The organism is Nitratireductor sp. CH_MIT9313-5, from assembly GCF_037029545.1.
In the GTDB taxonomy this organism is placed as follows: Bacteria; Pseudomonadota; Alphaproteobacteria; order Rhizobiales; family Rhizobiaceae; genus Chelativorans.
Genome location: NZ_JAYMER010000014.1, coordinates 837,685 through 893,821, shown reverse-complemented (window position 1 = coordinate 893,821; position 56,137 = coordinate 837,685). Strand labels below are relative to the sequence as shown.

The following is a 56,137-nucleotide window of genomic DNA, read 5'->3' as shown; positions in this document are numbered from 1 at the left end:
CCAAGCCCGAATGCGAAGCGGCTTGTTCTCTTGTGTCATCACACCAATCGCAAGGGCGGGCTGGACAAGGCATTGCAGGCGAGTGGCCTCGCACCGGTTTTCCTCATTCATGACGTCATTCCGGTAACTGACCCGGAACTTGCTGCACCACATGTGGTGCGCAGCATGCGTGGGCTGTTCGAGCGTGTGCTGAAACGCGAGGAGCGGGTGATCGCCATCTCCCACGCGACACGGGACGCCCTGTTGCAATGGAACGAGGAGGAGGTGAAGGCGCGATATGAGAGAGACATACCAGTTGCCCAACTGGGCGCGGCGCTGCTTGACCTGGAGGGAACAACCGAGCCTGTTCCGGAACTCGAAGACAGGCCTTTCGCACTCTTCTGCTCGACATTCGAAAAGCGCAAGAACCATATGTTTCTGGTGGAGGTGTGGCGGCGACTGATCGAGGAGCGCGGCGAGCTTGTTCCTGATCTTGCGCTTGTCGGGCGACCGGCCAATACCTATTGCGAGGTTGAGAATTTGGTCGCCGCCTCACCTGGTCTGGCCGGGCGCGTTCATCTGCTGACAGAATTGGGTGATCCTCAATTGCGCTGGGCCTATCGCAATGCGCGGTTCGGGCTGTTCCCCTCAAGTGCCGAAGGGTGGGGGCTGGGCGTGGCGGAGTGTCTGGCGAACGGCCTTCCCGTGCTGCATTCCGACGTCCCGGCCCTGAACGAGGCTGCGCAGGATCTCATGCCCGCACTTCCCGTTCGCGACATGGGCCGCTGGGTTGCTGCGATCAGTGACCTGCTTGATGAAGACCGCCTTGAAGCATTGCGGGCAAAGGCGGGTGAATTTTACCGTGGCGGCGAGCATGAGTTCGCCAACATCGTGTTCGCTCATATGGAGGCGATGTCAGCGGGCGAGGATGCCGCTTCACGGACCCTCGATATTGACCAGACCCTCGTCCTTGACCTGCCGAATGGTCAGCGCCGTGCGCACCGTGTCGACATTGGGGGCTGAGGTCAGTTCCTCGATCACAAATGTCTGGAAAGTCGAAAGGTCAGGCGCGACGCAGTGGAGCATGAAGTCGGAATCGCCCGATACCATCCATGCGCGCCGCACGATTGGCCAGTGGCGTGAGCGGTCGGCAAAGGCTTTGAGCTCGGTCTCCGACTGGTGATGCAAACCGATGAGGCAGAAGGCAACGACATCGAAGCCAAGGGCGGGGCTGTTCAGCAGGGCGCGATAGCCCTTGATGATGCCTGATTCCTCAAGCCGCTTCACACGGCGCAGACAGGGTGGTGCCGAGATGCCAACGCGGCGCGAAAGCTCCACATTGGTGATGCGGCCATCCTTTTGCAGTTCCCGCAGAATCTTCCAGTCAATTGCGTCAAGTTCAGCTCTAACCGGCATTCCACGGCCCCTGGATGGTTGTTGCGCACGAATCTGTCGTGTTCGTGAAATAAAACTACTTCATTTGAACGTTCAGGCCAAGCTTGTTGCGCCGGAAAGCGGTGGAATAGCATGCCGGTGAAGGCGCGAACTGCGGTTCCCCAAAGGTCGAAACTGTTGGAAAACGGTTCTTCGCCTTGCATCCGGGGGTGTGGAATAATTAGATCGGTTTGAACATCAGCGGCCTGGCGCCGCACAACAAGGAATTACGATCATGACCAGCCGACACGCACCCGTTCTCATCATCGGATCGGGGCCTGCCGGATATACGGCGGCCATCTATGCGGCGCGCGCCATGCTGAAGCCAATGCTTGTTGCGGGCATGGAGCAGGGTGGTCAGCTGATGATCACCACCGAGGTGGAGAACTATCCGGGCTTTGCCGAGCCGGTGCAGGGGCCGTGGCTCATGGACCAGATGCGCCAGCAGGCGGAGAATGTGGGCACGGAACTGGTGCACGACCTGATCGTGGATGTGGATGTTTCGCGCCGGCCTTTCCGGCTGACGGGCGACTCCGGCACCACCTATACCTGCGATGCGCTCATCATCGCGACCGGTGCCAAGGCGAAGTGGCTGGGGCTGCCGTCCGAGCAGACCTTCATGGGCTTCGGTGTGTCGGCCTGTGCGACCTGCGACGGTTTCTTCTATCGCGGCAAGGAAGTGGTGGTTGTTGGCGGTGGCAACACGGCAGTCGAAGAAGCGCTCTATCTTGCCAATCTTGCTTCGAAGGTAACTGTCGTGCATCGCCGTGACGAGTTCCGTGCGGAACGCATCCTGCAGGAGCGCCTTCTGCAGAAGGAGAATGTCGAGGTTCTTTGGGATACTGTCGTTGACGAGATCACCGGCGAGCCGCCCAAGCCACCGCTGCCCGGTTCGGTGACGGGTGTGAAGCTGCAGAATGTGAAGACGGGCGCGGTCAGCGAGTTGAAGACTGACGGCGTGTTCGTCGCCATCGGCCATGCGCCTGCGGTGGAACTGTTTGTCGGGAAGCTGAAGCAGAAGCCGAATGGTTATCTGTGGACCGAACCGAACTCCACCAAGACCGATGTGCCGGGCGTTTTTGCAGCCGGTGACGTAACCGACGACATCTACCGGCAGGCGGTCACGGCAGCCGGACTTGGCTGCATGGCAGCACTGGAAGCTGAGAAATATCTGGCCGAAATGGAGATGGTTTCGGAAGCGGCGGAGTAAACAAACAAGGCTGAGCGCCACGGCCATATAAGAGGGGAAAAGGCCTTGGACTGGGATAAATTGCGTGTGTTCCATGCGGCTGCGGCTGCAGGGTCCTTCACTCATGCGGCAGAAGCCTTGCATCTGTCGCAGTCAGCGATCTCGCGCCAGGTGAGTGCGCTCGAGCAGGAAGTGGGTGTGCCGCTGTTCCATCGCCATGCGCGTGGGCTGGTCCTGACCGAGCAGGGCGACATCCTTTATCGTGCCGCGCATGAAGTGCTGATGAAGCTCGAAAGCGTGAAGGTGCGCCTTTCGGAAACGAAAGACCGACCCTCAGGGCTTTTGAAGGTCTCGACCACGGTGGGCCTTGGCACAGGCTGGCTGACAGAGCGTATTCCCGAATTCGGCGAGCTTTACCCCGACATCCAGCTCCAGCTCATTCTCGACAATGAGGAACTGGACCTGACCATGCGGCAGGCCGATTGCGCCATCCGCATGCGCCAGCCGCAGCAGCCGGACCTGATCCAGCGCAAGCTCTTCACGGTGCACTTCCATCTCTTCGCCTCGCCCGATTATGTGAACCGGTATGGCAAGCCTTCCTCCATCGATGATCTCGACCGCCACCGGATTGTGACATTCGGCGAAGCGGTTCCGGCGCATCTGAGCGACATGAACTGGCTGGAGACGGCCGGGCGGCCCGAAGGATCGAAGAGAGCGGCGGCACTGCAGATCAACAATATCCTGTCGATCAAACTGGCGGTGCAGCGCGGCGCGGGTATTGCCATGCTGCCGGACTATGTGATCGCCAAGGACAGCAATCTGGTGCAGCTTCTGCCGGAGACGGCAGTGCCAAGCTTCGATACCTATTTCTGCTATCCGGACACGATGAAGAATCAGGCGAAGCTTCAAGTCTTCCGCGATTTCCTGATTTCGAAGGCGCGCGGCTGGTCGTTCTGATGCATTTTTGCACAGGCAGTTCTATCAGATCTACCATCTGGTTGGTCCAGTTTCGCGCCTGCGCGGCAGGGTAGAATTTGCTGCGCCGCAGCAAATATGGGCTTTGCGCCGCGTGAAGCGCAATTCATGCAAAAATGCATGGCTGAAATGCAAAATACCGTGGTTGTTATTTAGGCAGCGAACGCCCATATCGTAACCACTCCCGGGCGCGTTCTCCTCCCATTTGCTCCCGGTGAGTGTTCCCCTCTGGAGGTTTAGCCTAACGGCACTTCCAACAACTCTTAGCCGGGTCCGCGAGATCCGGCTTTTTTTTGCCCGCAATTCAGAGCGCCAATATTGCCTCTCGTCAAGCGGCTTTTCCAGCCTTGGCCTGTGCGGCTTCAGCCTGTTTGCCCGTCAGTTCAGCCAGGTGATCGAAACGGGCGGTGTAGCTTGCCACACCAGCGGTTGCGGACCGCAATTCCACGATAAGGCCACGCATCTCCGCCTCCGGCATCAAAGCCTCGACCTCATCCCAACCATCCCAGCCGTCACGCGGGTTGAAGCCCAAGATCTGTCCGCGCCTTTGGGAGATGATCGCCGTGACGCGCGCCGTCTGCTCGTTGGGCGTAAAAACACATATGCGCTGAATGGGCTCCAGAAGAACGGGCTTGCAGGCCGGCAGACCCTCTTTCATTGCCGCGCGCCCTGCCACCTGAAAGGCCATGTCGGAGGAATCGACCGAGTGATAGGAGCCGTCTTTCAAGGTCACGCTGACATCGACGACGGGAAAGCCAAGCGGTCCTTCCTTCAGCGCTTCGCGCACACCGGTTTCCACTGACGGAATATACTGCTTTGGCACAACGCCGCCGCTGATCGTGTCATTGAAGATGAATCCGGCGCCGCGGGGCAGTGGGGCGATATCGACCACGATATCGGCGAACTGGCCATGGCCGCCCGACTGCTTCTTGTGACGCGCGCGCTGGGTGGTCGAAGTGCGGATCGTTTCGCGATAGGGGATGGACGGCTCGGCCAGCTCCACATCGATCTGGAAGCGCCGGGAGAGGCGTTCGGCGGCGACCTTCAGGTGTATGTCGCCCTGGCCCGACAGGATCGTCTCGCTGCTTTCCTGCAGCTGTTCCATGGTGAGGCCGGGGTCTTCCTGCACCAGCTTTTGCAGTGCGAGCGAGAGTTTGGCTTCGTCCTTTCGGTCCACCGGGCGCACGACCTGACGATGGACGGGGGCAGGGCGAAGATATCCGTCTTCGGCGTCAGCAGGTATGCGCGATTTCGGCGTCAGCGTATCACCGGTGGCTGCGTTCTCGAGCTTGCCCAGAACGACGCTTTCGCCCGCATCGGCAGACGTGATCTTCTGCTGTCCACCGGCTTCCATCCGGTAGAGGCCGGAAACCTTGCCTGCCTCGCCGAGTTCGACCCCGTCAGTCACCTTGCCCGCCAGGCAACGTGCGAAGCTGATCTTGCCGCCATGGCTGGAGTGAACGGTCTGGAAGACCTGCAACAAGGGGTCCTCATCCTCCTCCACGCCAAGCCGTTCCCGCGTGGCCGCGATGTCGGGAACATCGTGCCGGATCGCTTTCAAAAGGCGGAGAATTCCGTTTCCCTTTTCGGCTGCTCCGATGAGCACCGGCGTCACACTTCCCTCACGCAGATCGGCTGCGAGATCGTCAAAGATTGCGTCGCGGGGCGGTTCGATCTCCTCGAGCAATTGCTCCATCAACTGATCGTCGTGGTCAGCAAGCGTTTCGAGCATGGAGAAACGGGCTTCAACTTCGCGGGCGCGGTCGTCATCGGGAATAGGCGCCACCTCGCTTGGCGCGTGCTCGCGATAAACATAGGCGCGCTCAAGCGCGAGATCGATGGAGCCGATCACAATGCCGTTCTTGCGCAACGGGATCTGGCGCAGCAGGAGCGGTATGCTGCTGACTTCCTGCAGTGTCTTGAGGGTGTCGCGCACACCTGCATTGCTGCGGTCCATCTTGTTGAGGAAGAGCATGCGCGGCAGGCCAAGCGTATCCAGCCGGTGCAGGATGAGCTGCAATGCCGGAAGCTTGAAGTCTGTAGCATCCACGACCACGACGGCGGCATCGGCGCAGCGCAATGCGGGCTCTGCCAGATGTGCGAAGTCTACGCCGCCTGGACAGTCGACGAGGGTTAGGTGTTCGCCCAGAAAGCTGGAGGAAACCGTGCGGCACTCCACGCTCATCTCATGAGCGATGGCTTCTGGGGACTGGGTGGGGCTGGACTGGCTACTGATGGGGGCCGTTTCACCGGCGAGACTTCGCGCAAGAAGCGCATCGAAAAGAGTGGATTTTCCGCTGGCGAAGGGTCCCACCAGCGCGATGCATTTTGGCCCCGAAGGGCGTTCTCTCAAACGATGGCCCATGCTCGACCTCCTCCCATGTCTCGCCATGAGCGGCGGCCGGCCACCGGCCGTCGCACGCTGACAGCCGGTCCGGCTGCCAGGTTCTCACATGGTCCCACGGAGCAGGCGGGTCGGCAAGAGGCCTGCGGTGCGATCAGGCGCTCAGGGCAACCTGACGCATCTTCACCTCATGAGGCATGGACAGAAGCCGGCGCTCGGGCCGTCCCAGAAGATAGCCCTGGAAGCTTGAGCAGCCGGCAGCTTTCGCAAGCTCGAATTCCGTCTCGGTTTCAATGCCTTCGGCGACAATGCTCAGACCTTGAATCCGCGCGATCTGGGTCAGTGCGGAGACGAAAACCTGGGCGATTTCGTCGTCCTTGAGATGCTGGATATAGCTGCGATCAATTTTGATGCAGTCGATGGGCAGCGTCTTGATGTAGTTGAAGCCGCAATGGCCGGTGCCGAAATCGTCCAGCGCGATCTTGAAGCCCATCTCGCGCAGGGCGGTGATGCGGGCAACGGTTTCCGGGCCAGCGGATGTGGCGACGGTCTCGGTGATCTCGAGAACGAAACGGGCCGGATCAATGCCGGTCTCCTCGACAACGCGGGACATCATCGTCACCACCTCGTCGCGCTTCAGCTGCTCGCCGGAAACGTTGATGCTGACACAGCAATTGCCGAGCATCGGCAGATCGGCACAGGCGCGGCGGAAAACCCATTCGCCGAGCTGGTCGATAAGGTTCGAGCGTTCGGCTACGGGGATGAATTCGGCCGGCGAGACCATGCCGCGCACGGGATGGCGCCAGCGGATGAGACCTTCGACGGCATAGGTTTCGCGGCTGCCATTCTTGATCGGCTGGTAGTGAAGTTCCAGCTCGTTCAGATAGATGGCGGCGCGTAGCTCCCGTTCCACGAAGCGGCGTTGGCGCTTTTCCGACAGCATGTCTTCATCGAAGAGCGTTGCGCGGCCACGGCCACGCGCCTTGCTTTCATAGAGCGCAAGATCGGCAAGCTGCATAAGCTCGGTGGGTGAGGTGGCATGAGCGGGCGAGGCCGCGATGCCAACTGAAGCGGAAAGTGATACGCGCGAGCCCTCAAAATCCATGCCGCGATTGAGCAGGTCGATGAGTCGTTCGGCTTTTTTGCGTGCACGTTTCAGATCGTCACCGGGCAGAATGATGCCGAACTCGTCACCGCCGAGGCGGCCGACGGAGCCATCTGAAAAACATTCGCGGATGCAGCTGACAAGATGGGCAAGTGCCTGATCGCCGAAACGGTGGCCGAAGCCGTCATTGAGCTGCTTGAAGTGGTCCAGATCGACCAGCAACACGGTGGCGCGGCGCTTGCGGCGCAGGGAGCCAGTGCTTTCGGCGAGCTCCTCAAGGAAGGTGCGGCGAACCTTTGCGCCGGTCATGAGGTCGGTTTCGATGAGTTCGCGACGCTCTGCTTCGATGCGTGCGGCCTCGTAGAGACGCCTGACCACGTTGTGGCGAAGGGCGGCAAGCGTACACGCCGCGGCGGCTGTGCCAATGGCTGCAGCTGCGGCGGGTATGGCTGCCGGTACGTGCTGGTATTGGAGAAAGGCAGATGCCGCTGCGGATGCACTGGCACTGGCGAGCAGTGTCTGAGTGCCGATGTAAAGCGGACTACCGTGTTTGCTAACCGCTGTAAGCAGGTTCTTCACTGATCTTGAGCCCCATTTACCCCCCCGTCAGGGTCTTCTTGGGGGCTCAAGATTTAAGATGGCGTGAAGATTTGCTGCACTGCACGCAAAAAGAATACGTGCAGTGCGTTTCTCGCGTTATCGGAGGTTGGCGGTGAAGCGCTGGATGCGGCTGCAAGCCTCTTCCAGAGCCTTTTCCGAAGTTGCATAGGAGATGCGGAAATTCGGGCCGAGGCCGAAGGCCGATCCGTGTACCACTGCCACGCCTTCAGCTTCGAGAAGCTCGGTCACGAAGTCCTCGTCGCTTTCGATCTTCTTGCCGGATGGGGCCGTCTTGCCAATGCAGCCCTTGCAGGACGGATAGACATAGAACGCGCCTTCGGGGACCGGGCATTCGATGCCGGTGGCCTGATTGAGCATGGAGACGACAAGGTCTCGGCGACCCTGGAATATCTCCTTGTTCTTCTGGATGAAGTCCTGCGGACCATTCAGTGCTTCTACGGCAGCCCACTGGGCAATGGAGCTTGCGCCTGAAGTCTGCTGACCCTGGATCATGTCCATGGCCTTGATAAGCTCGATGGGACCACCAGCATAGCCGATGCGCCAGCCGGTCATGGCATAGGCCTTGGAGACGCCGTTCATCGTGAGCGTGCGATCGATCAGCTTCGGCTCCACCTCGGCAATGGTGTGGAACTTGAAGTCGCCATAGGTGAGGTGCTCATACATGTCGTCGGTCAGCACCCAGACATCGGGATGCTTGAGAACCACATCGGCAATCGCCTTCAGCTCGTCCTTCGTATAGGCAGCACCGGACGGGTTGGAAGGCGAGTTCATGAGAACCCACTTCGTCTTGGGCGTGATTGCCTTTTCGAGTGCCTCTGCCGTCAGCTTGAAGCCGTTCTCGATAGAGGTTTCAACGAAAACCGACTTGCCATTGCAGATGGCGACCATTTCCGGATAGCTCACCCAGTAAGGGGTGGGGATGACGACCTCATCGCCTTCGTTCAGTGTCGCCATGAAGGCGTTGAAGAGGATCTGCTTGCCGCCGGTGCCGACGATGGTCTGCTTCCAGTCATAGTCAAGATTGTTCTCGCGCTTGAACTTGGCTGCAATCGCCTCGCGCAGCGGCTGAATGCCGGAAACGGGAGTGTATTTCGTCTCGCCACGATTGATCGCGTCGATGGCGGCCTTCTTGATGTTGTCAGGTGTGTCGAAATCCGGCTCACCTGCACCAAGGCCAATCACATCACGACCCTGCGCTTTCAGCTCGCGTGCTTTTTGCGACACCGCGATGGTTGCGGAAGGCTTCACACGGGAAAGGGCATCGGCAAGAAACGCCATGGCACGAGAACTCCTTGTGTAGGGCTGGTCTATGGCTCCCATAGACGCGTCTTTATTGTCGCATCAGCGCCAAATCGCAAGGGTGCGAACAAAACTTGTGAAAGGACAAGACATTAACGCGCAATAAATTCTTCACTGCCAGTTTCGGGGCCTGTTCGAGTAAAGGCGTAAACTGGTGTCGCGTTCGCAGGAAATGGCTCATATCGCCCGGCAGGCCGATGGTTCCTATTCGGCCAATTGGGGCGTGCATGTGCTGAAAAGCGCGTTTCAGCCCATTTTCGCCTTCTCTGAAGGCAAGCTCAGGGCTGCTGCATATGAAGGTCTGATCCGCCCGTTCCGGGAGGGAAAGCCTGCAAGTCCGGGGGCGTTTTTCTCGTCCATTCCCGCGGGTGAGCAAGGGGCTGTGGAAAGTGTTGCGCGCAGCCTGCATCTTCTCAATGCCGCGGCCTGTATCGACCGCTCTGCCTTTATCTTCGTGAATTTCGATCCGCGTCACTTCGACGGTGCGCTTTCCATCCACAAGGCGCTGACCACCATGCGCGAAGCGCTCGGTGAGGCTCGAGACGTGCTCGCGCCCGAGCGCATCGTCTGCGAGATAACGGAGCAGAAGACGCTGACGGAAAGCTCGCTTCTCGACTTCGTGAAAGCGCTACGCAATGCGGGCTATCGTGTGGCGGTTGACGACTACGGAGCGGAAGATTCCGACATGCGCCGCATCCAGGCGCTGCGTCCGGATGTGGTCAAGTTCGACAGCGCGTGGGTCACGCGCCTGATGGGCAGTGCGCCCGGAATTGCATTGCTCAACGAGATGGTCCGGCAGTTCACCGATATGGGCACGCTGACCATCTTCGAGGGTATCGAGCAAGGCTGGCAGCTGGATATTGCCGAAAAGGCAGGCGTGTCGATGGTTCAGGGCTTCGTGCTGGCAAAACCTGAACTTGCCCCGACCAGCTTTGGCGTGTTCAGCGCCGTCGAACCCTTTGGCAACTCTGCGCCTGAGAGAAGCGCTCCAGAAACCGCGGCACCCGCGACACCCATGCAGTCAAACGAGCCGGACATTCCCGTTGCGCCCAACAGGCGCATGGAAGCCCGGCCGCTGCGCCCAACCCGTGTCTTTGGAAAAAGGACCGGCTGAATGGACCACAATTTCTCGAGACCGGCGAATGTGGGTGATGCCATACTCGTCGACGAAGTGGGCATCGAGACGGGACTTTACGGCCCCTATCACCTGCGCACGATGTATCAGCCGGTCTATTCAAGCCGTCCGGAGGGCCTCGTGCCAAGCGGGGTCGAGGGACTGGTGCGGCCTTATCTCGAAGGTCAACCCATCGCTCCGGCAGAATTTTTGAATGACGTGCCGGTGGAAGACCGTCTCTTCATCGAGAGCATGTGCCGGGCACTTCACCTGCGCAATCACCGCAATATCGGCGTGGAGGGGCTTGATCTCTACTTCCATTACGATCCGCGCTTTCACCTGGGGCCGGACTGGGATCTCGGTCGTATCGAGAGCATGGTGGAGCGGCTTTACGAGATTGAACTCGATCCCCGGCTTCTGATTTGCGAGATCAGTGAAGATTGCGACAGCGGTCTGCTTGGCGAGGTTGCCGGTGAAATGCATCGGCATGGTATGCGCATTGCCATGAAGGATTTCGGCTCGGGTGACGCCAATCTGGCACGCGTGGAAATTCTGCAGCCGGAAATCGTGAAGCTGGACGGGCCATGGTATCGGCGCATCTGTGAACTGGAAACAGCGGCGCGGCTACTTTCCGCACTCGCAGATGCGTTGCGCCGGGAAAACCGCAAGCTGCTTATCAGCGGGATTGAATCCATCGACCAGTTGCGTACCGCGCTCGATACGGGTGCTGATCTGCTTCAGGGCTATCTGCTTGGCGTGCCGAAGCTGGCGGGGACCTATTTCGAGATGGACCCCATCCTTGCGGAGACGCTCACCTCTCCGGATGAAAATGTGGTTCCGCTCTTTTCGCACCGGAAGAGCCCGAGCTGATCCATCAGCGTTGCTGATGCCTCACTACAGGCATATTCATTTCTTGCGTGACGAGCTGGCGGTTATCCTCCTGCATGAATGGGGGACAGCTCATGAAGCTCTATCACATGCCCGATAGCGGGAATTCCTACAAGCCGCGGCTTTTGATGGCCAAAGTCGGGATCGACTGCGATCTCGTAGAGGTCAGTTCGCGTGATGGTTCTACGCGCAGTGCGGATTTCCTGGCCCGTAATCCCATCGGAAAGGTGCCGCTGCTAGAGCTGGATGACGGGCGCTATTTGGCTGAGTCCAACGCGATCCTTCTGTATCTCGCAGAAGGCAGCCGTTTCTTGCCGAAGGACCAATACCAGCGCGCGCTTGTCCATCAGTGGCTGTTTTTCGAGCAATACAGCCATGAGCCCAATATCGCGGTGCGCCGCGCGTTGAAGATTTATGAAGAACGCCACGTTCTTGCGACGCCGCAGCGATTGCAGGAAACGCTGGAGGGCGGCAATCGCGCGCTGCAGGTCATGGAAACGCGGTTGCGGCAGGGGCCATATCTGGTCGGTGACGAGATGAGCGTCGCCGACATATCGCTCTATGCGTATACCCATGATGCAGAAGTGGGTGGATACGATCTGAGCCTTTTCCCTTCGGTGAGGGACTGGGTGGAACGTGTGAGCGAGGACGCCGACCACATCGTCATGTAGACGCAGAAGAGCGGCCGGCATTGCCGACCGCTCCTGCATATTTCAGGCTGGATAGTCGCGATCAGGCCGCTTCGTCTGCATTTTCCGCATAGGCGCTCAGAACGTCGGAATAAGACGTCTTGGTGCCTTCGGCTGCAGGCTGGAGCAGCGCGACTGCCTTCTTCGTGTCCACGCTGGCGAGGCTGGAGATCATCTCGGAGAGCTTGATCTCTTCCTGCGCCTTGAGAGCTTCCTGGCGAGCCTGCGCGACATCATCGACCTTGGCTTCTTCAACTTCCGGGCGCACATAGTTGCTTCCCGACGCCTGGTCGACCTTCTTGCCAGGGTTGATGCCCGAAACCTTGTCGGCTTTTTTCGAGACTTCGATAGCTACCGGGTTCTCGACCTTGGGTGTTTTGACCTCTTTAGCAGCGTCAACTGCCTTGGTAGCGTCAGCCGCAGCCGATGTCGCAGCTTCGACAGCGGTGTTCCGCGCAGCGGCATCTGCCTTCTTCGCGGCCTTCCGCTCCGCCTTCTCAACTTCTTTCTGAACCTTGTTGCCCAGTTCCTCAAGCAGCCCGGCGCCACCTTTGGTCTTATAAGCGCCGGCCAGAGCCGGACCCATGGATCCTACAATCATCGATAACCCCCGTTAAGTCCTGGCGCCTTCATGGCGCTCTAGAGCCTCGGCGCTGCATGCCGACGCTGATAACGGGGAGATATCGCCGGGATTTCTAACGTACTGCTTGGCTAAATCAGTAAAATTCTATGCAACCGGCATATTTGCGTCGAAATACGCTCTTTCCGCGGAATCCATGGTTTAAGACTGGTTACAATACGTGCATCGCGGATGCATTGCTACCGTTGCGCGCACCAGGGGTGATCGTCATCATGTCGAGCACGGCGTTGAGTTCGTCCATGTCGACATAGAAGGCACGCGAAAGCTCGATCGGGATACGCTCTTCGCTCAAGCCGCGCCTGAGCAAGGTTTCCACGGCCACGATCATCTGCGCCCTGTCGGTCAGGCGGCGCTTGAGAATGTCCTCACGCATGAGCGTTCTCCCGGCTCGGGTGACCCCGTTGAAATCGCTGTGCCAGAGACGCGGCGGAACGGTATCGGGTACTGTCGACCGGAGATGATGAATGCTATCCGGCCAGTTCGAATCAGTGTTAACCATATTATCCGGTTGCTCCGCTTAACGCGCAAGACCATCTCAGGTTGACCTTGCGGGAGACTTGCGGCGCGAGGCGGGGAAATGGTGCGGCGTGAATTTGATGTCGCAGGTCTGGAATTTGGTCACATTGGAGTGCGAGGAGGTGGCCTCCACGACATGAACCAAATATGCGGGTGAGGATGCGCAAGCTTTATCTCGGATCGATTGGCGGCGGTGCGCTGCTTTTGTTGGCCGGCTGCACGCAGGGCCTTGACCCTTCTTCTGATGGCAAGGCCGACGGTCTCACCCAAAGCAGTCTGGCTGCCGAGCAGGACCGGCAAATTGCCGATGTTGATGGCGATGGCAGGCCCGATGCCTATGCTGCCGGAACTGCAAGGCCAGCAGCGCTGACCGCATTCGAGGCGGGCGAAACACCGGCCAAAGTTGGGGCCAACAGCCCCGAGCTTGATGCGCTGATCGCACGTTATGCGGCCCATTATGAAGTGCCGGAGCGCCTTGTGCGCCGCGTGGTCAAACGTGAGAGCAATTTTAATCCCGCTGCGCGCAACCGCATCTATTGGGGCCTTATGCAGATCCGTCACGACACAGCACAGACAATGGGCTATCGCGGGCCGGCGTCGGGGCTTCTGGATGCAGAGACCAATCTGAAATATGCGGTCAAATATCTGCGCGGGGCTTATCTCACGGCCGATGGAAATGAAGACCGGGCAGTGCGCTTGTATGCCAGCGGTTACTATTATGACGCCAAGCGCAAGGGGCTGTTGAAGGAAACCGGCCTCAGGCCATGATGGCGCCTACATACTGCCGACGCAGGCTGTCAGCAGTGTTCTTGCTTCTTCTTCATTAAGCGCGGTTGCGGCGATAAAGTGATTTCGACTGTCGGATTGAGCGCAGGACCGGCGTCCTTGGCTTATCCGCACCCTTGAGGGATCGTCATGAATGATGCCGCACCGATGGCAGTGATGACTGCCGAACACAGGCCGCTTGCAATTTCAGTGCGAGGGCTGAGGAAGCACTACAAGGACACCAAGGCGCTGGACGGCATCGATCTGGATGTCGAACGGGGCACCATTTTCGCCGTACTCGGGCCGAATGGCGCTGGCAAGACAACACTAATCCGCGTACTCGCCACGCTGACGCGCGCCGATGATGGTGAAGCGCGGGTGCTTGGTCATGATCTTGCCAGCGATCCACAGGCGGTTCGCGGTGCGATTGCCCTGACAGGACAGTTTGCCTCGCTTGACGAGGACCTGACGGGGCGGGAAAACCTCATCATGATCGCGCGTCTGTGGGGCTTTCGCGGACGCGATGCCAAACGGCGGGCGGATGATCTGCTTCATGCGTTCGAGCTCCATGATGCGCGCAACAAGCAGGTGAAATCCTATTCAGGCGGCATGCGGCGGAGGCTTGATATTGCGGCCTCGCTTGTCGTGACACCGGGTATCCTGTTTCTCGACGAGCCGACCACGGGGCTTGATCCCAAGGCGCGCCAAGGCGTGTGGCAGATGATCCGACAACTGGCCGATGCGGGCGTGACCATTCTTTTGACAACGCAATATCTGGAAGAAGCCGACCAGCTTGCCTCGCGGATTGCGGTCATCGACCGCGGGCGCAAGATTGCCGAGGGCACGAGCCGGGAGTTGAAGGCGCAGATCGGTTCGGGCTTCCTGCATGTCACGCTGCATGATCAGACACGGCTCGATGAGGCCGCGCGCACGCTTGAGAACCTGCTGGGCAATCCGGTTCAGCGCAGCCCTGAAGGGGCTGAACTCTCCGTCATTGCCGCAAGTGCCGGGCAGGCGAGCGACGCCTTGTCTGCGCTGAGGACAGCCGGCATAGAGCTTGCAGATTTCTCCATGGGCTCCCCCAGCCTTGACGAAGTGTTCTTCGCCCTGACCGGGCAGCCTCTGGAAGAAGAAGTGCCAGAGGAGGCCGTTCAATGAGCGTGATCGACCCCGCATCCGTGCTGACTGCCTCGCGCCCGCCGCGCCCGTCTGCCTTTTCCAACGCACTGACCTTCGGGTGGCGGGCGGTCCTGAAATTCCGCCACGTGCCCGAGCAGCTATTCGATCTGATCATGACGCCGCTCATGTTCACGCTGCTCTTCACCTTCGTGTTTGGTGGCGCGCTGGCGGGATCGCCCGACGACTATCTGCAATTCTTCCTGCCGGGCATTCTGGTCCAGACGGTGGTCTTTAACTCAGTTTATTCGGGCATGGGGCTTTCGACCGACCTTTCCAAGGGCCTGTTCGAGCGCTTCCGCTCGCTGCCGATCTGGTCGCTGTCGCCCTTTGCGGGGCTGATGGTTGGTGATGTTCTGCGCCACTTCATTGCCGGCCTTATCATCCTCGGCGTGGGACTGGCGCTCGGCTACCGACCGGAAGCGGGGCTGGTCGGCGTGGTCGCATCATTCCTGCTGCTCTTTGCCATCGGCTTTGGTGTCGGTTGGATCTTCATCACGCTGGGCCTCATCATCCGCACGCCGATGACGGTGATGACCATCGGCTTCACCTTCATCTTCCCGCTGGTCTTTGCGTCCAACATCATGGTGCAGCCGGAAACCATGCCCGGCTGGCTGCAGGCCTTTGTCGACCGCAACCCGGTCTCGCACATGACCACCGCCTTGCGTGGGCTCATGGGGGGAAGTGCAACAGGCGGGGACGTGCTGCTGGCGCTCGCCGCACCGGCAGCTCTCACGGTTCTGCTGGCGCCTCTGGTGCTTTGGCTTTACCGGCGGGATTGAGGAGCGCTACCCGGCGCTTCGCAGTTCCGACTGGCTCTTGAGCGCACGGTCGCCGTCGTCCTGCTCGATGAGATAGGCAGGATCGTCATCACTCGCCGTGCGCTTGATTGCCTTGCCCTTGATTGTGCGGGTGACGTCGGAGTTAAAGCTCTCGGCCACCTTGCCCGTGCCGGTGCCATTGCCCCAATCCCATTCAACCTTGCTGCCCTTGCCGAATTTGGCGCTCATGACCTGATCCCTTTCGTGATGGTGAAGGAACAAGCGGTAAGGGGCGGGGTGGTTCCGGCTTATGCGGCTTCAAAGATGTGAGGGGCGGGCGAGACAGCGGCTACAACAGCGTCTTTGCTGTCTTCGAGAAACTGCGGGTCAATGCGCAGCGTATCTAAGGTGCGGGGCTGTGGAGCGTCTGGCAGGTCTGCAAGAGCAAATGCCAATGCAGTCGAGGCTTCGGTCAGGCATTCATCGAGGGTGGAAGCAGCTGCTATAACGCCCGGAAGATCGGGGAAGCAGACCCCATAGCTGCTGCCCGCGTCCTTGTGGATCAAGGCTATGTAGTGCCGCATAGAGTCACGAACCTTGAAGCAGCGCTCTAAGCTGCTTCCGTAAGAGCTTCCGGTGGTAGGTGCTTGCGGGCGTCCAAGACTTCCATGCCGATTATGTGGCCGGATTCGTCGTAATCAAGAACTATAACTTCTGAAACCTCGGCACTGTCAGCAACTTCGCCCGTAGCAGAGCGGATATAGGCCGCGTTGGCTGCCTGATCATATTCGACGACTGGTTCCATGTCGGCCTCAGCGCGCGCTAAGGGCCGTATCCGTCAAGCGTTCTTCACCCGCTTGAAGACGCTGTTGCCGATTCTCTCCATCAATGGGATGCTAAATTCCTGTTTATGAAGCACAACGCCGGCTCGATCCATCTTGCCGCGGAACTCTTCATAGCGCTCCAATTGGCTACGAAACTCATTCGATTTCATGTCACGCATCCCGAGTGCGACTTTCACCTTCTCTTCGATACCCACGTCAGTCCTCCTCAGTGGATGTGGCGATTGTACACAAACATCGAAATTCCCTGCCGCTCCAAATAGCCTGTGAGTGTGTCACTATAACGGCGAATCGCCTCACGCTGTTCCTGTACTAGACCATAATCTTCGATTTCGAGCCGCAATTCTTTGCGCAGCTTCTCCATCCCTATCATTCGACCGTGTGAATGCCACAGGTTGTTGTCCGAAAGTTTAGTTGCGATTTCCTCTGCTCGCTTCTGCTTTTCATCATCGGTCACACGGGTGCCGGGGTTGGTGGTACGATGCGTAAGCCAATCCTTAAATTTGTACTCTGCCAACCACTTCTTTAACAGGCTGATAGATAGCTCTTTCGACTGCTCATAGAACCGGAGCATAGCCAAATCTAAGTTCTGAAGAATCTGGAACTCGGCGGGAGAGATTTGGTTGTTATGGCTCTTCGCAATGAGCTCTTCAACTTTATCCAAGTAGCCTAGTGCTGGCACCAGAACTCGGTCTTCTCTGTCGGGTACTTGCGGATCAATCGGGCCTAGGGAGGAAGCGTAGTCCATGTAGATTTTATCTGCAGCCATGCAGAATATTGTACCAGCCGACATTGCAGCTCTTGGTACTATTGCAAAGAATTGCTTGTAGTGATGGCGAACGATTTCAACCATCTTTTCGACGGCCTCAGCTTGGCCACCTGGGGTCGTTAAACAGATACCGACAGCATCTCGCTTGCCATTTCTGTCGCATAGGTGCTCCACAACATCACGGAAGTGAGGGATCGCTCCAGTTCGGAGCTCGCCATAGTAGTAAAGCAAATCGCATTGTAGAAGATTTTCGACTTCCTCCTCTGCTGTTCCGACCGTATCGAAAATCACTTTGTCGAGCAGAGGAAGAGTCGTTGCCATAGTGTTTCGTACCCCAGAAGCCGCTTCGACTACTCGCGGCGATCTGCAACCTATAGTGCGTAAATAACCTTCTTGTCCAGTGGCGCTTTAGGGTCTTTTATGTCCCTCTGGTTGTGGAGCGAGTAGCGGAGGGGCTTCACCCAAAATAGCCCTGCAGCGGCCTTACCTCCAGGCTGCCGGCCTTGAGGGCGGCGATGGCTTCGGCCACGGCTTCGGCGCCGGCCATGGTGGTGTAGTAGGGCACTTTCTGCATCAGGGTTGCGCGGCGCAGGGACTTGGAGTCCGAGACCGCCTTCTGGCCGTCGGTGGTGTTGAAGACGAGCTGGATCTGGCGGTTGCGGATGGCGTCTTCCACATGGGGGCGGCCTTCCAGAACCTTGTTGATCTTCTCGGCTTCCACACCATTCTCGCGCAGGAAGCGGGCGGTGCCAGAGGTGGCCATGACCTTGAAGCCGAGTTCTGCCAGACGCTTGACGGCGGGCAGGACGCGCGGCTTGTCGTCGTCGCGCACGGCGACGAAGACCGTGCCGGAACGCGGCAGGTCAACGCCAGCGCCCAGCTGTGCCTTGGCAAAGGCCAGCGCATAGTCGCGGTCGAGGCCCATGACCTCGCCGGTGGACTTCATTTCCGGTCCAAGCAGCGTGTCGACGCCGGGGAAGCGGGCGAAGGGGAAGACGGCTTCCTTGACCGCGATATGGCCAAGGTCGCGCGCATTCTGCTTCGTGCCATAGGGGCTGAAGGCGTCGTCGAGCTTTTCGCCGGCCATGATGCGGGCCGCGATCTTTGCGATCGGGCGGCCGATGGTCTTGGCGACGAAAGGCACGGTGCGCGAGGCGCGCGGGTTCACTTCGAGGACGTAAACCTCGCCATCCTTCACGGCATACTGGACATTCATCAGGCCGCCGACATTGAGCGCCTTGGCAAGGGCTGCCGTCTGGCGTTCCAGTTCGGCGACAAGTTCCGGCTCCAGCGAGTGGACGGGGAGCGAGCAGGCGCTGTCGCCGGAGTGAATACCGGCCTCCTCGATATGCTCCATGATGCCCGAGACATAGGTGCTCTCGCCGTCGGACAGGCAGTCGACATCAACCTCGATGGCTTCTGTCAGATAGGTGTCGAAGAGCAGGGGGTTCTTCGAAAGGAGCGTGTTGATCTGGCCGGTCTTGTCGGCGGGGTATTTCTGACGGATTTCCTCGGTGACGAGGCCCGGCACCGTGTCCAGCAGGTAGGTCTGGAGCTGGCTCTCGTCGTGGACGATCTGCATGGCGCGGCCACCCAGCACGTAGGACGGACGCACGACCAGCGGGAAGCCGAGTTCGGCGGCGATCACGCGCGCCTGCTCGACGGAGTAGGCGATGCCGTTTTTCGGCTGCTTGAGACCAAGCTTGGTCAGAAGCTTCTGGAAGCGGTCGCGGTCTTCGGCCAGGTCGATCATGTCGGGCGCGGTGCCGAGGATCGGGATGCCGGCCTTTTCAAGCGCGTCGGCAAGCTTGAGCGGCGTCTGGCCGCCAAACTGGACGATGACGCCGTGCAGCGTGCCGGCCTTCTGCTCTGCCTTCATGATCTCCAGAACATCCTCTGGCGTCAGCGGCTCGAAATAAAGGCGGTCGGAGGTGTCGTAGTCGGTGGAGACGGTCTCCGGATTGCAGTTGACCATGATGGATTCATAGCCCGCATCACCCAGTGCGAAGGCTGCGTGACAGCAGCAATAGTCGAACTCGATGCCCTGACCGATACGGTTCGGGCCGCCGCCAAGAATGACAACCTTCTTGCGGTCGGAAACGCGTGCCTCATCGGCCAGTTCGCCCGCGAAGGGCGTTTCGTAGGTTGAATACATATAGGCGGTGGGGGCGGCAAATTCGGCCGCGCAGGTGTCGATGCGCTTGTAGACCGGGTGCACGTCGAGCTTGTCGCGGAGGGCTGCCACCTTCTCCGTTTCGGTGCCTGCGAGGGAGGCGAGACGGGAGTCGGAGAAGCCCATGGCCTTGAGCATGCGCAGATTGGCTGCATCCTGCGGCAGGCCATGCTCGCGCACGCGCTTTTCCATCTCGATAATGGCTGCGATCTGTTCCAGGAACCACGGGTCGATGCGGCACATTGCGTGCACGTCTTCCAGCGACCAGCCCATGCGGATGGCCTGGGCGACCATGCGCAGACGGTCGGGCGTTGGGGTACCGAGTGCGGCACGAACGGCGTTCTTGTTCTCCGACGGGTCGCCATCGGGCTCGTAGCCGGGGATCTCGATCTCGTCGAGGCCGGTGAGGCCGGTTTCCAGACCGCGCAGCGCCTTCTGGAAGGACTCGGCGAAGGTGCGGCCAATGGCCATGACCTCGCCGACCGACTTCATGGCGGTGGAGAGCGTGTTGGAGGAGCCGGGGAATTTCTCGAAGGCAAAGCGCGGGATCTTGGTGACGACATAGTCAATCGACGGCTCGAAAGAGGCCGGGGTCGCGCCGCCCGTGATATCGTTTTCAAGCTCGTCCAGCGTGTAGCCGACGGCAAGCTTGGCAGCAATCTTTGCGATCGGGAAGCCGGTTGCCTTGGAGGCAAGGGCGGAGGAGCGGGAAACGCGCGGGTTCATCTCGATGACGACGAGACGCCCATTTTCCGGATTGACCGCGAACTGCACGTTGGAGCCGCCGGTTTCGACGCCGATCTCGCGCAGCACCGCAATCGAGGCGTTGCGCATGATCTGGTATTCCTTGTCGGTCAGCGTGAGCGCTGGCGCGACGGTGATGGAATCGCCGGTGTGAACGCCCATCGGGTCCACATTCTCGATGGAGCAGACGATGATGCAGTTGTCGGCGCGGTCGCGCACGACCTCCATCTCGTATTCCTTCCAGCCCAGAACCGATTCCTCGATCAGAACCTCGGTGGTGGGGGAGGCGTCGAGGCCGGACTGTACGATCTCGAAGAATTCCTCACGGTTATAGGCAATGCCGCCGCCGGTGCCGCCAAGCGTGAAGGAGGGGCGGATGATGGCGGGCAGGCCGACAAAATCCAGCGCCTGGGCGGCAAGCGCCATGGCGTGGTTCATGTAACGCTGCTTGCGATCCGTCTCACCGAGATTCCACTCGTTTTCGAGTTCGTCCAGCGCATCGTCGAGTTCGCTGCCGGAGAGCCTTTCCTTCAGCTCCTTGCGGCGCGCCTCATGCTTCTGGCGGTCGGCATTCTTCACGTCCGAAGCGTTGGCGAGCATGGAGCGCGGAGTTTCCAGGCCGATCTTGGCCATGGCCTCGCGGAAGAGCGAGCGGTCCTCGGCCTTGTCGATGGCGTCCGGCTGAGCGCCGATCATCTCGACATTGTAGCGCTCGAGCACACCCATGCGGCGCAGCGACAGCGCAGTATTGAGCGCCGTCTGGCCGCCCATGGTCGGCAGCAGCGCGTCGGGGCGTTCCTTGGCAATGATCTTGGCGACCACTTCCGGGGTGATCGGCTCGACATAGGTGGCGTCAGCCAGTTCCGGATCGGTCATGATGGTGGCGGGATTGGAGTTGACCAGGATGACCCGGTAACCTTCCTCCTTCAGTGCCTTGACGGCCTGTGTGCCTGAATAGTCAAACTCGCATGCCTGTCCGATGACGATGGGGCCGGCCCCGATGATCAGGATCGACTTGATGTCGGTGCGTTTTGGCATGGAATTATTCCCGTTCGTGCGTGCGGCTCCGAAGCTTCTCCCGTGCGAGCGCGCGGGGAGGCCGGAGGCGTTTGATGAATTGTCAGGCTAGGCGGGCCTTATAGGCAAAGGAAACGCGAAACGTAACCCCGAAAATGAGGAAATTGCCCTTGATGAACAGGACAATGGAGCCGGTTTCGGGTTGGCACTTCGCGAAGGCCCGAAACGCAAGGCGCCCGCCGGGCAGGGGGCTCGGCGGGCGCGGCACTTGAACTTGCGGTCCAAGCTTGGGAGCTTATGAGGCCTGTGGCAGGCGGCGGGGCGCGGCAAGGCGCGCGAATGCCCGGGACAGGCCGGTGAAAGCGGCGCGGAAGGCAGCGGAGCGCTCCTTGTTGGCCGCGCGGGCGATTTTGTGCAGCTGAGGGTTCGACCCCGTGCCCAAAGTGTAGTGCGACATGGAACCTCCTATGCCGAATCCGGCAGGAGCGACATCACCGCCCGCTTGGAAAGCAGGCCAGTGGATGACGCGCCCCGATCGGCGCAGATTTTGGTTTTCAAGAATTCGCTCGTACCTGCCGTTTCCGGTGGCCGATGCTTAAGTCTCCATATAGTTCAGTTGCGCGTGTACACAATAGAAAAGTTTTGTCTCTTTGTGTGATGTGAATTAACATGACGCTCATGAAACGCAGGCTTCCCAACCTCAACGCGGTCCGTGCCTTTGACGCGGCTGCACGCCACCAGAGCTTCTCGCGGGCTGCGGACGAACTCAACGTCACCCATGCTTCCGTCAGCCGCTACATCAAGAATCTTGAAGAGGAGCTTGGCGTAGAGCTCTTCGAGCGGCGGCACAGGCAGGTGGCGCTGACGCCTGCGGGGTCACGTTATGCGGAGATCGTGGCAGACGCGCTCATGCTCATCTCGATCGAGACCGGCACGAAGGCCACGCGAGATGCCAAGGGCAAGGTGGTGCTGGAATGCGACTCGGATTTCGCGCTTCTGTGGCTGATGCCGCTTCTGGAGGAAAACACGCTGGATGATCTGGATATCCAGCTTGAGCTGCGCTCATATTCGGAGCCGCCGCGCACCATCGCGCCCGACACAGATATCGCGATCACCTGGGGTCCGCTGGATGTTTCCGGTTTCAACCGCGAGCTCTTCCTCCACTTCACGTCATTTCCCGTCTGTGCGCCTCAGCTTGAAAGCCGTGTGCGTGAGGGTGGCCCGACATGCTGCCGGCTCATCCATGACCGCGGCATGAGTGCCTGGGATGAGGCACTGAAACGCAAGGGGGCGAGCGTGAAGGATGCCAAGAGCCATCTGACGTTTCACCGCACCTATCTGAGCCTGGATGCGGCGGTGCGTGGGCTTGGGGTGGCAATCGGTGACGATGTGACCGCGGCTGCCATGTTGCGCGCCGGGCGCCTGGTGCGCCCCTGCGGGCCAGACATGCCCGGACGCAAGGCGTTCTACATCTCTTCCACCGCCCGTCAGCCCATGCGTCCGCCCGTTGCCGCGCTGAAGGACTGGCTGATGGGGCAGGCCGAGCGCCATAGCGAATGGGCGGAAGCCATCAAGCAGCGGGGCCAGTGACATCGGTTTTCGGGAACCGGCCTTGATAAAGAAGCTTGTCTTCAGACAGATGTAATCTCTTTGTGGCTCATAGCCCGAATGTTCCCTAAGCTGGGATGCCTAATTTAGCAGGAGACACCGATGCGCTGGAAAGGCCGCCGTCAAAGCAGCAATGTCGAGGACCGCAGAGGGCGCGGCGGCGGGGGCATGTTTCCCGGCGGGCTTGGGCGGGGTAGGCGCATAAGGCTTCCCATGGGCGGTTCACGCCGGGCCGGTGGCGGTTTTTCCGGCATCATCATGCTGGTGGTGCTTTTCTTCGTCCTGCGCGCTTGCGGCATTGATCCGCTGGAAATGCTGTCGGGTGGCACGATGCAGGGCGCGCCCACGCAAACAAGGCAGCAGTCCACCCCGGCAAATGATGAGATGAGCCAGTTTGTCAGCGTGGTTCTGGCTGAGACCGAGGATGTCTGGAACGGCATCTTCCAGTCCCAGGGCATGGATTATGAAGAGCCGAACATGGTTCTCTTTTCCAACCAGGTGCAGTCGGCATGCGGTTTTGCGTCGGCTGCGACAGGTCCATTCTACTGTCCGGGTGACAACAAGGTCTATCTCGATCTGAGCTTCTTCGATCAGCTCGCGCGCAAGTTCGGTGCTTCGGGTGATTTTGCGCAGGCCTATGTGGTTGCGCATGAGGTGGGACACCATGTGCAGAACATTACCGGCATTCTGCCACGCTTCAACCAGATGCGTCGGAGCATGAGCCAGGCTGAAGCCAACGCAATGTCGGTTCGCGTTGAGCTGCAGGCGGATTGTTTCGCTGGCATCTGGGCGCATTACACCGCGCAGAAGGGGCTTCTGGAAGAAGGAGACATCGAAGAGGCGCTGAATGCGGCGAACCAAATCGGCGACGACACGCTACAGCGCCGCACACAAGGCTATGTGGTTCCCGAAAGCTTCAATCACGGCACTTCCGAGCAGCGCAAGGAATGGTTTGCGCGCGGACTGGAGAGCGGGCGCCTGCAATCTTGCGATACATTCAACAATCCGATCTGATCGGTGAGGCGGGGGCTTCAGCGAGGGAGTAGCCCGAGATGAAACCAAGCAGTGTGGTGGCTTTGGCGGCTGCCATTGCCGGTGGTGGTGTCACATCGCAGGCGCCGGAGTTCTCGCAGCAGTATCGTCAGCGCCTCCATGGTGCGCTGGACGAGATGCGTGCGGTCGTCGAGCGTTTCGATGCAGATGCGGCGCAAAACGGTTTGCAGCGCGAGGAGGCTCTGCAGCTATATGTGAACTCACAGGAGAATTTCCTGAGAGATCGCGGCATATCCATGCGCAATGTGCTCGAGCGTCATGAGAATCTCGAACAGCAGGCTGCGCATTTCTCTGCGCTGCCACCCGCCTTCCGGCCTGCAGCTCTTTTGAGGGTACCGGACAGAAAGCTGATGCAAAATGCGTGGCTGGATTTCGAGCCGGCGGTGCCCCTGACGCCTCACGGGCTCATCTGGGCGCTTATTGGAGCTGTGGTCGGGTTCTGTGTTGTAAAGTTGGCTGCGTTTCCGTTGAGGAAGAAGCGCAAGAATGTGCGGCCCAGACAAGCGTAATATTGCGCGCCGCAAGTAGTTTGTGGGTAGCGAAAAGTTTAACTATCCGATTGAGCGGTTTTTTAAGGCCTGCCTGCTAGCCTGAGAGGTAGTCTTAGGAGATGCGGGGCCATGAAAACACTCTCTCGACGCAGCTTGACGCGTAAATTGCGCAGCTTCCTTTCAAACCGTGCAGGCAACTTCGCCATGATGACGGCAATCGCCGTAGTGCCACTTGTTGGTGCTGCCGGTCTGGCTGTCGATTATGCGACGATGAGCCGTCTGCGAGCGGAACTGCAGCAGGCATTGGATGCCGCCGTTTTGGCCGTGGCGCAGAAGGGGGAAGATATTTCCGATGCGCAGGCGCGTGAGATTGCACGTGCTTACATGACGGGAAATATCGGCAACGCCTATCGCAATCTCGAAATCGTGCGCAAAGGCACATCGGTTACAATGACCGCAGATGTTGATGCGGACCTCGCTTTTGGCGGCATCTTCGGGATCGACAAGCAGGAGGTCGCAGCCGCATCCACTGCCGACATTGCTTATGCTTCGTACGAGGTTGCACTTGTGCTCGACACGACCGGCTCCATGCGGGGCGGCAAGCTGCAGAGCATGAAGGATGCAGTCGTGGGCATGATCGACGATATGTCGGGGCAGGTGAAAGACAGCGACAAGCTGAAATTTTCGCTCGTTCCTTTCGCCACATTCGTGAATGTGGGACCCGAACATGGGCCCGAGTTCGACGATAAGGGCAAGATCAAAAAGGGGACCGGGGCTCCCTGGCTCGACTTGAAGGGGAAGGTGGAACTGCCGGAACGCGAGCTCCTTCCCGGTCTCAGCCGCTTCGAGCTTTATCATCACCTCGGTCAGAAGTGGAAAGGATGCGTGGAGACGCGTTATCCGACCCGCAAGGGCAACCATGATGTGGATGACACGCAACCGACCAAGCGTGACAAGAACAGCTACTTTGTACCGACATTCGCCATCGATGAGCCGGATGATCGCTGGGGCAGGTGGGAGATATATGAAAACAACTATATCGATGACCCGTCGCTGCTCAAGAAGCTTGATGTGCTGGATAACAGCGAGAAGACCAAGAAGCTGAAGATCAAGCTGAAATATGAGGCGGAGCATCTTCTAGCAGGTGTTGTGCCACTGGGAGACGATGACGATGACGATGACGACAAAAAGATTCCCGGCGGCGGTGGCGACGGATCGGACGTAGTCGACGGTGGCAACGGACCCAAGATCCGCACCGACGGTGGTCGAGGACCGAATTTCCGCTGTGACGTAGAGCCGATCACGCCGCTTACCAGCAATTACGGTGAGTTGAAGCGCAAGGTGCGTGAGTTCAATGCGAGCGGAACGACCAATATTCTTGAGGGTGTGACCTGGGGGCAGCGCGTGCTCTCTCCGCATGAACCTTTCTCGGAAGGTCGGCCGAAACAGGGTAGTGACGGCAAGATCGAAAAGATCATGGTGGTGCTGACCGACGGCGCGAACAATTTCGGCAATCGCAATACCGCGTACGGCTCTTCATATTCGAGCTTCGGCTATGTGGTGGATGGTCGCCTGGGTGCCGTTGGCGGCTCAAGCATCACGCGCAACAAGATGAACGAGAAGACGCTGGAAGCCTGTACCAATGCGAAGGAAGACGGGACGATCATCTATACGATCCGTCTCGAGGAGCCTGACCGTGCCACAGGTGACATGCTGCAGAAATGCGCCAGCTCGCCCGGTCATTTCTTCGACGCGCCATCGCGCAGCCAGTTGAAGAATGTCTTCGAGCGCATTGGCGAGGATATCGTGAAACTGCGCTTGTCGAGCTGATCGATAACTGGTGCAGAAACAAGAAGGGCGGCCCGAGAGCCGCCCTTTTCGTATTCTGGATCAGCGTTCTTCCAGGGCCGGTTCGCCCTTACGCTCGCGCACGAGATTCATGAAGCGGCGGAAGAGATAGTGCGAATCCTGTGGGCCGGGGGAAGCTTCCGGGTGGTGCTGCACGGAGAAGACCGGCTTGCCGACAAGCGCGATGCCGCAGTTGGAATTGTCGAAGAGCGAAATATGAGTCTCTTCAACGCCTTCGGGCAGAGAGTTGCTGTCGACCGCGAAGCCATGGTTCATGGAGACGATCTCCACCTTGCCGGTGGTGTGGTCCTTGACCGGGTGGTTCGCGCCGTGATGGCCCTGATGCATCTTCACCGTCTTTGCGCCGAGCGCCAGTGCCAGAAGCTGATGGCCGAGGCAGATGCCGAAGATCGGAATGTCCGCCTTCAGAAGCTCCTTGATCATCGGCACCGCATATTCACCCGTTGCCGCCGGATCGCCGGGGCCGTTTGATAGGAAAATGCCATCGGGTTTGAGAGCCAGAACATCATCGGCGCTGCTTGTTGCAGGGACGAGCGTGACCTTGGCGCCGAGGCTTGCAATGAGGCGCAGAATGTTGCGCTTGACGCCATAGTCCACCGCTACGATATGGGTGGTCGGTTCCGCATTGTCGCCGTAGCCTTCATTCCACACCCACGGGGTTTCCGTCCAGGTGGAAGACTGGCCGGACGTGACGTCGCGAGCGAGATCGCGGCCTTCCAGCCCCGACCATTCGCGGGCCTGTTTCTTCAGGTCCTCGATGTCGAACTTGCCGTCTGCCGAATGGGCGATAACGGCATTGGCGGCGCCCTTTTCACGAAGAAGTGCTGTGAGCGCGCGCGTATCAACGCCCGAAAGTGCTACAATGCCGCGGCGCTTGAGCCATGCGTCTAGATGCTCGGCGGAACGGAAATTGGAAGGCTCGGTCATGTCCGCGCGGAAAATGGCGCCGACAGCACCCGCACGAGCGGCCGGGTTCAGGTCTTCGATGTCTTCTTCATTGGTGCCCACATTGCCGATATGCGGGAAGGTGAAGGTGACGATCTGTCCCGCATATGACGGGTCGGTCAGGATCTCCTGATAGCCGGTGAGGGCGGTGTTGAAGCACACTTCGGCGGTCGCGCTGCCGGTCGCTCCGAAGCCCTTGCCCTCGATCACTGTGCCATCTGCAAGGACCAAGAGCGCAGTCGGTTTCGTTTCGCCCCAGGGCGCGGTTGTGGTCGCCATCATTATCTCCATGCTAAATGCGCGCAGCCGGTGCCGGGCTTGAATTTTGCACCGCAACAAGCCATATGGCGCCGCGGGCTCGCGCCATCAAGCCGGAAGCAGGCAACCTGAGACCGGTGAAGCGCGTTTCATTCATGTCCATGCAGGGCGCGGACAATAGACGAAGGTTAACTTGCGGTCAATTGATCCGGGCAGAATGTTGGACGAGTACATAAGCAAAGAATTACAGCCACTTAAATGAACCAGATTCGGTTTGCCTCTAAAGGCAGTCAGCGGTATCTTCGCGGCTGTGACGGGAGATGAATGCCATGCGCGAGCAGATCGCACAGGCGTTGAAAGAAGCGGTCAAGAGCGAGGACAAGAGGCGCATATCAACGCTGCGCCTGATCCAGACGGCTATCAAAGACCGTGATGTTGCCAATCGTGGCGCGGGCAAAGACCCGGTCAGCGATGAGGAAATCACTGAGATCCTCATGCGCATGATCAAGCAGCGCAAGGAATCGGCCAAGGGGTTCGAGGAGGGCAACCGTCTCGAACTGGCCGAGCATGAGCGCGAGGAAATCGGCATCATTGCCGAATTCCTGCCCAAGCAGCTTGACGAGGATGCGCTTAAGCAGGTTTGCGCAGAAGTGGTCAGCGAGGTCGGTGCAGGCGGTCTGCGCGACATGGGTCGCTGCATGAATGCGCTGAAAGAGAAGCTTCCCGGCCGCATGGATGTGGGCAAGGCAAGCGGTATCGTGAAGAACATGCTGCGCTAGAGCGCTACGCTTCATGGAACAAAAAAATCCGGCCTCATCGGGCCGGATATTTTCTAGCAAGAGCGCCTTTCGTCAGGCAGCCACTTCCTTCTCGATATTTTCCAGTGTTGCCGGTCTTCCCAGATAGTAGCCTTGGCCGATCTGACAGAACTCGTCGGCGAGGAATTTCAGTTCGCCCGAGGTCTCCACGCCTTCGGCCAGAACGGGCAGGCCGAGGCCGCGGCCGATGCCAAGAACGGCCTTTACGATGGTCGCAGCCTGCTGGTTCGTGTCGACCTGGCGGATGAAGGAACCGTCTATCTTGATCTTGTCGAACGGGAATGCGCGCAGATTTGATAGCGACGAGTAGCCCGTGCCGAAGTCGTCCATTGCGACGCGCACGCCAATACCCTTGAGCTGACGCAGGGTTGCCAGGGCACGATGCATGTCACGAACCAGTGCGGTTTCGGTAATCTCCAGCTCGAGGCGCTGCGGTGCGAGGCCCGTATTGAGCAGGATCTGGTGCACCGTGAGTGCGAAGTGGGGGCTGTGAAGCTGGACGGGCGAGACATTGACGGCCACCGTCAGGGCCTCGTTCCACTTGGCAGCAGTGCGGCAGGCTTCCTGCAGGACCCATTCGCCGATCTGCACGATTGCGCCACTTTCCTCCGCAACCGGAATGAAGATGCCGGGCGAGACATTGCCGCGTTCGGGATGCGTCCAGCGCAGCAGGGCTTCGTAGCCGATGGTTTCTCCGCTATCGAGCTTCTTTTGCGGCTGGTAGACCAGGCTGAACTCCTTGCGGGAAACCGCATGGCGCAGCTCGTGCTCCATGATGCGGCGGGCACGCGCCTCCTGGCCCATTTCATGGTCATAAAGGCGGTAGGTGTCTCTGCCTTCCGACTTGGCGCGATAAAGTGCCGTGTCGGCGTAATTGACAAGGGTTTCCTGATCCGTCGCATCCTGCGGGTAAAGCGCAATGCCTATGCTCGTGGACATGAGGCCTTCGCTGGTGGCGCTGCGATTGGCTTCGCGAAATGCTTCCAGGATCTTTTCGGCAAGCCTGCCCGCATCGTTAGGGGTTGCGATGCCCGGTGCAATGATGGCGAACTCGTCACCGCCCAGACGTGCCACAAGATGGGTGTCTTCCAGAACGCTCTCCACGCATTTGGCGACCTTGCACAGCATGGCGTCACCGGCAGCGTGGCCGAAGAGGTCATTGACCTCCTTGAAGCGGTCGAGATCCATGCAAAGGACCGCGACGGACTGGCCTTCCGGCGTCGCATCCATCTCGGTTTTCAGGCGCGCATTGAAGCTTCGACGGTTGGGCAGGCCGGTCAGCGTGTCGTTCATGGCCAGCTTGCGGATATTGTCTTCTGCAGCCTTGCGTTCGCGAATGTCTCGCACCGCGACAGCACGGTGCGGGCGACCGAAATAGTCGATCGAGCGCAGGATGATCTCTACCGGGCGTTTGCTGCCGTCGGCGTGGTTGAGAAGGGTTTCGTAGATCGGCTCCTGGCCTTCATCCGCCTCGGCAACCTGGGTCATCTCGCCGAAAAGTGACGTGTAATCCTGACCGAGCAGGGCATTGTCGTCACGGCCCGACAGGGTGCTGAAAGCGTTGTTGGCAGTCACGATCTGTGTGCCATCGCACACGAGAAGCCCTTCGACGGCTGCATTGGCAAGGCCGCGCATGCGGTTCTCCTCCATCTGGACGCGGCGGGCGTCGCGGATGTCGAGCCAAAGGGCAACGGCTGTCAAAGCCAGGATCGTGAATGCTGCGGCTGCCACGCCGCCTGCCAGCCATTCGGCGGGAATGGAGCTTGGCGAAATTTCGATGGAGCCGTCGGGTATGATCGAGACCGCGCCCATGCCGGTGAAGTGCATCGAGCAGATGGCCAGTGTGAAGGTGAGGGCGCCAATGATCGTGCTGCGGCCACGATGGTTGGACTTGCGTAGAACCGTATGGGTTGCAATGGCACCCAATGTGACGCCGAGTACCAGTGATGCGGCGATGAAGCGTTCGTCCCAGACGAGGCGGCCCTGCACTTCGAATGCGGCCATGCCGGTATAGTGCATCGCCGCAATGCCTGCACCGGTGATCGCGCCGCCGACCAGGTGGTGGTCGCGGGTCGTGCCGCTGGTGGCCGTGCCGAAGCCAAGCGCGGAGGCAGCAACCGCAATCAGCAACGAGGCAAGGGTAAGAGGCACATCATAGGCGCTTGGAACATTGGGCGAGAAAGCGAGCATGGCAACGAAATGCGTGGCCCAGATGCCGAAGCCGAAGGAGGTGCCACATATGGCAATCCACGATAGGCGCATGAGGTTTTTGGCCTGGCGCGTGTGACGCAGGAGGCTGACGGCATTTATAGAAGCAATAAGGCAAATGGTGCCGGCCAGAAGGACCAGCCAAAGATTGTGTTGGTTTACGATGCAATTATAGACCGTCAGCATTATGAGCCCGCCCGATAGAATTGTTATAAAAGTTTCATAGAATGCAATTTGTTAGCTCGATCCCTTGAACAAGCCGTTAAATGGCCGGTGACCACCGGTTAACCCTGCGTGCGCCTGTGGATAATGAGAATGATGAGGCTAGCCGGTCGCAGCACGCTTCAAAGGGGGGTATAGGACAGGCGTAGGAGATCAGAACTTCCATGCGCTTCCCGCCTTCATTTCTGGACGAAATACGCGATCGTGTGCCGATTTCGCAGGTGGTCGGGCAGCGCGTCACCTTCGACAAGCGCAAGACCAATGCGGCGCGCGGGGATTTCTGGGCCTGCTGCCCCTTCCATGGCGAGAACACGCCGAGCTTTCACTGTGAAGACCGCAAGGGGCGGTATCACTGCTTTGGTTGCGGCGTCTCGGGCGATCATTTCAAGTTTCTGACCGAACTTGACGGGATGGGCTTTCCCGAGGCTGTCGAACGTGTGGCGGAGATGGCCGGTGTGCCAATGCCCGCACGTGATCCGCAGGCCGAAAAGCGTGAGAAGGAACGGGCGAGCCTGACCGATGTCATGGCGATGGCGGCAGAGTTCTTCCGGGACAAGCTGCAGGGGCCGGAAGGGGCCGAAGCGCGCGCCTATTTGCGTTCGCGTGGGCTGTCGCCTGCCACACAGCAGGCATTTGGCTTAGGATTTGCGCCTGACAGCCGGAATGCGCTGAAAAACCATCTGACGCAGAAAGGCGTAGCGCCCGAACAGATCGAGGCCTGCGGACTGGTGCGGCATGGGCCGGATATTCCGGTTTCCTATGACTGGTTTCGCGGCCGCATCATGTTTCCCATCGAAGATACACGCGGCCGCGTGATTGCCTTCGGGGGCAGGGCACTTTCGCCCGACGTGCCTGCGAAATACATGAATTCGCCGGACACCGAGCTCTTTCACAAGGGGAATGTGCTCTACAATCACGCACGCGCGCGCCGTGCCTCGACCAAGGGCGAGCCGGTCATTGCCGTTGAAGGCTATATGGATGTGATCGCGCTGGCGCAGGCAGGCATCGAAAATGCCGTTGCGCCGCTCGGCACCGCGCTGACCGAGAACCAGCTTGAACTCCTGTGGCGCATGTCGGGTGAGCCGGTGCTCTGTTTCGATGGCGACGAGGCCGGTTTGCGCGCAGCCTATCGTGCCGCCGACATGGCCTTGCCAATGGTGCAGGCAGGGCGCTCGCTTCGCTTTGCGCTCCTGCCGGAAGGGCAGGACCCGGATGATCTCGTCAAGGCAGAGGGCCGCGGCGCATTTGATGAACTTTTAGGCCAGGCGCGGCCTCTGGCCGATCTCCTGTGGATGCGCGAGACCAATGGCCGCGTCTTTGATACGCCTGAGCGGCGGGCTGAGCTTGAGCAGATCATGCGCGAGCTCTCAGGCCGTATTCGCGATGAAAATGTGCGCCGCCACTATGCGCAGGCATTGCGCGAAAAGGTCGTCAATTTCTTCGGTTCGACCAACCAGCGTCGCGGCAAGGGTGGTGGGGAGCGCTATGGCAAGCGTTCAGGAGGCGGTGGCGCGCAGGCCGGGCGCCTGCCCATGAGCGAAAGCCTGGCACGGTCGGCACTGATCCGCAAGGCTGGCGCTTCCATGCCGGTGCGCGAGGCGGTGCTGGTGCTGACAATGGTCAATCATCCAGCACTTATCGACGAGTTCTTCGATGCGCTTGAACGGCTTGAGCTTTCAAGCCGGGAGCTTGCGCGGTTGCGGGCGGGCATTCTGGATGCCGTGGCCCATGATGTGCCGGCCGAGCGTGATGCGATGCTTGAGGCATTAGCCGCAAGCAATCTCGACCAGATCGTCGAGCAGGCGGAAGTGCTCGCCCGGCGTGCGCGCCAATGGCCAGCTCTTGCCGATGCGGCTGATGAGGATGCGCGCGAGGCCTTTCTCCAGGCCCTGCACTTGCACCATTCGGCGAGCTTCTTACATAAGGAGCTGAAAGCTGCAGAAATGGCGCTGGCAAACGAACCGACGGAAGAAAACTATCGTCACCTCGTTCAAATTCAGGCCGAGTTGAGAAATGTGCAGGCTACCGAGGCGCTGATCGAAGGCTTCGGGCAACTTTCTGGACGCACCGGTCGCTAGGATTTCCAGATCGCAAGCGAGCCGGATGGACACGAGGTCCGGTGAAAGTGAAGCGTGATTCGCTTTTTTGGGGCGAATCATGGCACAGCCGCTTGACCTTTGTGACAATAAGCGGAATCAGGATCGATTCGAGATTGCAGGGTGCGAAAGTGCCCGCGAAGTGCGTTCAGCGCTTCATGGACGGGTCAGAGGGCCTGCCATAGATAACAGGGTTAATCGGGCTTTAACGTGGAGACGGCTAAGGCCTGAGTAACGCGCGAATCAGGCTGTGGGATGCGTAAGGCGTGATTCCGAACCCGGCCGGTTGGAGAAGACAAGGCATGGCGACAAAAGAGAAGGAAGAGGTCGAAAACGAACGCGAGGGCGCTGACGGCCCGCTGCTCGACCTTTCCGACGACGCAGTCAAAAAGATGATCAAGGCCGCCAAGAAGCGCGGCTATGTGACGATGGACGAGCTGAACTCGGTTCTTCCGTCCGGTCAGGTGTCCTCCGAGCAGATCGAGGATACGATGGCGATGCTGTCCGATATGGGCATCAATGTTGTCGAAGATGAGGAAGCCGGCGAGGAAGCCGACCGCGACAGCGGTGAGGAATCCACCGAGCTTGCCGAACAGACCGGCACAGCCGTTCAGACCACTCAGAAGAAAGAGCCGACCGACCGCACCGACGACCCAGTGCGCATGTATCTGCGCGAGATGGGTTCGGTGGAGCTTCTGTCGCGCGAGGGCGAGATCGCCATCGCCAAGCGCATCGAAGCCGGTCGCGAGACGATGATCGCCGGGCTTTGTGAGAGCCCGCTGACCTTCCAGGCGCTGATCATCTGGCGTGACGAACTCAACGAAGGCAAAATCCTTCTGCGCGAGATCATCGATCTTGAAGCCACCTATGCAGGGCCCGAGGCCAAGCAGGCTCCGGTGGTGCAGCGCGAGGAAGAGGAAGCAAAGCCCGCCGATGACAAGTCACGGCGTGCACGCAATGACGACGTGACCAATGTCGGTGGCGAAGGTCAGCCTGAAGAAGAGGATGACGAGGAAGACGAGGCAAATCTGTCTCTGGCAGCCATGGAAGCCGAGCTGAAGCCGGCCGTCATGGAAACCCTCGACTTCATCGCCGAGACCTACAAGAAGCTTCGCAAGCTGCAGGACCAGCATGTGGAGTCTTCACTGGCCGATGGCGACAGCCTCTCCGACAGCCAGAAGAAGCGCTACAAGCAGCTGAAAGACGAGCTCATCAAGTCGGTGAAGTCGCTTTCGCTCAACAATCAGCGCATCGAAACGCTGGTCGAGCAGCTTTACGACATCAACAAGCGCCTCGTGCAGAACGAAGGCCGCCTGCTGCGCCTTGCCGAAAGCTATGGCGTGAAGCGCGAGGACTTCCTCAAGCACTATCAGGGTTCGGAGCTTGATCCGAACTGGGCGGAGAATGTGGCCAATCTGCCCGGCAAGGGCTGGAAGGAATTCTCGGCCAAGGAAGCCGGCACGATCGAAGGGCTGCGTTCGGAAATCCAGAATCTCGCCCAGGAGACCGCTATCTCCATCGGCGAGTTCCGCAAGATCGTGAACCAGGTGCAGAAGGGTGAGCGCGAGGCGGCTATCGCGAAGAAGGAAATGGTCGAGGCAAATCTGCGCCTCGTGATTTCCATCGCGAAGAAATACACGAACCGCGGCCTTCAGTTCCTGGATCTGATCCAGGAGGGCAATATCGGCCTGATGAAGGCGGTGGACAAGTTCGAGTATCGCCGCGGCTACAAGTTCTCCACTTATGCGACCTGGTGGATCAGGCAGGCGATCACGCGTTCCATCGCGGATCAGGCCCGCACGATCCGTATCCCGGTTCACATGATCGAGACGATCAACAAGATCGTGCGCACATCGCGCCAGATGCTTCACGAGATCGGCCGCGAGCCGACGCCGGAAGAGCTGGCGGAGAAGCTGGCCATGCCGCTTGAGAAGGTTCGCAAGGTTCTCAAGATCGCCAAGGAGCCGATCTCGCTCGAAACGCCTGTGGGTGACGAGGAGGATTCACATCTTGGCGATTTCATCGAGGACAAGATGGCGGTTCTGCCGATCGATGCGGCAATCCAGGCCAATCTGCGCGAGACGACCACGCGCGTTCTGGCTTCGCTGACGCCGCGCGAGGAACGCGTGCTGCGCATGCGTTTCGGCATCGGCATGAACACCGACCACACGCTGGAAGAAGTCGGCCAGCAGTTCTCGGTTACGCGCGAACGTATTCGCCAGATCGAAGCCAAGGCGCTTCGCAAGCTCAAGCATCCAAGCCGCTCGCGCAAGTTGCGCAGCTTCCTGGACAGCTAAGGCTGGTAGGTTGGAGTTTCAAAGGCCCCGTGGAATTCCGCGGGGCCTTTTTTCTTGGCAGAGGGCGCTTTTTTTGCGCTCTCCCTTAGCAGATAACACCACGCGGGCAGGCTTCGCTGGATATCAGCCAGCACCTGCGACGAGCCATTTGCCGTGGACCCAGCCTTTTCGGCGGGGCTGGCCATAATAGACGCCGAACCAGGAGCCTTTTTGCGCGCATGTCCTGACCGTGTCGCCGTTATGCAATTCGTCGATCTTCCGATAATTGGTGCCCGGACCTGTGCGCACGGCCAGAAAACCGTCGCCATTGGGATTAAGGCCGGAGACGATGCTTCCTGCGCAGCCTGCCGCTTGCGCGTCCTCCAGAATTTGGAAATCGACATCCATCTGCTGTGCGGCCGCGGTGCCGCCAGATAGCGCCAGAACCAGTATGAGTGACCGGATCTTCATCGTGAACCCTCCTCCGGAAACAGAGGAATCTACGCCCTCGCGCTGTTGCACACAAGTTGCAGGCCGTGGGAGCGGCGTAGAGAAGTCCATGCTCTGTCTGGATACCAGAACGATGCTGCGCAGGTATATCTGATTGGAGCGGGCGAGGCGGCACACCCCCTCCGTCCTGCCGTACATCTCCCCCTCATGGGGGGAGATTGGCTTTCATCCAAGCTCTGCATGCAACCAAGACGCAATGCGTCTCCGCGGCCTATTGCGCTAATAGTCACGGGTTGGCAGAGCGAGGGCGGCCATGGGGCCTGACCCGATGGATGGAATTATTCCCGCAACCCTGTGATCAGCGCCTCCAGCACCTCGATCTGCTCATCAATGCTCCCGCCGCTCTCCACCGCCAGTGCAGCCCGGTCGAAGGCGGCGCCGAGCTGGGCGGTGAGTGGGCCTAGCGGCAGCTTTTTGATCAAGCCGGCATCCATGGCCGCCTGAAGGCCTTCTGCCAATGTGCGATTGCCGTTTTGCGCGTCGATCTCCTCAAGGCGTTCGCGCCCAAGCACTGTCGGACCTTCCACGAGTACAAGCCGGGCGCGGCCTTTTTTCTGCATGGCCTGCAGATAGGCCTTGCCGCCCGTGATCAGCGCTTCAGGCGGGGGCAGGGAAGGCGGTGTGGCCGCTTCGATTGCCTCTGCTGTGGCTTTCGCCTCCTGCTCGATCACGGCGGTGAAGATCGCAGCCTTGTCATCAAAGTGATGGTAGAGCGCGCCGCGGGTTACCTGTGCCCGCGCCACGATTTCGGGGGTGCCGGTTGCGGCATATCCCTTCTCAACGAACAGTTCGCGCGCGGCTTCAAGCAGTGCCGTGCGGGTGGCCTCACTGCGTTGCTTGTTCGTGCGCCTGCTTTTTTCTTGCATACATGCAGCCTGTATGTTTCTATTCATATACATACAGACTGTATCTTTTTTGGAGCGCAAGGAGCAAGGGATGAAGACGACCAGCTACTACCCTGTTTTAATGGTGGATGACGTGACCGACACTGCCGCGTTCTATCGAACCCATTTCGGCTTCAAGGAGGTATTCGCGGCAGACTGGTATGTGCATCTGCAGTCGGAGAGTGACGAGAATGTCAATCTCGCCATTCTTGCCGGTGATCATGCCACCATTCCGGAGGAGGGGCGCGGGCGCAGTTCGGGCGTGCTCCTCAATTTCGAGGTGGAGGATGCGCGCATCGAATATGAGCGGCTGAAAAAGGCCGGTCTGCCAATGCTTCTGACGCTGCGCGACGAGGCGTTCGGACAGCGGCACTTCATCACGAAGGACCCCAATGGCGTGCTGATCGACGTGATCACGCCCATCGAGCCGAGCGAGGCATTCAAGGCGCAGTATCTGGGCTGAGGGAGCGTGCTGGTCGGATGGTAGAGCGCGGCACGCCCCCCCTCTGTCTTACCAGACATCTCCCCCACAAGGGGGGAGATCAGCTTACGTCACCGTCGTTCGCTCTCGTTAAGCGCAATGCCTCTCCACGACTAATCTCCCCTTGTGGGGGAGATGCCCGGCAGGGCAGAGGGGGGCAATTCCGGGCGCGATGTTCCGCGACCAACCCTCCCCCGGTCTTGACAGCACGCGGTCATCGCGCAAGCTGCGGGCATGCAGCATAGGACAATCAGATTTCAGACCTCAGGGCAGGGACTTTACGAATTTACTGACCGGGTGAATGCGTTTGTGCGCGAAAGCAGTGTGGATACCGGTCTGCTTACGGTCTTTGTTCGCCACACATCCTGTTCGTTGATCATTCAGGAGAATGCCGATCCTGATGTGCAGCGTGACCTGATGGTCTTCTTCCGCAAGCTCGTTCCGCCTTCGAATGACCGTGAGATGGACTGGATCGTCCATCGGCTGGAAGGACCGGACGACATGCCCGCACATATCAAGGCCGCGCTGACGCAGACCTCGATCGGCATTCCCGTCATTGATGGAGAAACGGCGCTAGGCACATGGCAGGGCATCTATCTCTTCGAACACCGCGACCACCCGCATAACCGCGAAGTGGTGCTGATGTTCTCCTGAACCTCAATCCCGGCTTGGCAACTCCGAGATGCCGCCATTGGCGGCGGACCATTTGAGAGGTTCCTTCAGGAATTTCTCCACCTCGTTGAGGGTGTTCTCGTCGAAGCGGCCTTCCTTGCGGCAGACATTGAGTACGTCCCACCAGGTGGTCAGATAGTGCAGGCGCATGCCGGCTTTTTGCAGGCGGTCGGGCGTGTCGGGGAAGATGTCGTAGTAGAAGACGGCGAAGGTGTCGGTGACTTCGGCACCGGCCTTGCGGATGGCTTCGGCGAATTTCACCTTGGAGCCGCCGTCAGTGGTCAGATCTTCCACGAGCAGAACGCGCGCGCCATCGGCCAGATTGCCTTCAATCTGGGCATCGCGGCCAAAGCCTTTCGGCTTCTTGCGCACATAGAGCATCGGCAGCGACAGGCGGTCGGAGAGCCAGGCTGCGAAGGGGATGCCGGCGGTTTCGCCGCCAGCAACGGCATCGAACTGCTCGAAGCCTGCCTTGCGCAATACGGTGGAGGCGGCGAAGTCCATGATGGCCGAGCGGATGCGCGGATAGGAAATCAGCTTGCGGCAGTCGATATAGACCGGGCTCGCAATGCCGGAGGTGAAGGTGTAGGGCTCGTCGGCGCGGAAATGCACGGCTTCAATTTCGAGCAGCATGCGGGCAACCGTTTCGGCGATGAATTCCTTGTCCGGGAATGTGTTGGCGAACATAGGCTTTGGCTTTCTATCTGTACTGCGCAGGCTATTCGGCCACGCGCCAGTGAAGCGGGAACATGGGGTCGAAGACGGTGATGCGGTCACTGCCCGCCATCACGCCTGATGGATATTCCACCGGGTCTTCTTCGCGGATGAGTGTGAGGCGCTCGCGGTTTGGTGGCAGGCCGTAGAAGGTCGGGCCATTGAGCGAGGTGAAGGCCTCAAGCTTGTCGAGAGCGTCTTCTTCCTCGAAGACATGAGCGAGACAGGCCATGGTGTTGGGTGCAGAGAAGACGCCTGCACAGCCGCAGGCGCTTTCCTTCAGCGGATCGAGATGCGGCGCGGAATCGGTGCCGAGGAAGAAACGCGCTTCGCCCGAGGTTGCCGCATCGCGCAGGGCCAGGCGGTGCATTTCGCGTTTGGCGACCGGCAGGCAATAATAATGCGGGCGAATGCCGCCAGCCAGGATCGCATTGCGGTTGATGATGAGGTGGTGCGTGGTGATGGTCGCACCGACGCGCTCATCCTGTGAACGCGCGAAATCCACGCCATCCTTGGTCGTGATGTGCTCCATCACGATCTTCAGTTCCGGCAGGCGCTTGCGCAGGGGAGAAAGCACGCGCTCGATGAAGACAGCCTCGCGGTCGAAAATGTCGATCTCGCTGTCGGTCACCTCGCCATGGACGCAAAGCGGCAGGCCGATCTCGGCCATGCGCTCAAGAACCGGCATGACCTTCTCGATATGGCGCACGCCGCTTTGGGAATTGGTGGTCGCACCGGCAGGGTAGAGCTTGACCGCCGTGATGACCCCATCGCGAAAACCTGCTTCAACATCAGCGGGTTCTGTCGCTTCGGTCAGGTAAAGAGTCATCAGGGGCTTGAAGCCAGTGTCGCCGGGAAGGGCTGCCATGATGCGTTCGCGATAGGCGATTGCATCTGTCGTGGTGACGACAGGCGGCACCAGATTGGGCATTATGATGGCGCGGGCAAAATGCGCGGTGGAATGGGGAGCGACAGCTTCAAGCACCGCGCCGTCGCGCAGATGCAGATGCCAGTCGTCCGGCTTTGCGATCTCGAGCTTTTTCATGAGTTGAGAGACATAAACGGTTTGGCGCAGCGCGCAAGGTGACAGACCCATAAGCGCACCCGCTTCCCACGAAAATTCTCGTACGCGTTGTCGGTTCGGTGCATCATCGCGCGTCTTCATGGGAGAAGGAGAACGCGATGCTCTATGCTGTGCTTTGCTATCACGACGAGGCGGAGGTGGACTCCTGGAGTGCCGAGCAGGATGCGGCTGTCGTTGCCAAACGGGGCGCTGTGGCAAAAGAGCGGCTACGGCCAGAGCAGATGGGCCCGGTCTTGCGGCTGGTGCCGACAAGTGCGGCGACTACAATCCGCAGTTCGGGAAAGGGCGAACTTGTTCTGGACGGGCCATTTGCCGAAACCAAGGAGCAGCTTCTGGGGCTTTACGTCGTGGAATGCGACACGCTCGACGAAGCCATCGAACTTGCGCGTGAGATGAAGCGGGGCGAGGGCGGGGCTTTCGAGGTGCGACCGCTGCGGGTCTTTCGCCAAGGGGCGCTGCCTGCGGAGGTGGAGGTCGGCTGATGCAGGATGTGGCCGATTTTGCTGCCATGCTGACGGGCGCGCGGCCACAGGCCATGGCCGCTTTGCTGCGCTATTTCCGCGATCTCGACCGTGCTGAAGACGCATTTCAGGAGGCGAGCCTGCGTGCCATGCGCAACTGGCCAGAGAAGGGGCCGCCGCGCGATCCGGTGGCCTGGCTGGTCTTTGTCGGGCGAAACGCGGTGGTAGACGGATTGCGGCGGCAGGCGCGGCAGGTGGCACTGCCTGCCGAGGAGACGCTTTCTGACCTCGAAGACCACGAAACCGCTGTGGCCGCACGGTTGGATGAAGCCGATTATCGTGACGACATCCTGCGCCTTATGTTCATCTGCGCGCATCCGGAGCTTCCGCCGACGCAACAGGTGGCGCTGGCCCTGCGCATCGTTTCGGGCCTGAGTGTTGCCGAGATCGCTGCCGCTTTTCTGGCCAAGGAAAAGGCGGTGGAGCAGCGGATCACGCGCGCCAAGCGCAAGGTGATGGACGCGGCCATACCGTTCGAGGCACCGGATGCGGTGGAGCGGGCACAACGACTGTCGGCGGTCGCCGCAATGATCTATCTGATTTTCAACGAGGGATATTCGGCCAGCGGTGGAGACAGCCATATCCGCAAAGGGTTGTGCGACGAGGCCATCCGGCTGGGGCGTCTTGTGTTGCGGCTATATCCGTCAGACCCGGAAATCATGGGATTGCTCGCGCTCATGCTTCTCACCCATGCGCGCATGCCAGCGCGGCTTGATGCGCATGGAGAGATCGTTCTCCTTGAAGAGCAGGATCGCAGCCTGTGGAACCGCGCTCTGATCGCGGAAGGGCTGGCGCTGGTGGAAAAGGCTGCCCGGCACCGGACGGCGGGTACTTATCAGTTGCAGGCTGCGATCTCCGCCCTTCATGCCAGTGCAAGGACTGCCGATGAGACCGACTGGCGCGGCATCGCTCTGGTCTATCGGCGCCTGGAAGAGCTGCAACCTTCGCCAGTCGTGCGGCTGAACAGGGCAGTGGCCGTTTTCAAGGCCGACAATGCGGCACAGGCACTCGAACTGATAGAGCCGCTTCGCGATCAACTGGCGGGCTATTTCCATTTCCATGGTGTTCATGGCGCACTGCTGAAGGAGCTAGGGCAGCATGATGCGGCGCGGGAAGCCTTCAATCGCGCCATTGCGCTGGCGCGTACCCCAGCCGAAGCACAGCATATCCGTCAGCGGCTGGATGAGCTTTCCGAAGAGCGGGCACGTATTGCAAGGTGACGGAAGGCAACCGGCAAGGGTCGAAAAAGTGCCGCTGGCGGGGTTTACATCACATTCTGAGGGCCTACCCTGTGTTGGAGGCTGCTTTTGAGCGGCCATATCATGGTGCGCGGTCGAAATGTACCAGCACCGGAGAACCACCCCAGGAACGATTGAGAGTTTAAGATGGGCCAGGCAAAAAGCGGCGACACCGTACGCGTACATTATACGGGCCGCCTTGAGGACGGCACGCAGTTCGATTCCTCAGAAGGCCGGGACCCGCTGCAGTTCCAGGTCGGCGGCGGACAGATCATCCCCGGCCTCGAAAAGCAGATCGAGGGCATGAATGAAGGCGAAAAGGCAACGGTGACCGTGCCTGCCGATGAGGCTTACGGGCCACGCGACGAGCGCCAGGTGCAGACCGTGCCGCGCAGCGCTTTTCCCGCGGATCTGGATCTGAAGATGGGTGCCAGCCTTCAAGCAACCACGCCGGAAGGCCGTCAGATCCCGCTGACCGTTGTCGGCATGAGCGATGATGATGTGACCGTGGATGCCAATCACCCGCTGGCCGGTCATGACCTGATTTTCGACGTGGAACTGGTCGAGATCGTCGCGGCAGCCTGATCGGCGAAGCGCCATGAGTAAAGTCAGACTGCCGGGAGGACTACAGCTTTCCCGGCAGTTGCGGCCTGATGCTTGCTGCTCAATCCATGGGCGCCAGCCTAGCCGAAAATCGCTTCCCCTTGCTCATCGATGGTCTGGCGCGCCTTGCGCAGGGCCTGTTCGGCGGCAAGATCGATTGAGGGGAATCGGTCGGCGCGGATCATGCGGTGTTCCTTCACCACGCCGCCGATCTCCTTGGAAATGATCGCACAGGTCTGATATTCGGACCCTTCCTTGTAGGGAGCAGGCTGGATTGTGAAGCCCTTGTGCTCGACAGCTTCTCCGTGGGGTGCAGGACCTGCGCCTTCGCTCGAACTCCCACCACCGAAAAGCTTTTTCCAGAACGACATTCCCAGCTCCTGCCTGTATTCTCTGTTCAATCAAGGGAATAGCGGTGGCAGGCGACAAAGTCCATGTGGTGCGATGTCAGCCTGGCTTGGTGTCTGCTATATCTCCACCAAGAAAACCTGCAGCCACCTGTGACACGAGCTTCAGCCCGTCAGGGTCGAGGCCGGTTTTCAATCGTGTGAACTCTTCGCCCCATTTCGAGGTTCTTGTGCGCAAGGGAGGAGTGGCTGCCTCCATGCACTCAATGACCCTGTCGGCTACTTCGTCCGGCGTCTGATAGATGTCGCTTCCGACCTGACGGTCTTGCGAGCCGCCGATATAGCGCTCCAGGATCGGGCGATACACGTCATCATGCAGGCCACCCGTGCTTTCGAGCTGCTTGAGAACATTGGCGGCGAAATCGGAGCTGATGCCGCCCGGTTCGACGATGGTGATGTTGATGCCGAAGACTGGCGTCAGGTAGCTGGCCAGCGACTCCATATAGCCTTCAACACCAAACTTTGCTGCGCAGTAGAATTCGTTGAAAGGTTGTCCCACGAGGCCGCCGACAGATGAAACCGTGATTATGTGGCCGATTGCGGCTTTTCGCATGTGCGGAATCACGGCCTTTGTGCAGCGCAAGACGCCTTTCAGATTGACGTCGAGCACCCAGTCGATCTCTTCCGGCGTGGCCTGTTCGGTGGTGCGCAGAAAGCCGGCACCGGCATTGTTGATGAGCGTGTCGATACGGCCTTCACGGGCGATGACCGTGTCAACCGCGTTCTGCACACTTGCCTCGTCCTGCACGTCGAGCTGAAGCACTTCCAGCGTCACACCGGCTCTTTGTGCTGCTTCGTCGAGCGTATGCCTCTTTTCCGGCCTGCGCATGGTCGCGTAGACCCGGTGACCCATCTGCGCTGCCTTCACTGCAATTGATACGCCAAGGCCGGTCGAGGTGCCCGTTACGAGTATGATCCTGGTCATCAGAAATATCTTTTCAGGTTTATCTGGTTGTGCTGAAAATCAGGCTGCGCGCAGGCTTGCCCAGACACGCGCGAATGTCTGTTCTATGGTGTCATCGCCCGGGTCCTTGCCCGCCAGAGCGTGAGTGCGCGCGAGGTGCATGGCGGGGCCGATGATGAGGTTGATCGCCACGCCAAGCGGCATTTGCGCCAGCGTTCCGTCGTCGATCGCCGTTCGCACCAGCGTGTTCACTTCCTCTTGGAGCGCTCCCATCTGCTTCCTTTGATCCTCGCTCAGGAGCTGGGCGGCGCCTGCATATTCAAGGAAGAGAAATGCTCCAGGCTGCTCCTTCAGAAAAAGCATGAGTTCATCCCAGAGGCTGCGAATGATCGCGGCGGAAGTGCCTGCCGCAGCGGCACGCATGAGCCGTGCATGAAAGTCGGTCTTGATGCGGATATAGGTCTTCTGGAGCATGTCCTCCTTGTTTTCGAAATGCAGGTAAAGAGTGCCCGCAGATACGCGGGCAGTCCGCGCCACATCCGCCATCCCCGTGGCGCCGATCCCCTTGGAGGTCGCTATATGCACGACTGCTTTAGTTATGGAGGCCTCGACCTGCTCTTTGCTCAACCGTGGCATTAATCACGCTTTCAGTAATGAATATTCATTTCTCTTTATTCGAATTATGCGACAGTGGGTGAGAATGCAATACCGAAAGCGCGAGAAGTGTCAGCCGAGCGTGGCGAGGCTGTCGGCGGGCCGAGTTCGGTCAGCCCCACAGACCTGTCAGGATCGCAGCAAGGACGAGGTAGCGACCGGTCTTTGCGATCGCGACCAAGATAATGAATGACCATAGCGGTTCGCGCAGAACGCCTGCGGCGACGGTCAGGGCGTCGCCGCCCAATGGAGCCCAGGAGAGAAGGAGGCTCCAGCGGCCCCAGCGGTGATACCAGCGGGAAGCCTTGTCCAGTGCTCTCGGGGACACGGGAAACCAGCTCTTGTGGCGAAACCGGTCTATCGCGCGTCCGAGCGCCCAGTTGACCACTGCGCCGAGCGTGTTGCCGATGCTGGCTGCAATCACAAGCGCGGAAAGGGGATGCCCGGCAACATAAAGCCCGGCCAGGGCGGCTTCGGATTGCGCGGGCAGAATGGTGGCGGCCGCGAAGGAAATCAGGAATAGGCCGCCAAGGGCGAAAAGACTGTTCACGCGGTAGTCCGGTCAGCTGTCGAGGATGCGCCCTCAATAGCAGTCATCGACGCGTTTGTGGATGAGGTTGGGAGGAAGACTCAGGCCGGAGCCTTAGTTTCGCCCGTACCCATGCATTTGCCATTCATGGCTTCCAGCCACAGCAGATAGGCGGAATGGTCGTGACGGGGCATGTCCATGGAATTGACGAGCGTATGGAAGGCGTCGCGGGCCTGCTCGGTCAGCGGCAATTTCAGGCCTGCGTGCCGGGCGGCTTCAAGGGCGTTTTCCAGATCCTTCAATTGGAGAGCCGACGGGCCACCGGGGCGGAAGTCGCGCTCGATCATGCGCTGGCCGTGGGCGGTGAGGATTTGCGAGGTCGCAAAGCCGCCCATCAGTGCTTCGCGAACCGCAATAGGATCGCAGCCGCCTTTTTCTGCCAGAAGCAGTGCCTCAGCGACGGCGCCGATTGTGACGGCCACGATGACCTGGTTGGCCAGCTTGGCCATTTGTCCGGCGCCATGACCGCCCACGTGTGTCGGATTGCCCATGCTCTCAAGGAGAGGTCTGGCTGCAGCGAAGTCAGCATTCTCGGCGCCTGCCATGATGGCGAGCGATCCCGCGATCGCACCTTTTTCGCCGCCGGAGACAGGCGCGTCGATGTGGCGGCGGCCATTGCGCTCGAGTTCGGCCGCATGATCGCGTGCGACCGCCGGCTGGATGGAAGACATGTCGATGAAGAGCGCGCCTTCAGGCGCAGCGTCGGCCACGCCATTCTTGCCGAAATAGATCTCGGTCACGATAGCGGAATTGTCGACCATGGTGATAACGGCATCGGCATTTTCGACGGCCTTGCGCGGGTCGTCTGCAACCGTTGCCACATCGCTCAGCGCTTCGGCCTTTTCACGCGTTCTGTTCCACACGGTAACGGAATAACCGGCTTTTGCGATATTGCGCGCCATCGGCGCACCCATGATGCCCGTGCCGATAAGGGTGATGTTCTTCATGAGGATGCCTCCCAGTGCGGGTGTGTTTTGATTCAGGCGCTGCGGGGATTGCGCAGCAGGGCAAGTGCTTCGCGGTCGGCGCGCTCCCGATGGAATTGGTGACAGCGTGCCGCCTCCGCTTCGTCCCCCTTTCGGATCGCGTCGAGAATTGCGCGGTGCTCCTTGTCGGAATCGACCGGGAGCGGCCGCAGGGGAGCAATGGCCGTGCGTACGCGATATTGCTGGTCCCAAAGCTGGCGCAGCATGGATTGCAGCCGCGCATTGCCACACAGCGCCACGATCTCGGAATGGAAGGTATTGTCGAGCTGAGACCACCGATCGATATCGGGCTTCTGCGTGGCGCGCTCCATCTGGTTCAGGAGATTGTCTAACCGAGCATATTCCTCATCGCTCAGGCCGCGGCGTGCGAGAAGCTGTGCGGCCTTGACCTCAAGCGTGGAGAAGACCTCGCAGATTTCCTCCAGTTCTTCAGAGCTGAGCGCGCGCACCGTGATGCCGTGGCGCGGGCGCACATCGACCAGACCTTCCTCTTCCAGCTTGATGAGCGCTTCACGCACAGGCGTGCGGCTCATTGAAAGGAGGTTTGCAACTTCCGTCTCCAGAAGGCTGGTGCCCGGGGGCAGGCGGCCTTCCAATATCCGGTATTTCAGGTCGTGATAGGCGCGCTCGCGGGCAGGCAGGCGGTTGTTGGGCGGCGGACTTGGCCGGTCACGTGCAGCCGGAACTGAACGCGTGGCCGCCTCGCCACCCGGTGCGGCGTGGCGGGAAGAGCCGGGCCCGGTGGGTTTCTCGCTGCTCGCCATCCGCACGCTCCCTTCCGTTCCGGTTGCTCAACCGGCTTTCGCCAGCCGCCCAGCCTGTTCCTCATCCGCGATATGTGCGCGGATGATGCTGTCGAAATCCGCGTCGGCCTTGAAGCCCACTTCTTCAGCGCGCGAGGCGTCGAAGTTGCGGGGCCAGCCGTCGACGATGCGGATGATCGCTTCGTCAGGCTCGTGGCGGATGAGGCTTGCCGTCTTGTCGCCTGCCACCCGCTTCAGCGCCTCGATCATCTCACCGACCGTGATGGACAGACCCGGCATTGTCAGGTTGCGGCGCGCGCCGAGTTTGGCGGTTTCCATGGTTGCCGCATGCATCAGGAAGCCGACCGCGGCCGCGGGGCTTGCCACCCAATGGCGCACATCGGTGGAGACTGGCAGGATCGCTTCCTGTCCGGCCAGCGGTTCACGGATGATACCGGAGAAGAAGCCCGAAGCTGCCTTGTTGGGCTTGCCCGGCCGGACCGTGATGGTGGGGAGGCGGATACCGACACCGTCCACAAATCCCTTGCGGCTGTAATCCGCCAGAAGAAGCTCGCCAATAGCCTTCTGCGCGCCGTAGCTGGTTAGCGGCGTCAGGAAGAAGTCATCTTCGATCTTGTCGGGGAAGGGCGCACCGAAGACAGCGATGGAGGAGGTGAAGACCAGCCGCGGGCAGTAGTCGTCACCCTGTGCGCGGATCGCTTCCAGCAGATAGCGCGTACCATCCATGTTGATGGCGTAACCCTTGTCGAATTCGACTTCCGCTTCGCCCGAGACGATCGCGGCAAGGTGGAAAATGACGTCGGGTTTGTTCGCCACCAGCTTCTCCACCGTCGCCTGATCGGCGATATCGCCGGCGCTGGCGGAAAAACTGATGCTGCCGCTCGAAGGCATGGAGGCTTCCACAACGTCGAAGCCGTGAATGGCTGTGATGGTCTTGCCATTGAGCTGGCCTTCATCCGCCAGGCGTTTGGTGAGCTTGGCGCCCACCATGCCGGCCGCACCAATGATGAGTATCTTCATCCCAGTCTCCTCCCCGGGGTTAATCAGTGATTGTCGCGCGGGACCGGCGGAATGTCGCCGTTTTCGCCGCCCTGCGCGAGCTTGCGGTATTTTGTGGCCGGCTTGAGGACCATGCCTTCTTCCAGCTGGTCGACAATGCCGCGCTGGATTTCCTGCCATGGCGTCTGGTGGGCGGGATATTTGTAACCGCCGGCGGCGTCGAGCTTCCTGCGGCGCTCTTCCAGCTCCTCATCGGAAATAAGGATGTCGGCGCGGCAATTGTTGAGATCGATGCGCACGCGATCTCCTGTTTCCAGCAGCGCCAGTCCACCGCCAACAGCTGCTTCAGGGGATGCATTGAGGATCGAAGGTGAGCCCGACGTGCCGGACTGACGCCCATCGCCAATGCAGGCGAGCGAATGGATGCCGCGCTTCAGAAGATAATCCGGCGCGCGCATGTTCACCACTTCAGCAGCACCCGGATAACCGATCGGACCTGCACCGCGCATGAAGAGGATGCAGTGCTCGTCAATGTCGAGTGCGGGATCGTCAATGCGCTCGTGATAGTCTTCCGGGCCGTCAAAGACGATGGCGCGACCCTCGAATGCCATCGGATCATCAGGGTTGGAGAGATAACGCTTGCGGAATTCCTCATCCACGACGGAAAGCTTCATGATCGCGGAGGAGAAGAGGTTGCCCTTGAGGACGCGGAAGCCGGCCTTTTCCTTCAGCGGCTGATCGTATGGACGGATGACGCGCTCGTCCTCGATCTTCGCGTCGCGGCAGTTCTCGCCGATGGTACGGCCATTTGCAGTGATCGCATCCTCGTGGATCAGGCCCTGACCGATAAGCTGGCTCACGACCGCAGGCACGCCGCCTGCATGGTAGTAGTCTTCGCCGAGAAACTCGCCGGCAGGCTGCAGATTGACCAGGAGCGGCACATCCTCGCCATAGGTCTGCCAGTCATCCACCGTCAGCTCGACGCCCAGATGGCGGGCAATCGCGTTCAGGTGGATTGGAGCATTGGTCGAGCCACCAATTGCGGAATTGACACGGATCGCGTTGATGAAGGCTTCGCGTGTCATGATGTCGGAGGGCTTCAGGTCCTCATGCACCATGTCCACGATGCGCTTGCCGGAAAGATAGGCCACTTCCTGGCGGTCGCGATAGGGGGCGGGAATGGCTGCAGAGCCCGGGAGCTGCATGCCGAGAGCTTCCGCCAGCGAGTTCATGGTCGTCGCCGTGCCCATCGTGTTGCAATAGCCGGTAGAAGGGGCGGAGGATGCGACGAGCTTGACGAAGCCTTCATAGTCGATCTCGCCGGCGGCCATCAGTTCGCGCGCTTTCCAGACGATGGTGCCGGAGCCGGTGCGTTCGCCGCGGAACCAGCCATTGAGCATGGGGCCGACGGAAAGGGCGATTGCCGGAATGTTTACCGTTGCGGCAGCCATGAGCAGCGCGGGCGTGGTCTTGTCGCAACCGATGGTGAGAACGACACCGTCCAGCGGATAGCCGTAAAGCACCTCGACCAGGCTCAGATAGGCAAGGTTGCGATCGAGCGAGGCGGTCGGGCGCTTGCCCGTTTCCTGGATCGGGTGAACGGGAAACTCGATGGCGATGCCGCCAGCCTCACGTATACCTTCACGAAGGCGCTTCGCCAGCTCGACATGGTGGCGGTTGCACGGCGAAAGGTCGGAGCCGGTCTGGGCGATGCCAATGATTGGTTTGCCCGACTGCAGTTCCTTCTGTGAGAGGCCGAAATTAAGATAACGCTCAAGATAGAGCGCTGTCATGTCGGGATTGCCCGCATTGTCGAACCACTCGCGCGAACGCAGGTTTGGCTTGCCGTCTTGCTTGCTCATCGGAAACTCCGCCCATAAGGATGTGGCGGCAATGTATACATAAGAATTTCGGTATGGAAAGGGCGTGGTGACGAATTTTAGTCAGCTCCTGAAGGTAAGTCCTGTGACGCCAGTACACATAGAAGGGCGAGATTGTCAGTGGCCCCAAAGCTCATTGAACCGACCAATGCCTTTATCTAGCCGCTCTACCGAACGCATTTTCTGCTGACGGTCTGACCTGACAGGAGCGCTGTTTATGGCGGCAGTCAGTAATCTCATGAACGAAGCCAAGCTGTCATTGTTCAGCTTTCTTACCGGGAGGTACTTATATTTCTCTTTGCCCAGACCGACACGACGAAGCGCATATTTTATGCGGTTACCTATATGGATCTTAGCGTCAAATGAGAGATTTGTGGATATGTCGACAGGGGCATACCTCGTTCCAATTGTGGCTGCAAAGTCATGCCACTTGGCAGACAGCACGTTGTGGGAAAAGACTACGGGGGTCCAAGGTACTTCATAGGATTCCGCTGTCACCGCGCCGTGGAGGGCTTCTGTAATCAATTGCTCAGCACCAGCAATTTTGGCGAGCGTGGCGGTTGTCTCCTCAAGAGGCGATATATAGGTGATGTTCAGCTGACGACATGCTGCTTCAAGAAACCAGCCTGCACGATCATGTGATTTGTGGTGAGGCATGAACGCCACGCCTGTAGGGTGCGCTTCAGTGAAGAAGCGGCTTACCAGTATGCCGGGATCGATTGCTGCGTAATCCCTGCTCAGTCCCAGAAGGTCGCAGGTAATCGGCCCCCTGAGAGCGTAAATCGTTCGGTTGGCAACACTATAGTGCCCGCGCTTATATCCGGCGCCGGCACCTATGATGTGCTCATGGGTTCCATCTGGAGCATGACGGCCGATTATCGTTCCGATCAGCAGCAATCGGTCACTGCTGGGTCCCTGCAGAGTGCTTCCGAACAATTTCTCCGCGAGAAGCGGGTTCAGCGCGTCGCCGAAATTGGGGATTTCATCATAGAATTGCAGTTGCAAATGCAAATCCCATCCTAATCACTTGCCGGCCCAACGCTATGCAGAAATACCGGGAAATGTGGTGGGCCCGGAGGGACTTCAACCGTACACACCGTAAGTGCCTGATTATAAACGATAAAAAATGGGGTTTGAGTCCTTGCGCAGTGTTCGCAACACCGCTGTGTGTTCAATCGCGTGTACGCTCCAGGAGGGCATCTGTCAATGTTGGTAGAGTATCGGCTTGCGGTGCCGCTCTGGCTAGAAGAGCCCGGTGTTAACCATGCGATCGCGAAAGTCGCGGATCCGGAAGATTGCAACTTGTGATCCTGGGTGATCCGATCCACATTCTGTCCTGCTCCTCATGACGGAGTAGACAAAGCGGCCTCCGCGAGTGTTAGCCCACTCGACGAAGGCCTGACCCGCAACCTTAGTCAGAAGGCATTGGGCTATGAAGACTACTAGCTTATTCGCTTCCCTGGTGGAAGCATATCTCCCTCCAGATCATGTGCATGAGTGCGCGCGAATAGCATCGGGCTGCCGCTTGGGCTGAACTTAGCCGCTCATCTTCATCTGCAGATATCATGCCTTGTCACTCCGCTTCTCTTTCAGTGCGGATGCGCTCTTGATCGTCTGCAGTTCATGCACCGCCGATCTCGTTGGAGTTCCTCCCATGTCAAATGTTTATCGTGCTGCTGCGCGCAGCGCATCCACCTCTCATGCTGCACTCGCAGCTTCTTCCATTGCCCCGGAACTGGAGCCAATTCTTTCTTGTCTTGTTGATCAAGCGCTGGAGGCCATCCGCGCTGGAAACTCTCGCTCTGACGACGTGTTTGGTGACTATGCCGAACTCAATTCCTTCGTTCGCGCTGTCACATTCCACGAGGGCATCCTTCTTGAACAGGGGCTGGAGCGGCTCGCTTCGCTCAGTCCTGATCTGCGGGTCATCAAGTTGTCCGAACCTCTGCCCATCGTCCCTGCAGCACTTGAGCTGCTTGAGCGCAACGACTGGGATGCGCTTGAAGCAATCCATCTGCGCTCTGAGGTTCACTACAAGCAAACCTACCTGCCGGACCTGCTGATCCTCGACCGGGTCGCACGCCGCGCCATCATCATCGACGTCAAAAGATCGCTCTCTTCCTACCAGGAGAGCAAGCTGAAAGTGTTGCGGCGCAAGATGATGGCGGCCGCACTGACCGCAGGCGATGTGCTGCACCAGCAGGGACGGCAGGGGATCGCCGAGATCGATATCGCAATCATCGACGGGTCCGATGAGCAAAGCGCGCAGGAGCGCGGTGTTTTTGCCCTGAGAGAAGTCGGAGAGCTGCTGCGTCTTCCTTTTGCAGGCCAAGCCATGCTCAAACTCCGCGAGATGTTTGCCGCTCGCGTGCAGGACGAGATGCAGCAGCTTTGTCAGCGCTTGGCCGCGGTCCCTTCGGAGCCGGATACGACCAACTCAGACGACTGTCTCGCCTCTGAGGATGCAGAACCGGATAGCGAGGGCGAAGAGGCTGCGGCGAAGGTCGCTGAGCCGATGCCGCCGATCCGCGTGGGATTCGCACGCGGCCTTGGCGCGATAGATCCCGCTGGTCGCGCCTGAAGCGCCACCAGCACGCTTCCCATCCTTTTCTTCAATTTCATCGGCGCAGGGGTCATCGCCTGCGGCAGGAGGCTTTTGCCATGGATGATCAACAGAAAACCCTGTTCCCCAGGAGCATCGGCTTGAGCATGGACGATTTGCGGGAGGGAACTCACCTTGAACGTGCTTACAGGCGCGACAGGTCAGCGGGTGCTGTCGGCGCTGCAATTCGCATGGCCCGACTTGGGCGGCATCACAATCTGCCGATGGCGCAATGGGTCATGCGCCGCCTCGTGGAGATGGTCGATGAAGGTGATCCGACAGCTATTCTCGTATGGCATTGGCTTGCATCGCGAGGTCAGCTCACCTCGGATCAGCAACATCGACCGAAGCTGAGGCTCGTAACAGGAGAGGGGGCATGAGTATGGCTTCTCCCCACGCTCTGGTCCGCGACCGACTCGTTCGCTTCTGGCTGAAGCGTCTGCGGCATCAGACATACAGGCACGCGCTGCAAGCTGCAGTGAACCTAAAAGTTCTTCAGCGCATCTCCGCGGGCGAGGGGGCACCCGTTCTCTATGCGCCCGGACACAATAGTGAGATTTTCTTACGTGGCGGCCTGCGCCGGAAGTTGCGCTTGGAGATGATCGCCAAGTCATCAATCAGGTGCGTCAATGCACGATGATGCATGATGAGGTACGGCCAACCCATGATGCAGTGCCTGCAACGGGAAAAAAATTGAGATGTCTGGATTCAGGATCAGTGGAAGCCGATTCCGGAATGCGAGCCGGCGATTCGGGATAAGGGAAAAGCGATTCCGCCAGCCGAAGAATGCATCTCCACGTGCAGGCAAGGCATCTCGCTTTGAAATAAATTGAGATCTTCGGATTCTGAATCACGGACAAGCGATTCAAATCTCCGGGAAGTAGATTCCGGTAAGGCGGAAAGCGTTACTCCGGCAAACGGCGTACGCTGGCAGCAGGGCAGGGGGACTATCGCTGTTCGTGCAGCAGTCGCCGCCTTCTCCTCCTTCCGCCGGCTTTTGTTCCTTGCATAGGTATCCGGCATCCTTGTCTCGTAGTGACGGAACAGAGGAGAAAGAGCGTGCGCGCGAAGACAAGATAGATGATGCATCGAATGCGCTGCGACGCAAAATGATGGCGGCTGTACTGACCGCAGGCGATGTGCTGCACCAGCAGAGCAGGCAGGGGATCGCCGAGAATTGACATCGCCAATATCGACGGATCTGACGAGCAGAGCGCGCAAGAGCGCGGGGTTTTTGCTCGCCGGAAAGTTGGAGAACTCCTAGGTCTGTCTTGCGCATGCGAGGCTATGCTCAAACTTCGCGCGATTTTTGCCGAGCGTGTTTTTCAGCTGGCCTGCGTGGAGAACGATGTTAGAACATGAAGGAGGGCGAAGAAGAGGTGTGGGAGCGAAGAAGCCGATGACCGACGTCGAAACAGAGGGGTCGGAACGGGTGGCGCGGGAAGATGTCACGGTTTCCATGCCGCGATGGGCGATCATCGGCATTTTTCTGATGCTGCTGGTAGGTGGCCTTGCCTATGCCCGGGATTTCCTGATGCCGGTTGTCCTAGCGCTGCTCCTGCAGCTCGTCTTCAGCCCGGTCCGACGTCAGCTCGAACGATGGGGCCTCCCCTCGGCGCTGGCCGCGATTCTGATCGTGGGGACCCTGGTGACCGGTGGTGCAGCCGGTGTCGCCAGCCTCGCCGTGCCGGCGAGCGGTTGGGTCGACCGGGCTCCGGAGATCGGCCTAGAACTCCGCGAGAAGTTCGAGGAGATCCGCGGTGTCACCGAAGGCGTGGAAGAAGCGGCACAGCAGGTCGACGAAATCACGGAAAGTGAAGAGGAGCCAGGCGTTCAGCGCGTCAAGGTCGAGGAAGAAGGGAACGCACTCGCAATAGCGATGTCGCTGCCGGCGGTGCTGGCCCAGGTTGTGTTCACGCTGATCCTGCTCTTCTTCCTGCTCTCTTCCGGCGACATGTTCTACGAGAAGATCGTCTACGTCCTGCCCAGCTTCAGGGACAAGCGCAGGGCGATCCGCATCGCCTATGACATCGAACGGAAACTCTCGCGCTATTTGTCCACCATTGCGCTGATCAACGCTGGCCTCGGCGTGTCTGTGGGGCTGGTCCTTTGGTGGCTTGGTATGCCGAGCCCGGCGCTATTCGGAGTCCTCGCATTCCTGCTCAACTTCATACCCTATGTCGGCTCGCTACTCGGCGTTGGCGCGGCGGTCATCGTCGCCATCGTGACGCTCGACACCCTGAACCAGGCGTTTGCTGTCGGAGCGGTCTATTTCGTACTGACGAGCATTGAGGGCCAGATCGTCACACCGTACTTCGTCGGTCGCAGCCTGCGCCTCAACACCGTGGTCGTCTTTCTGTCCGTCACGCTTTTCGCCTGGCTCTGGTCAGTAGTGGGCATGCTGGTCGCCACCCCGCTTCTCGTGGCGGTACGGACATTTTGCGAGCACGTCCCCGGCCTCCAGAACCTCGGCCATTTCCTGTCCGCACGAGGTGCGGAGTCAGAAGTTTCTGAAACCTCCGATTCATGATGTGACCCTCAGCCGGTATGATGGCGAGATACAATATGGCGGGATTTGCACCCACACCCAATCTCCTTCCCTCTCCCTCCTGCTTAGAGGCCTTTCCCGTCTTCACAGAAGGCCTGTTGGAAGAGCCGTTGTGATACCTATTCGATCCAGCTAGAAACGCTCGATCATCGCTGGCCCGCTTTTAGTCATCGAGGGGGGCATAGATGGTGACCGCGATGCCGCCGCACGCATTGGCGATAAACATCCTATGCGTCACTCCGGCAATGTTAGCCTCGTCGGTTCACGCCCCTCACTCCGACGTACGCTACCCCGAAAAGCGGCCATTTATTTTTGACCCGCCGCCCCAGTTGACTTTGTTGCAATTCGGGAATGACGCACCTCGCAATCGACGAGAAGCTCACTCCGACCTTGTTAGGCGGGGAAGGCCACGGTGACACACGAACCGCGCCCCGAAGGCGATCGACCTGCGATGACCCGCCCGTCCAACTGGCTAGCGAGGGCAGCTACTACTTTCGTTCCCAGCCCACCTCCAGATGTTGGATTGTAGCCTGACGGTAAACCGCTGCCCTCGTCGCAAACGCTAATCTCGTGCGTCTTGGACGTGATCCTGAAATAGACGTCGATCTTTCCTTCACCATGCTTTGCAGCGTTGGTGACGAGTTCGTTGACTATGAGACCGATTGACTGAATGCGGGTTGTTGGGACTTCACCTTCGTCGCCACCGACGGATATGGGCTTTCCTACAATGTCCGACAGGTCGGCGCATAACCGTCGCAGAAACGTGATGCAGGAAGTGAACTCGGCCGCCTCGCCAGACTGGAAGTGACGATGCACACGCGCCACTGCCGCCACGCGGTTGGCCGCGATTTTAAGCTGTTCTGCAGTCGCGTCCGAAAGATGATCCCCACGGCTTTGCAGGGTCAGCATGCCCGAAACGAACTGCAGACTATTCATGACGCGGTGGTCAATCTCGCGCGCCAGGATCTCAGCCTTGGCAACTGCATTTCGGGCGGAGAGCCGCAGTTCCATTTGATCCATGACTACGGATGCGAGGTCTTTGAGGTCTTCAATTTCATCAGCGGCGACGGTACGCGGTGCTTTGTCGATGACGCAGAGAGTGCCGAGATTGAAACCGTCACTAGTCGTTAACGGTACGCCGGCGTAAAAGCGCAACCCGAAGTCCCCGGCGACAAGTGGGTTCGCGAGAGAGCGGGGGTCAACGCTCGCATCCGGCAGGATATGCGGTTCAGGTGAAAGGATGGCCGATGCGCATAGACCGGGCTCGCGGTCGATCTGCTCCACCGGAAGTCCATGATGGGATTTGAACCAAATGCGATCACTGTCGACAATACTGATTATCGCGATCGGCACACCGAAGCGGCGGGCTGCTATCACTGTTACACGGTCGAACGCGCCGTCTGGTGGTGTGTCGAGAATATCGTAACGCCGTACAGCGGCCAAACGCTGAGGCTCGTTCCTGGGAATGATGCTTGGCGTGAACGCGGTCATAACAGAGCGATATCCCAACCTGATTTTAGGGAGCAAGCGGCACTATATAAATCCGTAACAGGAGTGTCGATAGGAAGATCGCCGATGCCGCGGTGCGCGATCGGCGAATATCTGGGTTCATCCTACGAAAGCTGCAGGTCGAATCACCACCCCAACGCTGAATTTTTGTAGCGATCTGGTGGTGGGGTGGGAACCGGACGGGCAGAGGATTGTTGGCTGCTGAGAGTGGTTACGTAGACGAAGTTCTGTCGGTCAGTGATCACCATATCCAGACGGTTCAAAACCCGTCTCCCAGCTGCCATGGATGCTGATTCTGGCGAGGTGGAATTAATCCCTCGCGCTACGACATCCGCGTTGATGAAGTCGCCCATCGGCTGGAGATATCGAAAGATCGTGGATTTCCCGGAATCGTTCGCGCGGCAGCTGGCACGCCGTAAACGCCACGCCTTGACACTTGATGATGTGGAGGCGTGGCTATCTCGCAGGTCGAGCGGCTGAAGAGGTAGTGCTTGGAAAACCAACACTTGGTGCAGGTGGTGGTCCGCAATCGGATTTGGCCCAAGGAACCGCGCTCGCCTCCCTGGAAGCCTCTGTCGGAGCGGGAGCACACCAGCCTTTTGTCTACCGATCACCTGATGCCTGGGAGGAGGCTTTGGCTAGTGATCCGGAACTGCGAGCGAGGGTGAGCAAACGCCTGGATGAAGCCTATGCAGAAGCACTTG

General features: G+C 59.5%; 53 protein-coding genes and 1 pseudogene (1 of these 54 cut by a window edge). 25 read left to right on the top strand and 29 right to left on the bottom strand.

Features of this window, described 5'->3' with window-relative positions; all coding sequences use genetic code 11:
• Positions 1–1,002 carry the 3' portion of a glycosyltransferase gene (locus WA367_RS11845; RefSeq protein ID WP_336056935.1) on the top strand. It extends 426 nt beyond the left edge of the window, so only the last 1,002 of its 1,428 coding nucleotides appear in the window; the start codon falls outside the window, past its left edge; its stop codon occupies positions 1,000–1,002.
• Here the strand turns inward: WA367_RS11845 and WA367_RS11840 are convergent.
• Positions 916–1,395, bottom strand: a complete 480-nt coding sequence (locus tag WA367_RS11840) for an Lrp/AsnC family transcriptional regulator (RefSeq protein ID WP_336056934.1) — start codon at positions 1,393–1,395, stop codon at positions 916–918. The two genes, WA367_RS11845 and WA367_RS11840, sit on opposite strands and share 87 nt — an antisense overlap.
• 253 nt (positions 1,396–1,648) lie before the next feature.
• On the opposite strand from WA367_RS11840, the gene trxB reads away from it, so the two are divergent.
• Both trxB and WA367_RS11830 read left to right on the top strand, forming a co-directional pair.
• A complete protein-coding gene (gene trxB / locus WA367_RS11835; protein ID WP_336056933.1) occupies positions 1,649–2,623 on the top strand; it encodes a thioredoxin-disulfide reductase in 975 nt (324 codons plus the stop codon).
• A gap of 45 nt (positions 2,624–2,668) precedes the next feature.
• Positions 2,669–3,559, top strand: a complete 891-nt coding sequence (locus WA367_RS11830) for a LysR family transcriptional regulator (RefSeq protein WP_336056932.1) — start codon at positions 2,669–2,671, stop codon at positions 3,557–3,559.
• Positions 3,560–3,905: 346 nt separating this feature from the next.
• Here WA367_RS11830 and WA367_RS11825 read toward each other — a convergent pair whose 3' ends face one another.
• The 3 genes from WA367_RS11825 to WA367_RS11815 all read right to left on the bottom strand — a co-directional run bounded on the left by WA367_RS11825 (position 3,906) and on the right by WA367_RS11815 (position 8,925).
• Positions 3,906–5,942: an elongation factor G gene (locus WA367_RS11825; protein ID WP_336056931.1), complete on the bottom strand. Its 2,037-nt coding sequence runs from the start codon at positions 5,940–5,942 to the stop codon at positions 3,906–3,908.
• A gap of 133 nt (positions 5,943–6,075) precedes the next feature.
• Positions 6,076–7,605 carry a putative bifunctional diguanylate cyclase/phosphodiesterase gene (locus WA367_RS11820; RefSeq protein ID WP_336056930.1) on the bottom strand — a complete coding sequence of 510 codons (1,530 nt, stop codon included), beginning with the start codon at positions 7,603–7,605 and terminating at the stop codon, positions 6,076–6,078.
• A gap of 117 nt (positions 7,606–7,722) precedes the next feature.
• The gene (locus WA367_RS11815) at positions 7,723–8,925 is read right to left on the bottom strand and encodes a pyridoxal phosphate-dependent aminotransferase (RefSeq protein ID WP_336056929.1); all 1,203 of its coding nucleotides are present in this window, start codon (positions 8,923–8,925) and stop codon (positions 7,723–7,725) included.
• A 175-nt stretch (positions 8,926–9,100) separates the two neighbouring features.
• Here WA367_RS11815 and WA367_RS11810 point away from each other — a divergent pair, with 175 nt between their 5' ends.
• The 3 genes from WA367_RS11810 (at position 9,101) to WA367_RS11800 (ending at position 11,619) form a co-directional block, all read left to right on the top strand.
• Positions 9,101–10,060: an EAL domain-containing protein gene (locus WA367_RS11810; RefSeq protein WP_336056928.1), complete on the top strand. Its 960-nt coding sequence runs from the start codon at positions 9,101–9,103 to the stop codon at positions 10,058–10,060.
• Positions 10,061–10,930, top strand: coding sequence for an EAL domain-containing protein (locus tag WA367_RS11805; RefSeq protein WP_336056927.1), 870 nt, complete (start codon positions 10,061–10,063; stop codon positions 10,928–10,930).
• Positions 10,931–11,022: 92 nt separating this feature from the next.
• Positions 11,023–11,619, top strand: coding sequence for a glutathione S-transferase family protein (locus WA367_RS11800; RefSeq protein WP_336056926.1), 597 nt, complete (start codon positions 11,023–11,025; stop codon positions 11,617–11,619).
• A gap of 61 nt (positions 11,620–11,680) precedes the next feature.
• Here WA367_RS11800 and WA367_RS11795 read toward each other — a convergent pair whose 3' ends face one another.
• Both WA367_RS11795 and WA367_RS11790 read right to left on the bottom strand, forming a co-directional pair.
• Positions 11,681–12,238 carry a hypothetical protein gene (locus tag WA367_RS11795; protein WP_336056925.1) on the bottom strand — a complete coding sequence of 186 codons (558 nt, stop codon included), beginning with the start codon at positions 12,236–12,238 and terminating at the stop codon, positions 11,681–11,683.
• Positions 12,239–12,428: 190 nt separating this feature from the next.
• Positions 12,429–12,650, bottom strand: coding sequence for a hypothetical protein (locus WA367_RS11790; RefSeq protein ID WP_336056924.1), 222 nt, complete (start codon positions 12,648–12,650; stop codon positions 12,429–12,431).
• 302 nt (positions 12,651–12,952) lie between these two features.
• Between WA367_RS11790 and WA367_RS11785 the strand changes: the two genes are divergently transcribed.
• The 3 genes from WA367_RS11785 (at position 12,953) to WA367_RS11775 (ending at position 15,516) form a co-directional block, all read left to right on the top strand.
• The gene (locus WA367_RS11785; protein ID WP_442935560.1) at positions 12,953–13,561 is read left to right on the top strand and encodes a transglycosylase SLT domain-containing protein; all 609 of its coding nucleotides are present in this window, start codon (positions 12,953–12,955) and stop codon (positions 13,559–13,561) included.
• Between the two features lie 147 nt (positions 13,562–13,708).
• Positions 13,709–14,716, top strand: a complete 1,008-nt coding sequence (locus WA367_RS11780) for an ATP-binding cassette domain-containing protein (protein WP_336056923.1) — start codon at positions 13,709–13,711, stop codon at positions 14,714–14,716.
• On the top strand, positions 14,713–15,516 hold the full coding sequence (locus tag WA367_RS11775) for an ABC transporter permease (RefSeq protein ID WP_336056922.1): 804 nt from the start codon (positions 14,713–14,715) through the stop codon (positions 15,514–15,516). The genes WA367_RS11780 and WA367_RS11775 overlap by 4 nt, the downstream gene beginning before the upstream one ends.
• Positions 15,517–15,522: 6 nt before the next feature.
• Here the strand turns inward: WA367_RS11775 and WA367_RS11770 are convergent, their stop codons facing one another.
• The 7 genes from WA367_RS11770 to WA367_RS11740 all read right to left on the bottom strand — a co-directional run bounded on the left by WA367_RS11770 (position 15,523) and on the right by WA367_RS11740 (position 21,497).
• Positions 15,523–15,744 (bottom strand): DUF2945 domain-containing protein, encoded by a 222-nt coding sequence (locus tag WA367_RS11770; RefSeq protein WP_336056921.1) that lies wholly within the window; start codon positions 15,742–15,744, stop codon positions 15,523–15,525.
• 59 nt (positions 15,745–15,803) lie between these two features.
• Positions 15,804–16,079, bottom strand: coding sequence for a type II toxin-antitoxin system HicB family antitoxin (locus tag WA367_RS11765; RefSeq protein WP_336056920.1), 276 nt, complete (start codon positions 16,077–16,079; stop codon positions 15,804–15,806).
• A 26-nt stretch (positions 16,080–16,105) separates the two neighbouring features.
• Positions 16,106–16,300 carry a DUF2283 domain-containing protein gene (locus WA367_RS11760; protein WP_336056919.1) on the bottom strand — a complete coding sequence of 65 codons (195 nt, stop codon included), beginning with the start codon at positions 16,298–16,300 and terminating at the stop codon, positions 16,106–16,108.
• Between the two features lie 33 nt (positions 16,301–16,333).
• On the bottom strand, positions 16,334–16,534 hold the full coding sequence (locus WA367_RS11755) for a hypothetical protein (RefSeq protein ID WP_336056918.1): 201 nt from the start codon (positions 16,532–16,534) through the stop codon (positions 16,334–16,336).
• 11 nt (positions 16,535–16,545) lie between these two features.
• Entirely contained in the window at positions 16,546–17,427 is an 882-nt protein-coding gene (locus tag WA367_RS11750) for an SDH family Clp fold serine proteinase (RefSeq protein WP_336056917.1), read from the bottom strand.
• Positions 17,428–17,563: 136 nt separating this feature from the next.
• The gene (gene carB / locus WA367_RS11745) at positions 17,564–21,061 is read right to left on the bottom strand and encodes a carbamoyl-phosphate synthase large subunit (RefSeq protein WP_336056916.1); all 3,498 of its coding nucleotides are present in this window, start codon (positions 21,059–21,061) and stop codon (positions 17,564–17,566) included.
• Positions 21,062–21,335: 274 nt separating this feature from the next.
• Positions 21,336–21,497 (bottom strand): hypothetical protein, encoded by a 162-nt coding sequence (locus WA367_RS11740; protein ID WP_336056915.1) that lies wholly within the window; start codon positions 21,495–21,497, stop codon positions 21,336–21,338.
• Positions 21,498–21,709: 212 nt separating this feature from the next.
• Here WA367_RS11740 and WA367_RS11735 point away from each other — a divergent pair, with 212 nt between their 5' ends.
• The 4 genes from WA367_RS11735 (at position 21,710) to WA367_RS11720 (ending at position 26,022) form a co-directional block, all read left to right on the top strand.
• Positions 21,710–22,630, top strand: a complete 921-nt coding sequence (locus WA367_RS11735; protein ID WP_336056914.1) for a LysR family transcriptional regulator — start codon at positions 21,710–21,712, stop codon at positions 22,628–22,630.
• Between the two features lie 120 nt (positions 22,631–22,750).
• Positions 22,751–23,662 carry a KPN_02809 family neutral zinc metallopeptidase gene (gene ypfJ / locus WA367_RS11730; protein ID WP_336056913.1) on the top strand — a complete coding sequence of 304 codons (912 nt, stop codon included), beginning with the start codon at positions 22,751–22,753 and terminating at the stop codon, positions 23,660–23,662.
• A gap of 38 nt (positions 23,663–23,700) precedes the next feature.
• Positions 23,701–24,210, top strand: a complete 510-nt coding sequence (locus WA367_RS11725; protein ID WP_336056912.1) for a DUF2937 family protein — start codon at positions 23,701–23,703, stop codon at positions 24,208–24,210.
• Between the two features lie 111 nt (positions 24,211–24,321).
• The gene (locus tag WA367_RS11720) at positions 24,322–26,022 is read left to right on the top strand and encodes a TadE/TadG family type IV pilus assembly protein (RefSeq protein ID WP_336056911.1); all 1,701 of its coding nucleotides are present in this window, start codon (positions 24,322–24,324) and stop codon (positions 26,020–26,022) included.
• A 60-nt stretch (positions 26,023–26,082) separates the two neighbouring features.
• Here the strand turns inward: WA367_RS11720 and carA are convergent, their stop codons facing one another.
• Positions 26,083–27,285, bottom strand: a complete 1,203-nt coding sequence (carA, locus tag WA367_RS11715; protein ID WP_336057120.1) for a glutamine-hydrolyzing carbamoyl-phosphate synthase small subunit — start codon at positions 27,283–27,285, stop codon at positions 26,083–26,085.
• Positions 27,286–27,593: 308 nt separating this feature from the next.
• Between carA and WA367_RS11710 the strand changes: the two genes are divergently transcribed.
• A complete protein-coding gene (locus WA367_RS11710; protein ID WP_336056910.1) occupies positions 27,594–28,043 on the top strand; it encodes a GatB/YqeY domain-containing protein in 450 nt (149 codons plus the stop codon).
• A 72-nt stretch (positions 28,044–28,115) separates the two neighbouring features.
• On the opposite strand, the gene WA367_RS11705 is transcribed toward WA367_RS11710, so the two are convergent.
• A complete protein-coding gene (locus WA367_RS11705) occupies positions 28,116–30,476 on the bottom strand; it encodes a bifunctional diguanylate cyclase/phosphodiesterase (protein WP_336056909.1) in 2,361 nt (786 codons plus the stop codon).
• A gap of 200 nt (positions 30,477–30,676) precedes the next feature.
• Between WA367_RS11705 and dnaG the strand changes: the two genes are divergently transcribed.
• Together dnaG and rpoD are read left to right on the top strand one after the other, a co-directional pair.
• Positions 30,677–32,590, top strand: a complete 1,914-nt coding sequence (dnaG, locus tag WA367_RS11700) for a DNA primase (RefSeq protein ID WP_336056908.1) — start codon at positions 30,677–30,679, stop codon at positions 32,588–32,590.
• A 320-nt stretch (positions 32,591–32,910) separates the two neighbouring features.
• A complete protein-coding gene (rpoD, locus tag WA367_RS11695; RefSeq protein ID WP_336056907.1) occupies positions 32,911–34,905 on the top strand; it encodes an RNA polymerase sigma factor RpoD in 1,995 nt (664 codons plus the stop codon).
• Positions 34,906–35,028: 123 nt separating this feature from the next.
• Here rpoD and WA367_RS11690 read toward each other — a convergent pair whose 3' ends face one another.
• Both WA367_RS11690 and WA367_RS11685 read right to left on the bottom strand, forming a co-directional pair.
• Positions 35,029–35,355 carry an SH3 domain-containing protein gene (locus WA367_RS11690; protein WP_336056906.1) on the bottom strand — a complete coding sequence of 109 codons (327 nt, stop codon included), beginning with the start codon at positions 35,353–35,355 and terminating at the stop codon, positions 35,029–35,031.
• 317 nt (positions 35,356–35,672) lie between these two features.
• Complete coding sequence (locus WA367_RS11685; RefSeq protein WP_336056905.1) at positions 35,673–36,260, bottom strand: TetR/AcrR family transcriptional regulator; 588 nt, start codon at positions 36,258–36,260, stop codon at positions 35,673–35,675.
• 70 nt (positions 36,261–36,330) lie between these two features.
• Between WA367_RS11685 and WA367_RS11680 the strand changes: the two genes are divergently transcribed.
• Both WA367_RS11680 and WA367_RS11675 read left to right on the top strand, forming a co-directional pair.
• Positions 36,331–36,741 (top strand): VOC family protein, encoded by a 411-nt coding sequence (locus WA367_RS11680; RefSeq protein ID WP_336056904.1) that lies wholly within the window; start codon positions 36,331–36,333, stop codon positions 36,739–36,741.
• Positions 36,742–36,993: 252 nt separating this feature from the next.
• A complete protein-coding gene (locus tag WA367_RS11675; RefSeq protein ID WP_336056903.1) occupies positions 36,994–37,413 on the top strand; it encodes a secondary thiamine-phosphate synthase enzyme YjbQ in 420 nt (139 codons plus the stop codon).
• 3 nt (positions 37,414–37,416) lie between these two features.
• Here WA367_RS11675 and WA367_RS11670 read toward each other — a convergent pair whose 3' ends face one another.
• Together WA367_RS11670 and pyrC are read right to left on the bottom strand one after the other, a co-directional pair.
• Entirely contained in the window at positions 37,417–38,118 is a 702-nt protein-coding gene (locus tag WA367_RS11670) for an orotate phosphoribosyltransferase (RefSeq protein ID WP_336056902.1), read from the bottom strand.
• Between the two features lie 31 nt (positions 38,119–38,149).
• Positions 38,150–39,190 carry a dihydroorotase gene (gene pyrC, locus WA367_RS11665; RefSeq protein WP_336056901.1) on the bottom strand — a complete coding sequence of 347 codons (1,041 nt, stop codon included), beginning with the start codon at positions 39,188–39,190 and terminating at the stop codon, positions 38,150–38,152.
• Positions 39,191–39,327: 137 nt separating this feature from the next.
• On the opposite strand from pyrC, the gene WA367_RS11660 reads away from it, so the two are divergent.
• The 3 genes from WA367_RS11660 to WA367_RS11650 all read left to right on the top strand — a co-directional run bounded on the left by WA367_RS11660 (position 39,328) and on the right by WA367_RS11650 (position 41,573).
• Positions 39,328–39,711: a YciI family protein gene (locus tag WA367_RS11660; protein ID WP_336056900.1), complete on the top strand. Its 384-nt coding sequence runs from the start codon at positions 39,328–39,330 to the stop codon at positions 39,709–39,711.
• Positions 39,711–40,970, top strand: a complete 1,260-nt coding sequence (locus WA367_RS11655) for an RNA polymerase sigma factor (protein ID WP_336056899.1) — start codon at positions 39,711–39,713, stop codon at positions 40,968–40,970. Before WA367_RS11660 ends, WA367_RS11655 begins: the two co-directional genes overlap by 1 nt.
• A 165-nt stretch (positions 40,971–41,135) precedes the next feature.
• The gene (locus WA367_RS11650) at positions 41,136–41,573 is read left to right on the top strand and encodes an FKBP-type peptidyl-prolyl cis-trans isomerase (RefSeq protein ID WP_336056898.1); all 438 of its coding nucleotides are present in this window, start codon (positions 41,136–41,138) and stop codon (positions 41,571–41,573) included.
• A 98-nt stretch (positions 41,574–41,671) separates the two neighbouring features.
• Here WA367_RS11650 and WA367_RS11645 read toward each other — a convergent pair whose 3' ends face one another.
• From WA367_RS11645 to WA367_RS11605, 9 genes are all read right to left on the bottom strand, one after another.
• Positions 41,672–41,962, bottom strand: a complete 291-nt coding sequence (locus WA367_RS11645) for an HlyU family transcriptional regulator (protein WP_336056897.1) — start codon at positions 41,960–41,962, stop codon at positions 41,672–41,674.
• Between the two features lie 76 nt (positions 41,963–42,038).
• On the bottom strand, positions 42,039–42,923 hold the full coding sequence (locus WA367_RS11640; RefSeq protein WP_336056896.1) for an SDR family oxidoreductase: 885 nt from the start codon (positions 42,921–42,923) through the stop codon (positions 42,039–42,041).
• 39 nt (positions 42,924–42,962) lie between these two features.
• Positions 42,963–43,538 (bottom strand): TetR/AcrR family transcriptional regulator, encoded by a 576-nt coding sequence (locus tag WA367_RS11635; RefSeq protein WP_336056895.1) that lies wholly within the window; start codon positions 43,536–43,538, stop codon positions 42,963–42,965.
• 130 nt (positions 43,539–43,668) lie between these two features.
• Complete coding sequence (locus WA367_RS11630; protein WP_336056894.1) at positions 43,669–44,106, bottom strand: YqaA family protein; 438 nt, start codon at positions 44,104–44,106, stop codon at positions 43,669–43,671.
• A gap of 80 nt (positions 44,107–44,186) precedes the next feature.
• Positions 44,187–45,092, bottom strand: a complete 906-nt coding sequence (locus tag WA367_RS11625) for an NAD(P)-dependent oxidoreductase (protein WP_336056893.1) — start codon at positions 45,090–45,092, stop codon at positions 44,187–44,189.
• A 32-nt stretch (positions 45,093–45,124) separates the two neighbouring features.
• The gene (locus tag WA367_RS11620; RefSeq protein WP_336056892.1) at positions 45,125–45,895 is read right to left on the bottom strand and encodes a GntR family transcriptional regulator; all 771 of its coding nucleotides are present in this window, start codon (positions 45,893–45,895) and stop codon (positions 45,125–45,127) included.
• A gap of 27 nt (positions 45,896–45,922) precedes the next feature.
• Positions 45,923–46,915, bottom strand: coding sequence for a D-erythronate dehydrogenase (gene denD, locus WA367_RS11615; protein ID WP_336056891.1), 993 nt, complete (start codon positions 46,913–46,915; stop codon positions 45,923–45,925).
• Between the two features lie 23 nt (positions 46,916–46,938).
• Positions 46,939–48,756, bottom strand: coding sequence for an IlvD/Edd family dehydratase (locus tag WA367_RS11610; protein ID WP_336056890.1), 1,818 nt, complete (start codon positions 48,754–48,756; stop codon positions 46,939–46,941).
• A gap of 135 nt (positions 48,757–48,891) precedes the next feature.
• Positions 48,892–49,779 carry a hypothetical protein gene (locus WA367_RS11605; RefSeq protein ID WP_336056889.1) on the bottom strand — a complete coding sequence of 296 codons (888 nt, stop codon included), beginning with the start codon at positions 49,777–49,779 and terminating at the stop codon, positions 48,892–48,894.
• Positions 49,780–50,428: 649 nt separating this feature from the next.
• On the opposite strand from WA367_RS11605, the gene WA367_RS11600 reads away from it, so the two are divergent.
• From WA367_RS11600 to WA367_RS11590, 3 genes are all read left to right on the top strand, one after another.
• On the top strand, positions 50,429–51,355 hold the full coding sequence (locus tag WA367_RS11600; protein ID WP_336056888.1) for a hypothetical protein: 927 nt from the start codon (positions 50,429–50,431) through the stop codon (positions 51,353–51,355).
• Positions 51,356–51,435: 80 nt separating this feature from the next.
• The gene (locus WA367_RS11595) at positions 51,436–51,756 is read left to right on the top strand and encodes a hypothetical protein (RefSeq protein WP_336056887.1); all 321 of its coding nucleotides are present in this window, start codon (positions 51,436–51,438) and stop codon (positions 51,754–51,756) included.
• Positions 51,757–52,775: 1,019 nt separating this feature from the next.
• Positions 52,776–53,906 carry an AI-2E family transporter gene (locus WA367_RS11590; protein ID WP_336056886.1) on the top strand — a complete coding sequence of 377 codons (1,131 nt, stop codon included), beginning with the start codon at positions 52,776–52,778 and terminating at the stop codon, positions 53,904–53,906.
• A 411-nt stretch (positions 53,907–54,317) separates the two neighbouring features.
• On the opposite strand, the gene WA367_RS11585 is transcribed toward WA367_RS11590, so the two are convergent.
• On the bottom strand, positions 54,318–55,415 hold the full coding sequence (locus tag WA367_RS11585; protein ID WP_336056885.1) for a sensor histidine kinase: 1,098 nt from the start codon (positions 55,413–55,415) through the stop codon (positions 54,318–54,320).
• A gap of 457 nt (positions 55,416–55,872) precedes the next feature.
• On the opposite strand from WA367_RS11585, the pseudogene WA367_RS11580 reads away from it, so the two are divergent.
• Positions 55,873–56,137, top strand: a pseudogene (locus tag WA367_RS11580) (ATP-dependent Zn protease); the annotation flags it as partial.

What these genes read in the sequence shown, in the direction of transcription:
- WA367_RS11840 (WP_336056934.1), bottom strand. Translation starts at nt 1,395, where the DNA reads ATGCCGGTTAGAGCTGAACTTGACGCAATTGACTGGAAGATTCTGCGG.
- trxB (WP_336056933.1), top strand. Translation starts at nt 1,649, where the DNA reads ATGACCAGCCGACACGCACCCGTTCTCATCATCGGATCGGGGCCTGCC.
- WA367_RS11825 (WP_336056931.1), bottom strand. Translation starts at nt 5,942, where the DNA reads ATGGGCCATCGTTTGAGAGAACGCCCTTCGGGGCCAAAATGCATCGCG.
- WA367_RS11815 (WP_336056929.1), bottom strand. Translation starts at nt 8,925, where the DNA reads ATGGCGTTTCTTGCCGATGCCCTTTCCCGTGTGAAGCCTTCCGCAACC.
- WA367_RS11805 (WP_336056927.1), top strand. Translation starts at nt 10,061, where the DNA reads ATGGACCACAATTTCTCGAGACCGGCGAATGTGGGTGATGCCATACTC.
- WA367_RS11800 (WP_336056926.1), top strand. Translation starts at nt 11,023, where the DNA reads ATGAAGCTCTATCACATGCCCGATAGCGGGAATTCCTACAAGCCGCGG.
- WA367_RS11795 (WP_336056925.1), bottom strand. Translation starts at nt 12,238, where the DNA reads ATGATTGTAGGATCCATGGGTCCGGCTCTGGCCGGCGCTTATAAGACC.
- WA367_RS11790 (WP_336056924.1), bottom strand. Translation starts at nt 12,650, where the DNA reads ATGCGTGAGGACATTCTCAAGCGCCGCCTGACCGACAGGGCGCAGATG.
- WA367_RS11785 (WP_442935560.1), top strand. Translation starts at nt 12,953, where the DNA reads ATGCGCAAGCTTTATCTCGGATCGATTGGCGGCGGTGCGCTGCTTTTG.
- WA367_RS11780 (WP_336056923.1), top strand. Translation starts at nt 13,709, where the DNA reads ATGAATGATGCCGCACCGATGGCAGTGATGACTGCCGAACACAGGCCG.
- WA367_RS11775 (WP_336056922.1), top strand. Translation starts at nt 14,713, where the DNA reads ATGAGCGTGATCGACCCCGCATCCGTGCTGACTGCCTCGCGCCCGCCG.
- WA367_RS11770 (WP_336056921.1), bottom strand. Translation starts at nt 15,744, where the DNA reads ATGAGCGCCAAATTCGGCAAGGGCAGCAAGGTTGAATGGGATTGGGGC.
- WA367_RS11765 (WP_336056920.1), bottom strand. Translation starts at nt 16,079, where the DNA reads ATGCGGCACTACATAGCCTTGATCCACAAGGACGCGGGCAGCAGCTAT.
- WA367_RS11760 (WP_336056919.1), bottom strand. Translation starts at nt 16,300, where the DNA reads ATGGAACCAGTCGTCGAATATGATCAGGCAGCCAACGCGGCCTATATC.
- WA367_RS11750 (WP_336056917.1), bottom strand. Translation starts at nt 17,427, where the DNA reads ATGGCAACGACTCTTCCTCTGCTCGACAAAGTGATTTTCGATACGGTC.
- carB (WP_336056916.1), bottom strand. Translation starts at nt 21,061, where the DNA reads ATGCCAAAACGCACCGACATCAAGTCGATCCTGATCATCGGGGCCGGC.
- WA367_RS11740 (WP_336056915.1), bottom strand. Translation starts at nt 21,497, where the DNA reads ATGTCGCACTACACTTTGGGCACGGGGTCGAACCCTCAGCTGCACAAA.
- WA367_RS11735 (WP_336056914.1), top strand. Translation starts at nt 21,710, where the DNA reads ATGACGCTCATGAAACGCAGGCTTCCCAACCTCAACGCGGTCCGTGCC.
- ypfJ (WP_336056913.1), top strand. Translation starts at nt 22,751, where the DNA reads ATGCGCTGGAAAGGCCGCCGTCAAAGCAGCAATGTCGAGGACCGCAGA.
- WA367_RS11725 (WP_336056912.1), top strand. Translation starts at nt 23,701, where the DNA reads ATGAAACCAAGCAGTGTGGTGGCTTTGGCGGCTGCCATTGCCGGTGGT.
- WA367_RS11720 (WP_336056911.1), top strand. Translation starts at nt 24,322, where the DNA reads ATGAAAACACTCTCTCGACGCAGCTTGACGCGTAAATTGCGCAGCTTC.
- carA (WP_336057120.1), bottom strand. Translation starts at nt 27,285, where the DNA reads ATGGCGACCACAACCGCGCCCTGGGGCGAAACGAAACCGACTGCGCTC.
- WA367_RS11710 (WP_336056910.1), top strand. Translation starts at nt 27,594, where the DNA reads ATGCGCGAGCAGATCGCACAGGCGTTGAAAGAAGCGGTCAAGAGCGAG.
- WA367_RS11705 (WP_336056909.1), bottom strand. Translation starts at nt 30,476, where the DNA reads ATGCTGACGGTCTATAATTGCATCGTAAACCAACACAATCTTTGGCTG.
- dnaG (WP_336056908.1), top strand. Translation starts at nt 30,677, where the DNA reads ATGCGCTTCCCGCCTTCATTTCTGGACGAAATACGCGATCGTGTGCCG.
- rpoD (WP_336056907.1), top strand. Translation starts at nt 32,911, where the DNA reads ATGGCGACAAAAGAGAAGGAAGAGGTCGAAAACGAACGCGAGGGCGCT.
- WA367_RS11690 (WP_336056906.1), bottom strand. Translation starts at nt 35,355, where the DNA reads ATGAAGATCCGGTCACTCATACTGGTTCTGGCGCTATCTGGCGGCACC.
- WA367_RS11685 (WP_336056905.1), bottom strand. Translation starts at nt 36,260, where the DNA reads ATGCAAGAAAAAAGCAGGCGCACGAACAAGCAACGCAGTGAGGCCACC.
- WA367_RS11680 (WP_336056904.1), top strand. Translation starts at nt 36,331, where the DNA reads ATGAAGACGACCAGCTACTACCCTGTTTTAATGGTGGATGACGTGACC.
- WA367_RS11675 (WP_336056903.1), top strand. Translation starts at nt 36,994, where the DNA reads ATGCAGCATAGGACAATCAGATTTCAGACCTCAGGGCAGGGACTTTAC.
- WA367_RS11670 (WP_336056902.1), bottom strand. Translation starts at nt 38,118, where the DNA reads ATGTTCGCCAACACATTCCCGGACAAGGAATTCATCGCCGAAACGGTT.
- pyrC (WP_336056901.1), bottom strand. Translation starts at nt 39,190, where the DNA reads ATGAAAAAGCTCGAGATCGCAAAGCCGGACGACTGGCATCTGCATCTG.
- WA367_RS11660 (WP_336056900.1), top strand. Translation starts at nt 39,328, where the DNA reads ATGCTCTATGCTGTGCTTTGCTATCACGACGAGGCGGAGGTGGACTCC.
- WA367_RS11655 (WP_336056899.1), top strand. Translation starts at nt 39,711, where the DNA reads ATGCAGGATGTGGCCGATTTTGCTGCCATGCTGACGGGCGCGCGGCCA.
- WA367_RS11650 (WP_336056898.1), top strand. Translation starts at nt 41,136, where the DNA reads ATGGGCCAGGCAAAAAGCGGCGACACCGTACGCGTACATTATACGGGC.
- WA367_RS11645 (WP_336056897.1), bottom strand. Translation starts at nt 41,962, where the DNA reads ATGTCGTTCTGGAAAAAGCTTTTCGGTGGTGGGAGTTCGAGCGAAGGC.
- WA367_RS11640 (WP_336056896.1), bottom strand. Translation starts at nt 42,923, where the DNA reads ATGACCAGGATCATACTCGTAACGGGCACCTCGACCGGCCTTGGCGTA.
- WA367_RS11635 (WP_336056895.1), bottom strand. Translation starts at nt 43,538, where the DNA reads ATGCCACGGTTGAGCAAAGAGCAGGTCGAGGCCTCCATAACTAAAGCA.
- WA367_RS11625 (WP_336056893.1), bottom strand. Translation starts at nt 45,092, where the DNA reads ATGAAGAACATCACCCTTATCGGCACGGGCATCATGGGTGCGCCGATG.
- WA367_RS11620 (WP_336056892.1), bottom strand. Translation starts at nt 45,895, where the DNA reads ATGGCGAGCAGCGAGAAACCCACCGGGCCCGGCTCTTCCCGCCACGCC.
- denD (WP_336056891.1), bottom strand. Translation starts at nt 46,915, where the DNA reads ATGAAGATACTCATCATTGGTGCGGCCGGCATGGTGGGCGCCAAGCTC.
- WA367_RS11610 (WP_336056890.1), bottom strand. Translation starts at nt 48,756, where the DNA reads ATGAGCAAGCAAGACGGCAAGCCAAACCTGCGTTCGCGCGAGTGGTTC.
- WA367_RS11600 (WP_336056888.1), top strand. Translation starts at nt 50,429, where the DNA reads ATGTCAAATGTTTATCGTGCTGCTGCGCGCAGCGCATCCACCTCTCAT.
- WA367_RS11595 (WP_336056887.1), top strand. Translation starts at nt 51,436, where the DNA reads ATGGATGATCAACAGAAAACCCTGTTCCCCAGGAGCATCGGCTTGAGC.
- WA367_RS11590 (WP_336056886.1), top strand. Translation starts at nt 52,776, where the DNA reads ATGACCGACGTCGAAACAGAGGGGTCGGAACGGGTGGCGCGGGAAGAT.
- WA367_RS11585 (WP_336056885.1), bottom strand. Translation starts at nt 55,415, where the DNA reads ATGACCGCGTTCACGCCAAGCATCATTCCCAGGAACGAGCCTCAGCGT.